34 protein-coding genes (1 of these 34 cut by a window edge) are annotated in these 42,336 nt (G+C 72.6%); 14 read left to right on the top strand and 20 right to left on the bottom strand.

The genetic code is table 11. The features are described 5' to 3' along the window. The coding region (locus BIV23_RS30755) for a sensor histidine kinase (protein WP_281250177.1) at positions 1 to 2,586 on the bottom strand (2,586 nt) is incomplete at its 3' end. A gap of 385 nt (positions 2,587 to 2,971) precedes the next feature. Here BIV23_RS30755 and BIV23_RS30750 point away from each other — a divergent pair. Continuing rightward, positions 2,972 to 3,760: a protein phosphatase 2C domain-containing protein gene (locus tag BIV23_RS30750; protein ID WP_071384244.1), complete on the top strand. Its 789-nt coding sequence runs from the start codon at positions 2,972 to 2,974 to the stop codon at positions 3,758 to 3,760. A 63-nt stretch (positions 3,761 to 3,823) separates the two neighbouring features. On the opposite strand, the gene BIV23_RS30745 is transcribed toward BIV23_RS30750, so the two are convergent. Further along, positions 3,824 to 4,315, bottom strand: a complete 492-nt coding sequence (locus tag BIV23_RS30745) for a MarR family winged helix-turn-helix transcriptional regulator (protein WP_071384243.1) — start codon at positions 4,313 to 4,315, stop codon at positions 3,824 to 3,826. A 247-nt stretch (positions 4,316 to 4,562) separates the two neighbouring features. Here BIV23_RS30745 and BIV23_RS30740 point away from each other — a divergent pair, with 247 nt between their 5' ends. After that, the gene (locus BIV23_RS30740) at positions 4,563 to 5,387 is read left to right on the top strand and encodes a lysozyme (RefSeq protein ID WP_071384242.1); all 825 of its coding nucleotides are present in this window, start codon (positions 4,563 to 4,565) and stop codon (positions 5,385 to 5,387) included. Positions 5,388 to 5,450: 63 nt separating this feature from the next. On the opposite strand, the gene lon is transcribed toward BIV23_RS30740, so the two are convergent. Then, complete coding sequence (lon, locus tag BIV23_RS30735; protein ID WP_071384241.1) at positions 5,451 to 7,877, bottom strand: endopeptidase La; 2,427 nt, start codon at positions 7,875 to 7,877, stop codon at positions 5,451 to 5,453. Between the two features lie 133 nt (positions 7,878 to 8,010). Beyond that, the gene (locus tag BIV23_RS30730) at positions 8,011 to 8,916 is read right to left on the bottom strand and encodes a rhomboid-like protein (RefSeq protein WP_071384240.1); all 906 of its coding nucleotides are present in this window, start codon (positions 8,914 to 8,916) and stop codon (positions 8,011 to 8,013) included. A 217-nt stretch (positions 8,917 to 9,133) separates the two neighbouring features. Between BIV23_RS30730 and BIV23_RS30725 the strand changes: the two genes are divergently transcribed. The 4 genes from BIV23_RS30725 (at position 9,134) to BIV23_RS30710 (ending at position 15,980) form a co-directional block, all read left to right on the top strand. Then, a complete protein-coding gene (locus tag BIV23_RS30725; protein WP_071384239.1) occupies positions 9,134 to 9,811 on the top strand; it encodes a spermine/spermidine synthase domain-containing protein in 678 nt (225 codons plus the stop codon). 125 nt (positions 9,812 to 9,936) lie between these two features. Then, positions 9,937 to 10,677 (top strand): response regulator transcription factor, encoded by a 741-nt coding sequence (locus BIV23_RS30720; protein WP_071376483.1) that lies wholly within the window; start codon positions 9,937 to 9,939, stop codon positions 10,675 to 10,677. Beyond that, positions 10,674 to 11,798 carry a sensor histidine kinase gene (locus BIV23_RS30715; RefSeq protein WP_071384238.1) on the top strand — a complete coding sequence of 375 codons (1,125 nt, stop codon included), beginning with the start codon at positions 10,674 to 10,676 and terminating at the stop codon, positions 11,796 to 11,798. The genes BIV23_RS30720 and BIV23_RS30715 overlap by 4 nt, the downstream gene beginning before the upstream one ends. A gap of 303 nt (positions 11,799 to 12,101) precedes the next feature. Continuing rightward, a complete protein-coding gene (locus tag BIV23_RS30710; RefSeq protein WP_071384260.1) occupies positions 12,102 to 15,980 on the top strand; it encodes a multifunctional oxoglutarate decarboxylase/oxoglutarate dehydrogenase thiamine pyrophosphate-binding subunit/dihydrolipoyllysine-residue succinyltransferase subunit in 3,879 nt (1,292 codons plus the stop codon). 78 nt (positions 15,981 to 16,058) lie between these two features. Here the strand turns inward: BIV23_RS30710 and fxsT are convergent, their stop codons facing one another. The 8 genes from fxsT to BIV23_RS30670 all read right to left on the bottom strand — a co-directional run bounded on the left by fxsT (position 16,059) and on the right by BIV23_RS30670 (position 29,748). Beyond that, positions 16,059 to 19,067, bottom strand: coding sequence for an FxSxx-COOH system tetratricopeptide repeat protein (fxsT, locus tag BIV23_RS30705; RefSeq protein ID WP_071384237.1), 3,009 nt, complete (start codon positions 19,065 to 19,067; stop codon positions 16,059 to 16,061). A 145-nt stretch (positions 19,068 to 19,212) separates the two neighbouring features. Beyond that, complete coding sequence (locus BIV23_RS30700; protein ID WP_071384236.1) at positions 19,213 to 20,637, bottom strand: aKG-HExxH-type peptide beta-hydroxylase; 1,425 nt, start codon at positions 20,635 to 20,637, stop codon at positions 19,213 to 19,215. Continuing rightward, a complete protein-coding gene (locus BIV23_RS30695; RefSeq protein ID WP_245790707.1) occupies positions 20,634 to 21,836 on the bottom strand; it encodes an FxsB family cyclophane-forming radical SAM/SPASM peptide maturase in 1,203 nt (400 codons plus the stop codon). Before BIV23_RS30695 ends, BIV23_RS30700 begins: the two co-directional genes overlap by 4 nt. 171 nt (positions 21,837 to 22,007) lie before the next feature. Next, positions 22,008 to 22,205: an FxSxx-COOH cyclophane-containing RiPP peptide gene (gene fxsA, locus BIV23_RS30690; protein ID WP_071384235.1), complete on the bottom strand. Its 198-nt coding sequence runs from the start codon at positions 22,203 to 22,205 to the stop codon at positions 22,008 to 22,010. A gap of 51 nt (positions 22,206 to 22,256) precedes the next feature. Continuing rightward, entirely contained in the window at positions 22,257 to 25,754 is a 3,498-nt protein-coding gene (locus BIV23_RS30685; protein WP_107471311.1) for an SAV_2336 N-terminal domain-related protein, read from the bottom strand. Positions 25,755 to 25,761: 7 nt separating this feature from the next. Then, positions 25,762 to 26,778, bottom strand: coding sequence for an AAA family ATPase (locus BIV23_RS30680; protein ID WP_071384234.1), 1,017 nt, complete (start codon positions 26,776 to 26,778; stop codon positions 25,762 to 25,764). A 109-nt stretch (positions 26,779 to 26,887) separates the two neighbouring features. After that, entirely contained in the window at positions 26,888 to 29,215 is a 2,328-nt protein-coding gene (locus BIV23_RS52355; protein WP_071384233.1) for a VMAP-C domain-containing protein, read from the bottom strand. Beyond that, positions 29,212 to 29,748, bottom strand: a complete 537-nt coding sequence (locus BIV23_RS30670; RefSeq protein WP_071384232.1) for a CU044_2847 family protein — start codon at positions 29,746 to 29,748, stop codon at positions 29,212 to 29,214. The genes BIV23_RS52355 and BIV23_RS30670 overlap by 4 nt, the downstream gene beginning before the upstream one ends. Before the next feature lie 195 nt (positions 29,749 to 29,943). Between BIV23_RS30670 and BIV23_RS30665 the strand changes: the two genes are divergently transcribed. The 3 genes from BIV23_RS30665 to BIV23_RS30655 all read left to right on the top strand — a co-directional run bounded on the left by BIV23_RS30665 (position 29,944) and on the right by BIV23_RS30655 (position 32,392). Next, on the top strand, positions 29,944 to 30,123 hold the full coding sequence (locus BIV23_RS30665; protein WP_003992906.1) for a DUF6104 family protein: 180 nt from the start codon (positions 29,944 to 29,946) through the stop codon (positions 30,121 to 30,123). Between the two features lie 216 nt (positions 30,124 to 30,339). After that, a complete protein-coding gene (locus BIV23_RS30660; RefSeq protein ID WP_071384231.1) occupies positions 30,340 to 31,335 on the top strand; it encodes a DUF4097 family beta strand repeat-containing protein in 996 nt (331 codons plus the stop codon). Position 31,336: 1 nt separating this feature from the next. Beyond that, positions 31,337 to 32,392, top strand: a complete 1,056-nt coding sequence (locus BIV23_RS30655; protein WP_071384230.1) for a PadR family transcriptional regulator — start codon at positions 31,337 to 31,339, stop codon at positions 32,390 to 32,392. A gap of 60 nt (positions 32,393 to 32,452) precedes the next feature. On the opposite strand, the gene BIV23_RS30650 is transcribed toward BIV23_RS30655, so the two are convergent. The 4 genes from BIV23_RS30650 to BIV23_RS30635 all read right to left on the bottom strand — a co-directional run bounded on the left by BIV23_RS30650 (position 32,453) and on the right by BIV23_RS30635 (position 35,649). Beyond that, complete coding sequence (locus BIV23_RS30650; RefSeq protein WP_071384229.1) at positions 32,453 to 32,989, bottom strand: Clp protease N-terminal domain-containing protein; 537 nt, start codon at positions 32,987 to 32,989, stop codon at positions 32,453 to 32,455. Continuing rightward, complete coding sequence (locus tag BIV23_RS30645; protein WP_071376494.1) at positions 32,989 to 33,198, bottom strand: helix-turn-helix domain-containing protein; 210 nt, start codon at positions 33,196 to 33,198, stop codon at positions 32,989 to 32,991. Before BIV23_RS30645 ends, BIV23_RS30650 begins: the two co-directional genes overlap by 1 nt. Positions 33,199 to 33,283: 85 nt before the next feature. Then, a complete protein-coding gene (locus tag BIV23_RS30640) occupies positions 33,284 to 34,249 on the bottom strand; it encodes a zinc-binding dehydrogenase (protein WP_071384228.1) in 966 nt (321 codons plus the stop codon). A 176-nt stretch (positions 34,250 to 34,425) separates the two neighbouring features. Next, positions 34,426 to 35,649 carry an NAD(P)-dependent malic enzyme gene (locus BIV23_RS30635; RefSeq protein ID WP_071384227.1) on the bottom strand — a complete coding sequence of 408 codons (1,224 nt, stop codon included), beginning with the start codon at positions 35,647 to 35,649 and terminating at the stop codon, positions 34,426 to 34,428. Between the two features lie 601 nt (positions 35,650 to 36,250). Here BIV23_RS30635 and BIV23_RS30630 point away from each other — a divergent pair. Genes BIV23_RS30630 through BIV23_RS30620 form a run of 3 tightly spaced genes read left to right on the top strand, consistent with a single transcriptional unit; the run spans position 36,251 to position 38,982 of the window. Next, positions 36,251 to 37,207, top strand: a complete 957-nt coding sequence (locus tag BIV23_RS30630) for an ABC transporter substrate-binding protein (protein WP_071384226.1) — start codon at positions 36,251 to 36,253, stop codon at positions 37,205 to 37,207. A gap of 36 nt (positions 37,208 to 37,243) precedes the next feature. After that, positions 37,244 to 38,176 carry an amino acid ABC transporter permease gene (locus BIV23_RS30625; protein WP_071384225.1) on the top strand — a complete coding sequence of 311 codons (933 nt, stop codon included), beginning with the start codon at positions 37,244 to 37,246 and terminating at the stop codon, positions 38,174 to 38,176. Positions 38,177 to 38,229: 53 nt separating this feature from the next. After that, positions 38,230 to 38,982, top strand: coding sequence for an amino acid ABC transporter ATP-binding protein (locus tag BIV23_RS30620; protein WP_071384257.1), 753 nt, complete (start codon positions 38,230 to 38,232; stop codon positions 38,980 to 38,982). Positions 38,983 to 39,044: 62 nt separating this feature from the next. Here BIV23_RS30620 and BIV23_RS30615 read toward each other — a convergent pair whose 3' ends face one another. Beyond that, positions 39,045 to 39,803, bottom strand: coding sequence for a class I SAM-dependent methyltransferase (locus BIV23_RS30615; RefSeq protein ID WP_071384224.1), 759 nt, complete (start codon positions 39,801 to 39,803; stop codon positions 39,045 to 39,047). A 106-nt stretch (positions 39,804 to 39,909) separates the two neighbouring features. Between BIV23_RS30615 and BIV23_RS30610 the strand changes: the two genes are divergently transcribed. Then, entirely contained in the window at positions 39,910 to 40,542 is a 633-nt protein-coding gene (locus BIV23_RS30610; RefSeq protein ID WP_071384223.1) for a CGNR zinc finger domain-containing protein, read from the top strand. Here the strand turns inward: BIV23_RS30610 and sodX are convergent. Continuing rightward, positions 40,446 to 40,880: a nickel-type superoxide dismutase maturation protease gene (gene sodX / locus BIV23_RS30605; RefSeq protein WP_071384256.1), complete on the bottom strand. Its 435-nt coding sequence runs from the start codon at positions 40,878 to 40,880 to the stop codon at positions 40,446 to 40,448. The two genes, BIV23_RS30610 and sodX, sit on opposite strands and share 97 nt — an antisense overlap. A 145-nt stretch (positions 40,881 to 41,025) precedes the next feature. Between sodX and sodN the strand changes: the two genes are divergently transcribed. Continuing rightward, entirely contained in the window at positions 41,026 to 41,421 is a 396-nt protein-coding gene (gene sodN, locus BIV23_RS30600) for a superoxide dismutase, Ni (protein WP_071376501.1), read from the top strand. Between the two features lie 75 nt (positions 41,422 to 41,496). Here the strand turns inward: sodN and BIV23_RS30595 are convergent, their stop codons facing one another. Further along, positions 41,497 to 41,739 carry a hypothetical protein gene (locus BIV23_RS30595; protein WP_071384222.1) on the bottom strand — a complete coding sequence of 81 codons (243 nt, stop codon included), beginning with the start codon at positions 41,737 to 41,739 and terminating at the stop codon, positions 41,497 to 41,499. Positions 41,740 to 41,756: 17 nt separating this feature from the next. Then, on the bottom strand, positions 41,757 to 42,336 hold the 3' portion of the coding sequence (locus BIV23_RS30590; RefSeq protein ID WP_071384221.1) for an inorganic phosphate transporter. The gene runs 575 nt beyond the window's last position; 580 of the gene's 1,155 nt are visible here — the last part of the coding sequence; its start codon lies beyond the right edge, outside the window; the stop codon is at positions 41,757 to 41,759.

The raw sequence follows: 42,336 nt of genomic DNA, 5'->3' as shown, positions 1-42,336 counted from the left end.
CGCTGCGGCGGCCGCGGGTGTCGACCGACCGGCGAACGCCGCAGACGCGCCGGCCTCGGACGACGAGGTATCCGCCGCCGGGCCGGCAGGCGCCGCGGCAGTCGCCGTCGCCGGCAGGTCGGTGAACGCCGGGGGCGTGGCGGTCGGGGTCGGGGCGCTGTCCGTCGGGGCCGGGTCGGGTGCCGGCGGGCGGATGGCGTTCGGGGCCGAGAGGGGGTCGGTCACGTCCGGGAGCAGGAGCTCCATCGTCGTCTCGGCGTACGTCTCCGCCGGGGCCTTCGGCCGGGTCTCCGTCTGCTGGGCCGGGCTCGGTTCGGCCTGCCCGTGTTCGGCGGGCCCTTCCGCCTCCGCGCGGACCGCTTCCTCCGCGAGGGCCACCAGCGGGTCGGTGCCCTTGGCGCGGCCGTGCAGCACGTTGGAGTTGGCCTCGGCGGCGGCGCCGGGGAGGGTGAAGGTGCCGGTGCCGCTCATCGACGCGGTCCGCGGCGGAAGCGCGGCCGACGGGGCCTGGGTGAGCAGGGTGGCGGGCAGGACGACGACCGCCGCGATGCCGCCCTGCTTCTGCTCGCGCAGCTGCACGCGGACGCCGTGCCGGTGGGCGAGGCGCGCGACGACGTACAGGCCGAGGCCGAGACCGGCGTCGCCCTCGTTGTCGTAGTGGGACTCGGGGTCGAAGTCGGCCAGGCGGGCGTTGAGGTGGTCGAGGCGGTCCGTCGCCATGGCGATGCCCTCGTCCTGGACGGAGAGCATCACCTCGCCGGACTCCAGGAGCCAGCCGGAGACCTCCACCGGAAGGTCGGGCGGGGAGAACGAGGTGGCGTTCTCCATCAGTTCGGCCAGGAGGTGGGAGAGGTCGTCGGCGGCGAAGCCGGCCACGTGGGCGTGGGGCGGCAGCGCGGCGATGCGGACGCGTTCGTAGCGCTCGATCTCGCTGACCGCCGCTCGGACGACGTCGACCAGCGGGACCGGGCCGTGGTGCTGCTGGACGTGCTCGGTGCCGGCGAGGACCAGGAGGTTCTCGCTGTGCCGGCGCATGACCGTGGCGAAGTGGTCCAGCTTGAAGAGCGTGGCCAGCCGGTCGGGGTCCTGCTCGCGCTCCTCCAGGCCCTCGATGACGGCCAGTTGGCGCTCGACCAGGCCCAGGGTGCGCAGGGCGAGGTTCACGAACGTGCCGCCGATGCTGGTGCGCAACCGTGTCAACTGGGCTGCGGACTCGGCCAGTTCGGCCCGCAGCCCCTCACGGGCGTCGGCCATCTTCTGGCGCTGGCCGACCAGGTGCTTGCGGTCGGTCTCCAGCGTGGCGACGCGCTCGTGCAGGGCCGCCGCATGCGCGTGCAGGGCGTTGACCGAGCGGACCACCTGGGCGAACTCGTCGTTGCGGCCGGTGAAGGCGATCGGCTCGCGCGTCGCCGGGTCCCCGGGCTCCGCCAGGCGGGCCGAGCCACGGCGCAGCACGGACAGCGGGCGGGTGAGGGTGCGGGCCATGGCCGTCGCGATGCCCACCGCCACGAGCATCAGGGCGCCGAGGACGGCGATGCGGATCTCCAGCGCCGTGACGTCGTCGTCCCGGAGCTGCGCCAGGTCCTTGGTGCGGTGGTCGTAGAGGGCGGACTCCGCGCCGCGCATCAGGTCGACCCGCGCGGACAGCGCCGCGTCCAGCTTCTTGGTGCTGGTGGCCGGCTCGCTGTCGGTGAGCGTGGGCTGGGCGGTGAGCGTGGCCAGGTACTTCTCCGCGGTGTCGACGTCCTGACCGGTGACGGTCGAGTCGTAGGAGTCGACGGCGGACCGCGGGGCGGTCTCGCGGAAGTCGGCGAGGGCCACGTCGGCGCGCAGCCGGGCCTGCTGGGCGGCGGCGGTGAGGGCGTCGCGCTGCTTCCTGTCGGCCTCGGTCGCCGTGGAGGTCGTGACCGGCAGGCCGGTGACGGGGCTGATCACCGTCCGGGTGGCGCCCGGCACGTTCAGCGCGGCCAGCAGCAGGCCGCGGGCGGCGGCGGACTGCTGGACGGCGGTGTCCAGTTCGGCGAGCGCGTGGGCGCCGGAGCCGGCCCGCGGGGTCGACTGGTCGGCCAGTTGCTCGGCGACCTCGTGCAGTGCGGCGATCGTCTGCGAGTAGGCCTGGTGGGCCTGGAGCGCCGTGGTCTGGCCGGTGAGCGCGGACTGGCGGACGGCGGCGATGCCGTCGAGTTCGCCGCGCAGGCTCGCCGGGGTGTCGGAGTCGCCGCGCAGGTCCTCGACCTGGCGGTCGACGCGGGCGCTGCGGTCCTCGGAGGGGGCCTTGGACTTGACGCGTCCGGCCGCGATGTAGGAGGTGACGTCGTCCCGCTCGTCGGCGAGGGAGTTCGCCAGGGCGAGCGCGTCCTGGGTGCGGCCGGCCAGCGTCACCAGGCTCTGCGAGTCACCGACGTCCCCGGAGGCGGTGAGGAGCGAGGGTGTCCCGGCGCCGGCGACGGCGGCGGCCACCACGGCGGCGGCGACGATCAGCCGGGTGCGCACATGGGTGGGGCGGCCGGTGCCCACGGGGGTCTGCTGGGCGGTCCCCACGGGGTCCGTCTGCCTGCCTGTGCGCCGAGGCCGCTTCTTCTGCACCGGTGCTCGCATTCCTGAACTCGACTACCAAGGGGTCCGGGTGGCGCCCCGTCATCTCGGTGCCAAGTGGTGCGTACACCCGGTTCGTACGGTTCCCGACCCTCCCAGCGCCGGTGGGCAGTGGTCGTGCATCACCCGACCCGTCACTCGAAGGAGTGAACATCGCTGAGGAGTTGGTGGGCAAGTTCCTGTGGCGTGTGCACGACTGCCGCGGGGCACGCCGGTTGGACGCGCGCGGGATGCTTTGGCAGTATTCGCCACCGACGCCTTCCCGGAAGGGTGGATTCCCTCCTAAAACAGGCGGCTGACCTGCGGGGTCGTAGCAATTCGGCGTCGCATGCCAGCCTTTGGCGGAGGCTGTGAAGGCCTCGTGCAGACTGGCCGGATGCGAACTGAACTCGTTTCGGAACCCGGTGACGCGAACCGCCCCAACGAGGACTTCGCCGGTGTCGGACTACCCGCCTCCGGACAGGGCGGTTGTGTGATCGTCCTGGACGGGGTGACACCGCCGAAGGGCGAGACGGGGTGTCTGCATTCCGTCCCCTGGTTCACGGCGTGGCTCGGCGGCGCGTTGATGGAACTGACCGTTTCGGGGCGAGATCTGACGCTCCCGGAGATTCTCTCGCGGGCGATCGCCCGCACGGCCGGGGCCCATGCGGACACCTGTGACCTTTCTCACCCGCGAACCCCGCAGGCAACCGCCGCCCTGGCGCGCTGGTCCGCCGAGACCGTCGAGTACCTGGTGCTGTCCGATGCCGCGCTGCTGCTCAAGGCGGCCGACGGTACGGTCGTGCCGGTCCTGGACGACCGGCTGGCCCGGCTCCCGCGCACCGCGCTCGCCACGGAAGCCCTGGTGGACGCGAACCTGCGCAACAAGGAGGGCGGCTTCTTCACGGCCGCCGCCGACCCCGCCGTGTCCGCCCGCGCGGTCACCGGGACGGCGCCGCGGGCCGGGGTCCGGGCCCTGGCCGCGCTGACGGACGGGGCGACCCGCTGGACGGAGACGTTCCACGAGGGCGACTGGACGGCCCTGTTCGACCTGGTGGCGAAGGAGGGCGCCCGGTCGCTGGTGAACCGGGTACGGAAGCTGGAGACGGCGGACAGCGAGGAGCGGACCTTCCTGCGGCGGAGCAAGTCGCACGACGACGCGACGGTGGTGTACGCGGAGCTGTGAGCCGTGCACCGTCACGGCTCCGCCCTCACCCCGCTACCCCCGTGAAACCGCGACCATGCACGTCTACTTCTCCATGACGCCGTTGAGCTGGTGCAGCAGCCGGGCCAGTTCGGCGACCTCGCGGCGGTCCCAGTGGGCGAGCTGGCTGACGTAGCGGGCGCGGCGGGCCTCGCGCACCGTGCCGACCCGGCCGCGGCCCTCGTCGGTGAGGGTGACGAGCCAGGCGCGGCCGTCGGCGGGATCCGGTTCGCGGGCGATCAGGCCCAGCTCCTCCAGCGCGCGCAGCTGGCGGGACATGGTGGCCTTGCCGACGCCGATGTAGCCGGCCAGCTCCGTGGCCCGCTGGCCGCCGCACTCGTCGAGCCGGATGAGCAGCCCGTACGCGGAGGACTCCAGGTCGGGATGGACCTCGCGGGCCATCTCGCCCTGGTTGGCCCGGGCACGCCGCAGGAGCACGGTCAACTCCCGCTCCAGCGCCAGGAATTCCTGGTCTGCACCACTGGGCGTCATCTGCCCGGCGGCACGATGTGCGCCGTCGTTTCCGTGCTCGTGCACGTCAGCACCCCTGCTCGGTTTCGCGATTCTGAAAGTTTCTGTCAAACGCCGTCATTGCCGCAGCTCCGTAAGTATTTCGCAGGCGTAGACCAACGGCGGCGTCCGGACCCCCTTCCCACGCCGTCATCTACGTGCGTAGCTTCTTTACCAGGCAATGAATGGCATGCCCACGCTCAGTGGGACGACCCCCCACAGGTTCCACCACGCGTTCGCCGCTCCCCCCACCTCACTCCCCCGGAGGCACGCCATGCCCGTGCTCGGACCCGGCACCAGACGCACCCCCCGCGCTCTCCTCACGGCCCTGCTCGCGGCGCTCTCCCTCACTCTTCCCCTCGCCACGGCCCAGGCCGCCACCGCCACCGCGCCCAGCCGCGGCTCCGCCCACATGGGCATGGGCGTCCTCGCCCATGACGGCCGGCACTCCGCACCCACCAGCACTGCCGTCACCCAGACCGAGGGCGTGGACGTCGCCGGCTACCAGGGCAACGTCGCCTGGTCGGCCCTGTGGAGCAGCGGGGTCAGGTGGGCGTACACCAAGGCCACAGAGGGCACGTACTACACGAACCCGTACTTCGCCCAGCAGTACAACGGCTCGTACAACGTCGGCATGATCCGCGGCGCCTACCACTTCGCGACCCCGGACACCACCAGCGGCGCCACCCAGGCCGGCTACTTCGTGGACCACGGCGGCGGCTGGTCCAAGGACGGCAAGACCCTGCCCGGCGCGCTCGACATCGAGTGGAACCCGTACGGCGCCGAGTGCTACGGCAAGTCGGCGAGCGCGATGGTCGGCTGGATCGCCGACTTCCTGAACACCTACAAGGCGCGCACCGGCCGGGACGCCGTGATCTACACGGCGAGCAGCTGGTGGAGCGACTGCACCGGGAACTACGGCGGCTTCGCGGCGAACAACCCGCTGTGGATCGCCCGCTACGCCTCGGACCCGGGCACGCTGCCGGCCGGCTGGGGGTACTACACGATGTGGCAGTACACCTCCTCCGGCCCGACGGTCGGCGACCACGACACGTTCAACGGGGCGCTGGACCGGGTGCAGGCGCTGGCCAACGGCTGACGCGGAGCGCAGGCCCGGGCCTCCCTCACGGGACCCGGGCCTGCGTCCGTCCGGCAGCGTCCGTCACGCCGCGACCGGAACCTCCGGGGCCGCGCCGCGCACGGCGGGCGCGAGCGCCAGTTCCAGGACCTGGCGGACGTCGGTCACGGTGTGCACGTCGAGCCTGTCCAGCACCTCGGCCGGGACGTCGTCCAGGTCGGGTTCGTTGCGCTTGGGGATGATCACGGTGGTCACCCCGGCGCGGTGGGCGGCGAGCAGCTTCTGCTTCACACCGCCGATGGGCAGCACCCGGCCGGTCAGCGAGACCTCGCCGGTCATGGCGACGTCCGTGCGGACCAGACGGCCGGAGAGCAGGGACGCCAGGGCCGTCGTCATGGTGATGCCCGCACTCGGGCCGTCCTTCGGGACCGCGCCCGCCGGGAAGTGGATGTGCACGCCCCGGTCCTTCAGGTCGGCCACCGGCAGCTCCAGTTCGGCCCCGTGGCTGCGCAGGAAGCTCAGCGCGATCTGTGCCGACTCCTTCATCACGTCACCCAGCTGACCGGTCAGGGTCAGCCCCGCCGCGCCCGTCTCCGGGTCGGCCAGCGACGCCTCCACGAAGAGGACGTCGCCGCCCGCTCCGGTGACCGCGAGGCCCGTCGCCACGCCCGGCACCGACGTGCGGCGCTCGGCCGGGTCCTGGGCGGACTCGGGCACGTGGTGCGGACGCCCGAGCAGACCGCGCAGGTCCTCGTCCCGGACCGTGAACGGCAGCTCGCGCTCGCCGAGTTCGTGCTGGGCCGCGACCTTGCGCAGCAGGCGGGCGATCGAGCGCTCCAGGGTGCGCACGCCCGCCTCGCGCGTGTACTCACCGGCGAGCTTGCGCAGCGCGCCCTCGTCGACGGTGACCTCGTCCGCGTTCAGTCCGGCCCGCTCCAGCTGGCGCGGGAGCAGGTGGTCCCGGGCGATGACGACCTTCTCGTCCTCCGTGTAGCCGTCGAGCCGCACGATCTCCATGCGGTCGGCGAGCGCCTCCGGGATGGCCTCCAGGACGTTGGCGGTGGCCAGGAACACCACGTCGGACAGGTCGAGTTCGACCTCCAGGTAGTGGTCCCGGAAGGTGTGGTTCTGCGCCGGGTCCAGGACTTCCAGCAGGGCCGCGGCCGGGTCGCCGCGGAAGTCGGAGCCCACCTTGTCGATCTCGTCCAGCAGGACCACCGGGTTCATGGACCCGGCCTCCTTGACGGCGCGCACGATCCGGCCGGGCAGCGCGCCGACGTACGTACGCCGGTGGCCGCGGATCTCGGCCTCGTCGCGGACGCCGCCGAGCGCGACGCGGACGAACTTCCGCCCCATCGCGTGGGCGACGGACTCGCCGAGCGAGGTCTTGCCGACGCCGGGCGGGCCGACGAGGGCCAGTACGGCACCGCCGCGCCGCCCGCCGATGACGCCGAGACCGCGCTCACCGCGCCGCTTGCGCACGGCCAGGTACTCGGTGATGCGCGCCTTCACGTCCTCCAGGCCCGCGTGCTCGGCGTCCAGGACGGCCTTGGCGCCCTGGATGTCGTAGGCGTCCTCCGTCCGCTCGTTCCACGGCAGCTCCAGGACCGTGTCCAGCCAGGTGCGGATCCAGGAGCCCTCCGGGGACTGCTCGCTGGACCGCTCCAGCTTGTCGACCTCCTTGAGCGCGGCCTCGCGGACCTTCTCGGGCAGGTCGGCGGCCTCGACGCGGGCGCGGTAGTCGTCGGACTCCTCGGCCGAGTCCGTGCCGTCGCCGTTCAGCTCGCGCAGCTCCTTGCGGACGGCCTCCAGCTGGCGGCGCAGCAGGAACTCGCGCTGCTGCTTGTCGACGCCCTCCTGGACGTCCTTGGCGATGGTCTCGGCCACGTCCTGCTCGGCGAGGTGGTCGCGGAGCTGCTGCGCGGCGAGCCTGAGCCGGGCCACCGGGTCGGCGGTCTCCAGCAGTTCGACCTTCTGTTCGATGGTGAGGAACGGCGAGTAGCCGGAGTTGTCGGCGAGCGCGGAGACGTCCTCGATCGCCTGGACGCGGTCGACGACCTGCCAGGCACCGCGCTTCTTCAGCCAGTTGGTGGCCAGCGCCTTGTACTCCTTGACGAGGTCGGCGACCTGGCCCGGCAGCGGCTCGGGCACGCTCTCCTCGATCCGGGCGCCCTCGACCCACAGGGCCGCACCGGGCCCCGTGGTGCCCGCGCCGATCCGCACCCGGCTGCGGCCGCGGATCAGAGCCCCCGGGTCGCCGTCGGCCAGCCGGCCGACCTGCTCGACCGTACCGAGCACACCGGTCTTGGCGTACGTGCCGTCGATGCGTGGCACCAGCAGCACCTGGGGCTTTCCGGGCGCCGACCGGGCGGCGGCCTGTGCGGCCTCCACCGCGGCCCGCACCTCGGCGTCGCTCAGATCCAGCGGAACCACCATGCCGGGCAGCACGACCTCGTCGTCGAGCGGCAGCACGGGCAGTACGAGCGTGAACGCCGTGGACTCAGCAGCCATGATCTCCCCTTCGGCAGTCAACTTGAGCTATGCCGACTCAACCTCTGGGCAGGGGCTGGTGTTCCCCGCACGTGTTCGCTGTGAGCGATCAGGGGGTGACGTAGAGATTCATGCAGGTGAAAGCAGTGAGAGGTCAGGCGGCGCGGGCCCAGCGGCGCACGAGGGGCCAGCTCATGACGCCTATCGTCAACGCGATCAGATGCCCCCAGTCCGTCATCGGGTCCACGAACTCGGCCAGGTCGCTCAGCAGCAGACCGGCCACCACGGTGAGCAGGGGCCAGCGGAACCAGGGGCGGAGCAGTCCGGCCAGGGAACCGATGCTGGCGGCCACGCCGAAGCTGATGCCGTAGTCGAGGCGGTGCAGGGACGTGGCCGGGAGATGGCCCGCCAGGACGGCGAGGCCCACCGGGACTTCGGTGGCGAGCGTGGCCAGCACGTGCCCGGCCAGGAAGACGCAGGCCGCGCGCCCTCCCCCTATACGCCGCTCCAGCGCGGTGAGCACCAGCACGAAGGCGGCGCTGTACGGCGAGAGGATCCCGCCCGCGATCCACAGCGCGCTCGTCAGGAGCACCACCGCGGGCGACTGCACCAGATGGGCCACGTCGGTGCTGGAGCCCTGGTAGAGGGCGTTCACCAGGCCGGGGTCGGCCACGGCCGCGAAGGCGGAGGTGACGGCGAGGAGGGCCGCGTAGCCGAAGGTGAAGGGCGTGGCGCCCGGGGTGGGCAGCAGCCGCCACAGCCGGGCGGCCGGGACCGGACGCGGCGCCTGAACGGATCGGGGTCCCCCCTCGGCGGAGGCCCCTCCCGCGCCGGGGGCCCCTCCCCCCCGAGCGAAGCCGGGAGTGGGGGAGAAGTCGAGCGCGGGGGAGGAGCCGAGCGCAGCGGAAGGGGCGGCCGGTCCGGTGCCGCGCTGGCGGGGCATGCCGTCCAGGAGGCCCTCGAACGCGCCGGCCGGGACGACGGCGGCGCCGTCGGACAGGGGCGTGCCCGCCGGGGGCGGGGACGCGGCCGCCGCAGGGCCCGTCGCGGTCCGTTCCACGATGAGGCACTCCTTCCGTCGCGCCCACCATTGAGGCTGGACGGGGCTCATGTCTATGACCGACGCCACGCAGGAGCCGATTCTCAGCAACCTCCTACATTCCGTCCGCGTCCGCACTCCGGCGTACGCCCCTCGGACGGGTACATCACCCCCGGGCCGCGCCACCGCCATCCGCAATTCCGGTGAACGACAAGGCGCGTTCAAGCAGGATGGGGGCATGACTGCCGCGTACGACACTCCCGTGGTCCTCGACCGGCGTGACGGCCCGTACGGCGAGGTGGTCCTGCGCAGACACGGCGCGCTGTTCCAGATCATCGCCAACGGGTGTTTCCTGATGGACACCTCCGACGGCCGCTCGGAGCGGCTGCTGGTCGACGCGGCGTACGACGCGCTGGACGGGCGGCCGGGGCCGGCGCTGCTGATCGGCGGGCTGGGCGTCGGGTTCTCGCTCGCACACGCGGCCGCGGACCGGCGCTGGGGACGGATCACCGTGGTGGAGCGCGAACCGGCCGTCGTCGACTGGCACCGGGACGGGCCGCTCGGGCAGCTGTCCGCCGCGGCGCTCGCCGATCCGCGCACCGACGTCGTCCAGGACGATCTCGTTTCTTACGTCACTGAGACATCGGACACGTTCGACGCACTGTGCCTGGACATCGACAACGGGCCCGGCTGGACCGTCACGGACGGCAACGACAGCCTGTACTCTCCCGCCGGACTCGCCTCCTGCGCACGGGTGTTGAAGCCCGGCGGGGTGCTCGCGGTGTGGTCGGCCGCACCCTCTCCGGATTTTGAAGGAAGCTTGCGGAATGCCGGATTCCGGCAGGTGCGTACCGAAGAGGTGCCGGTTGCCCGGGGCGTTCCGGACGCCGTGCATCTCGGGGTCCGCCCTGGATAGCGGCGGCGCGGCGGATCCCCGTAGGGTGCTGCCCTGACGCGGATCATTCAACGGATCAACCAAGCGTCGATCGCAGACATGGGATCACCCCACTGATTCCGGAAAGCAACAAGCAGGGGCGGGCGATGGAGCAGACACACACCTCCCAGAGCGGCGCGGCGACGAGCACCCCGGGCGCTCAGCGCCGGGTGCTGGTCGTCGAGGACGACCCCACGATCGTCGATGCCATCGCGGCCCGGCTGCGTGCCGAGGGATTTCTCGTGCAGACGGCGGCGGACGGTCCGGCCGCGGTCGACACGGCCGAGGCCTGGCAGCCCGACCTGCTGATCCTCGACATCATGCTGCCGGGCTTCGACGGTCTCGAGGTCTGCCGGCGGGTCCAGGCGCAGCGGCCGGTGCCGGTACTGATGCTGACCGCGCGGGACGACGAGACGGACATGCTCGTCGGTCTCGGCGTCGGCGCGGACGACTACATGACCAAGCCGTTCTCGATGCGCGAACTGGCGGCACGCGTGCACGTGCTGCTGCGCCGGGTGGAGCGGGCGGCCCTCGCCGCCACCACGCCCCGCTCCGGCATCCTGCGCCTCGGCGAGCTGGAGATCGACCACGCGCAGCGCCGGGTGCGGGTGAAGTCCGAGGACGTCCACCTGACGCCGACCGAGTTCGACCTGCTGGTGTGCCTGGCGAACACCCCGCGCGCGGTGCTCTCCCGGGAGCAGCTGCTGGCCGAGGTGTGGGACTGGGCGGACGCCTCCGGGACCCGCACGGTCGACAGCCACATCAAGGCGCTGCGCCGGAAGATCGGCGCCGAGCGGATCCGTACGGTGCACGGCGTGGGCTACGCCCTGGAGACACCGACGCCATGAGCGACGGCGGGCGCCAGGCCGCGCGGAGGAGCCCCGGGAGCCCCGGCGAGGACCCCTGGGGCGGCGTACGCCCGTTCTCGGTGAAGACCAAGCTCGGCGCGCTGGTCGTCATCTCGGTGCTGATCACCACCGGTCTGTCGATGATCGCGGTGCACACCAAGACCGAGCTGCGCTTCATCACGGTCTTCTCGATGATCGCCACGCTGCTGATCACGCAGTTCGTGGCGCACTCGCTGACCTCGCCGCTGGACGAGATGAACGCGGTGGCCCGCTCGATCTCGCAGGGCGACTACACCCGCCGGGTCCGCGAGAACCGCCGGGACGAGCTGGGCGACCTCGCCGGGACGATCAACGTCATGGCCGACGAGCTGGAGGCCCAGGACCGCCAGCGCAAGGAGCTGGTCGCGAACGTCTCCCACGAGCTGCGCACGCCCATCGCCGGGCTGCGCGCGGTGCTGGAGAACATCGTCGACGGGGTCACCGAGGCCGACCAGGAGACCATGCGGACGGCCCTGAAGCAGACCGAGCGGCTGGGCCGGCTGGTGGAGACCCTGCTGGACCTGTCCCGGCTGGACAACGGCGTCGTCCCGCTGAAGATGCGCCGCTTCGAGGTGTGGCCGTACCTGTCCGGCGTGCTGAAGGAGGCCAACATGGTGGCCTCGGCGCGGGCGGGCATCGCCTCCGGCTCCGGCAGCCACACGCGCACCGACGTCCACCTGCACCTGGACGTCTCCCCGCCGGAGCTGACCGCGCACGCGGACCCCGAGCGCATCCACCAGGTCGTCGCCAACCTGATCGACAACGCGGTCAAGCACAGCCCGCCGCACGGCCGCGTGACAGTGAAGGCGCGGCGCGGTCCGCAGCCGGAGTCGCTGGAGCTGGAGGTCCTGGACGAGGGCCCCGGAATCCCCCGGTCCGAGTGGCACCGGGTGTTCGAGCGCTTCAACCGGGGTGCGGTCACCCGGCCGCACGGCCCGGGCAGCGACGGCGGCACGGGGCTCGGGCTGGCGATCGCCCGCTGGGCGGTGGATCTGCACCGCGGCCGGATCGGTGTGGCCGAATCCGAGCGAGGCTGCCGGATCATCGTCACCCTCCCGGGACTGACTTCCGTCCCAAGTTGACGTAAAGTCCGAACCGGAAGCACAAGATCCACGACGGTCGCCGCCGCTCCGGCGCAGCCGGACACGTGTGATCAGGAGCAGGCCCGCAGCACCCTCCGCAGGAAGGCGCGCCGGGCCCGCGTCTGTGCACCCTCTCACATACGGAACCACGCTTGTTTCCCGCCATATCAAGCCCTGAAACAAGATTTCCGATGTGACTTACGCGACGATGACCTTGCTCGACCTGACCTTCCCGGCCAGGGAGGCGTAGCCTTTATTCCCGCTGTCCATCACCTTGTGAAGCGGAAGAGGGCGGTTGCCGCCGTGTCGCCACAGTCCCCCAGTAACCCGAGCGTCTCCACCGACGACCAAGCCGGGAAGAACCCCGCAGCTGCGTTCGGTCCGAACGAGTGGCTCGTCGACGAGATCTATCAGCAGTACCTCCAGGACCCGAATTCGGTAGACCGCGCCTGGTGGGACTTCTTCGCCGATTACAAGCCGGGGGCACCTGCCACCCCGGCTGCGGCGGGTACTGCGGCCGCGGGGGCCGCAGGGACCACCTCCACGGCCCCGCAGGCCCAGCCCGCGGCCCCGGCCCCCCAGGCCGCCGCCGCGCCGGCTCCCGCCGCCCCGAAGCCCGCCGCGGCCCCGGCCCCGGCTCCCGCGGCGCAGGCCGCCCCGGCCCCGGCCAAGCCGGCGCAGCCCGCACAGGCGCCCGCCCAGCCGAAGCCGGCCGCAGCCGCAGCCAAGCCCGGTGCAAGCACCGGCTCCACTGGAGCGGCCGGCGCCGCGCCAACGTCTGCCGCCGCGGCCCCCGAGGGCCCCGAGCTGGTCACGCTGCGCGGTCCGGCCGCCGCGGTCGCCAAGAACATGAACGCCTCGCTGGAGCTGCCGACGGCCACCTCGGTCCGCGCGGTCCCGGTGAAGCTGCTGTTCGACAACCGCATCGTCATCAACAACCACCTCAAGCGCGCCCGGGGCGGGAAGATCTCCTTCACGCACCTGATCGGCTACGCGATGGTGCAGGCCATCAAGGCCATGCCGGCGATGAACCACGCCTTCGGCGAGAAGGACGGCAAGCCGACCCTCATCAAGCCGGCCCACGTCAACCTCGGCCTGGCCATCGACCTGGTGAAGCCCAACGGCGACCGCCAGCTCGTCGTGGCCGCCATCAAGAAGGCCGAGACGCTGAACTTCTTCGAGTTCTGGCAGGCCTACGAGGACATCGTCCGCCGCGCCCGCGACGGCAAGCTGACGATGGACGACTTCACCGGTGTCACGGTCTCCCTGACCAACCCCGGCGGCCTCGGCACCGTCCACTCCGTCCCGCGCCTGATGCCCGGCCAGTCCGTGATCATGGGCGTCGGCTCCATGGACTACCCGGCGGAGTTCCAGGGCACCAGCCAGGACACCCTGAACAAGCTCGGCATCTCGAAGGTCATGACGCTCACGTCGACCTACGACCACCGGGTGATCCAGGGCGCCGCCTCCGGCGAGTTCCTGCGCGCCGTCGCGAACCTCCTCCTCGGCGAGAACGGCTTCTACGACGACATCTTCGAGGCCCTGCGCATCCCCTACGAGCCGGTCCGCTGGCTCAAGGACATCGACGCGAGCCACGACGACGACGTCACCAAGGCCGCCCGCGTCTTCGAGCTGATCCACTCCTACCGGGTCCGCGGCCACGTCATGGCCGACACCGACCCGCTGGAGTACAAGCAGCGCAAGCACCCCGACCTGGACATCACCGAGCACGGCCTCACCCTGTGGGACCTGGAGCGCGAGTTCGCCGTCGGCGGCTTCTCCGGCAAGTCCCTGATGAAGCTGCGCGACATCCTCGGCGTGCTGCGCGACTCGTACTGCCGCACCATCGGCATCGAGTTCATGCACATCCAGGACCCCAAGCAGCGCAAGTGGATCCAGGACCGCGTGGAGCGCCCGCACTCCAAGATGGAGCGCGAGGAGCAGCTGCGGATCCTGCGCCGCCTGAACGCCGCCGAGGCCTTCGAGACGTTCCTGCAGACCAAGTACGTCGGCCAGAAGCGCTTCTCGCTGGAGGGCGGCGAGTCCGTCATCCCGCTGCTCGACGCGGTGATCGACTCCGCGGCCGAGTCCCGGCTGGACGAGGTCGTCATCGGCATGGCCCACCGCGGCCGCCTGAACGTGCTCGCGAACATCGTCGGCAAGTCGTACGCGCAGATCTTCCGCGAGTTCGAGGGCAACCTCGACCCGAAGTCGATGCACGGCTCCGGCGACGTGAAGTACCACCTGGGCGCCCAGGGCACCTTCACCGGCCTGGACGGCGAGCAGATCAAGGTCTCGCTGGCCGCCAACCCGTCCCACCTGGAGACGGTCGACCCGGTCATCGAGGGCATCGCCCGCGCCAAGCAGGACATCATCAACAAGGGCGGCACGGACTTCACGGTCCTGCCGGTCGCCCTGCACGGTGACGCGGCCTTCGCGGGCCAGGGCGTGGTGGCCGAGACCCTGAACATGTCGCAGCTGCGCGGCTACCGCACCGGCGGCACGGTCCACATCGTCATCAACAACCAGGTCGGCTTCACCGCGGCCCCCGAGTCCTCGCGCTCCTCCATGTACGCGACGGACGTGGCCCGCATGATCGAGGCCCCGATCTTCCATGTGAACGGCGACGACCCCGAGGCCGTCGTCCGCGTTGCCCGCCTGGCCTTCGAGTTCCGCCAGGCGTTCAACAAGGACGTCGTGATCGACCTCATCTGCTACCGCCGCCGCGGTCACAACGAGTCGGACAACCCGGCCTTCACCCAGCCGCTGATGTACGACCTGATCGACAAGAAGCGCTCGGTGCGCAAGCTCTACACCGAGTCCCTGATCGGTCGCGGCGACATCACCCTGGAAGAGGCCGAGCAGGCCCTGCAGGACTACCAGGGCCAGCTGGAGAAGGTCTTCACCGAGGTCCGCGAGGCCGTCACGTCCCAGCAGGGCACCGAGCCGGCGCCGGACCCGCAGGCGGACTTCCCGGTCGCCGTGAACACCGCCATCTCCTCGGAGGTCGTCAAGCGCATCGCCGAGTCCCAGGTCAACATCCCGGACTCCTTCCACGTCCACCCGCGTCTGCTGCCGCAGCTGCAGCGCCGGGCGACGATGGTCGAGGACGGCACGATCGACTGGGGCATGGGCGAGACCCTCGCGGTCGGCTCCCTGCTCCTCGAGGGCACCCCGGTCCGGCTGTCCGGCCAGGACTCCCAGCGCGGCACCTTCGGCCAGCGGCACGCGGTTCTCATCGACCGTGAGTCGGGCGAGGAGTTCACGCCGCTGATGTACCTCGCCGAGGAGCAGGCGCGCTACAACGTCTACAACTCCCTGCTGTCCGAGTACGCGGTCATGGGCTTCGAGTACGGCTACTCGCTGGCCCGCCCGGACGCGCTCGTGATGTGGGAGGCGCAGTTCGGCGACTTCGTCAACGGCGCCCAGACGGTCGTCGACGAGTACATCTCGGCGGCGGAGCAGAAGTGGGGCCAGACCAGCGGCGTCACGCTGCTCCTCCCCCACGGCTACGAGGGCCAGGGCCCGGACCACTCCTCGGCCCGTGTCGAGCGGTTCCTGCAGCTCTGCGCGCAGAACAACATGACGGTCGCCATGCCGACCCTGCCGTCGAACTACTTCCACCTCCTGCGCTGGCAGGTGCACAACCCGCACCACAAGCCGCTGGTGGTCTTCACCCCGAAGTCGATGCTGCGCCTGAAGGCCGCCGCGTCGAAGACGGAGGAGTTCACGTCCGGTCAGTTCCGTCCCGTCATCGGCGACGCCTCGGTGGACCCGGCCGCGGTCCGCAAGGTCGTGTTCGTGGCCGGCAAGCTGTACTACGACCTGGAGGCCGAGCGTCAGAAGCGCGGCGTCACGGACGCTGCAGCTGCCGAGACGGCGATTATCCGCCTCGAGCGCCTCTACCCGCTGCCGGGTTCCGAGCTCCAGGCGGAGGTCAACAAGTACCCGAACGCCGAGAAGTACCTGTGGGCCCAGGAGGAGCCGGCGAACCAGGGTGCCTGGCCGTTCATCGCGCTCAACCTGATCGACCACCTGGACCTGGCGGTCGGCGCGGACGTCCCGCACGGCGAGCGCCTGCGCCGCATCTCGCGTCCGCACGGCTCGTCCCCCGCGGTCGGCTCGGCCAAGCGCCACCAGGCGGAGCAGGAGCAGCTGGTGCGTGAGGTCTTCGAGGCCTAGGCCTCCGGCGGTTCTGCCGAACACAGGGGCCCGGTGCCGAGTTCGTTCTCGGTACCGGGCCCTTCGCGTGACGGACGCTCAGCTCGCCTGCGGTTCGAAGTCCCAGTACGGGCGGTTGCGGGAGCGGGCCGAGATGGTGTGGGTGTGCTGGGGGCCCAGCGTGGCCGCGAGGTCGGAGAGGGCCTCCTGCTCGACCTTCTCGGCCTGCTGACGGTCCCGCAGGGCGCGCAGGTCGGCCGCGTGGGCGATCCGGGCGGACAGGGTCAGGGGGTGGGTGCGGCCCAGGGTCTCGGCCGCCCGGGCGATCGTGGCCCGGCTGAGGTCGGCGGCGGCCTCCGCGTCCCCGACGAGGTTGCGCAGGGCCGAGGCGTTGATGGCGCAGCCGAGGGTGTGCGGGTGGCTCTCGCCGAGCGCCGCGGTCAGCCCGGCCAGTGCTTCCTCGGCGACCGCGTACGCGTGCTCCCGTTCGCCGACGCTGCGCAGGATCAGGGCGTGGTTGGCGCGGGCTCCGATGACGAAGGGGTGCCCTTCGGGGAGCAGCATCTCGTAGCGGGCGATGACGGACTCGCTGGCCTCGCGGGCCTGGTCGATGTCGCCGTGCTCACGGGCGAAGCAACTCTGGCTGACGGCCGCGGCCAGGGTCAGCACATGGGTGTCGCCCAGCTTGCGCTCGTAGCCTTCGAGCACGCGCGTGAGGAGCGTGCCCGCCGCCGCCCGGTCGCCGCCGCGCAGTTGGCACATGGCCAGGTTGTGCTCGGCGCGCAGGGTGTCCTGGTTGTCCCGGCCCATGACCATCCGGTACTCGCGCACGTTCTTCGCCTGGGCGGACTCCGCCTCGGCGTAGCGGCCCAGCAGCCGCAGGTCGGTCGCGTACGACACCTCGGAGAAGAGCGTCCACGGATGGCGGCCCTTCAGCAGCAGGCGCCGGGCCTCCAGCGTGCGCTGGTCGATGCCCCGCGCCTCCTCGTAGCGGCCCATCAGCCGCACGGTGTAGCCGATGTTGTTCAGGGCGTTGAGGGTGCGCGAGTCCTGGTCCCCGAGCAGCTCGCGGTAGGCCGCGTAGAGCCACTGGGACATCTCCAGCGCCTCGTCGTAGCGGCCGAGTTCGCGCAGGTCGGCGGCGAGTCCGCCGGCCATGCGCAGATGGTCCAGGTCGCTTTCGCCCTTCTCCTCGCGCAGGTGCTCCACCGCCGCCCGCTCCAGGGCCTCCGTCTCCTGGAACCGCCCGGCCGAGCGCAGCAGGTTCGCGTAGTGGTAGGTGACCTCCCAGACCCGGGGGTGGGACTCGCCCAGCAGCCGCCGCCAGGTGCGCAGGGCGCGGGCGCCGAGATTGACGCCGGAGGTGTACTCGCCCGCGAAATACATGTAGCGCAGGCAGTTCAGCACCATGGTCTGGACCTTGCGGTCCTTGCTCTGCAGGACGTCGGCGTACTTCAGGTGCGGCACGATCTCCGCGTACGCGTCCCAGTTGCGGGTGTCCGTGGGGCGGCCGGGATCGGCCTCGGCCAGGGCGCGGCGGACCACGTCGATGAACTCGCCCCGGTCCGACTCGGGCATGTCCTTGTGCACGATCTGGTGGACCATGCGGTGCAGGTAGATCGACTCGCCCGTGGCGGCCGTCTCGTCCAGGGCCCCCTCGTGGGACTCCAGGCGGACCACCGAGTACTGGCGGAGCTGGTTGACCGCCTTGTTCCACAGCAGGGGGTCGTCGAGGAGACCGGCGAGCTGTTCGGGCAGGTCGTCGTGGGACATCTCCTTCAGCAGCCGGACGGGGATGAACCCGGGGGCGAAGAAGGTGCACAGCCGCAGCAGGTCGACGGACTCGGGGACGGTCTCGCGGAGTTTGTTCAGCAGTATCGACCACGCGGTCTGGAAGGCGAGCGGGAAGTCCGCGGACACCTTGACCACGTCCTGGTCGATGCCGCCCTCCAGCAGGCCGATGTACTCCTCGACGGACAGGTCGGAGTCGTTGAGCCAGCCCGCCGTCTGGTCGAGCAGCAGCGGCAGGTCCTCCAGGGCCTCCGCCAGCTGGTCGGCGTCCGTCTCGGTCAGCCGGGGCGCGCGGCGCCGGATGAAGGCCACGGACTCGTCGCGGGCGTAGACGGGCACTTCGAGAAGCTTGCTGTTGTGCTCGCTCCACTCGGGGTTGCGGGAGGTGATGATCACGTGGCCGGGGCCGGTCGGGACCAGGTCCCAGATCTGCTCGGGCTCGTCGGCGCCGTCGAGGATGAGCAGCCAGCGGGAGTACGGCTCGCCGCGGCGCAGGGAGTCCCGGACGGCGCGGAGCCGCTCGCCGTACTCGGGGCCGGTGGACAGGCCCAGCTGGGGGGCGAGTTCGGCGAGCAGGCGGCGGTAGCTGACCCGCTTCTCGGAGCCGACCCACCACACGACGTCGTACTCGGAGCCGAAGCGGTAGGCGTACTCGACGGCCAGCTGGGTCTTGCCCACGCCGGACATGCCGTGCAGGGTGAGGACGCCGGCGCCGGGCTCGCTGTTCTGGAGCAGGTGGTAGGCGTCGTTCAGGAGCGGCTCGCGGCCGGTGAAGCGCGTGTTGCGGCGCGGCACGCCGCCCCAGACGTCGGGCATCGAGGCGGGAAAGCGCGGGGCCGGGCGGGTGACGTCCCCGCTGATGCGGGTGTCGAGCGGCACGTCCAGCCGGTCCAGCAGCCGCCGTTCGGCCTCTTCCGCGCCCATGTTGGTCAGGTCGACCGGGGCGAGGACGGCGGTGGCGGAGGGCACGGTGGTGTTGGTGACGGACACCGCGGCGAACCGGTCCGGGTCGGGCGCGACGACCTCGCGCAGGGCCTCGTTCCACTCCTCGTGGGTGCGCGGGCCGAGCTGGAAGTACCACTCGCTGACCAGGATCAGGGTGCGGCCGCCGGCCAGCGTGAGGTCGCGCAGCAGGCCGGTGAGGGACTGGTCCGGCGGGGCGTCCCAGCGCAGGTACACCACGCGCAGACCGCGCCGCTCCAGCCTGTCCCCGATCCACGCCGCCCAGGGCCGGTTGAACCCGGCGAAGCTGATCGCGACGGTCTGCCTCGCGGCCCCCTTCCCGGTCGACCGGACCGGCGTACGAGCTTCAGACATGCAGCGGCCTCCAGCGCGTAGTACCTGAAATCGTAGGACCTCGGCGCGGCTCTGGGGAGTCCGGCGACTGCGGCAGAGCCGTGCCTGGGCCCGACGATCTTCCCGCAGTGCGGGGCGGGATGTCTGTATTTTGCCGATCGGCCTTTCATCGATTCGTGAACGGGGGCGCCGGAGGCTGCCGCTGCCGCCACAGGGTGCGTACGGCCTTGACGTACGCCTGGGCGCGTGCCGTGTACCCCCGGGGTGCCGGACGCGCGGCGAGCCGTTCGTGGACGGCGGCCATGGCGTCGACGAAGGACCGGCCGGCCGGTGTCAGGTCGGGCGAGCCGACGAGCGCGGGCAGGGCGGCGCCGACCTGGGCGTGGTAGCGGGCGTGCTCGGCCCATGCGGCCGCTCCCCGGGCGGGGTCCGCGAGCGCCCGGCGCTGGAAGAAGTCCGCCATGGCCAGGTGGGAGTAGGCGCCCTGGAGGAGGCCGTCGTACGGCCGCGGGTCGGGGCGCCAGGGGGCGAAGTAGCGGGCCTCGGGGCCGGCCCGGTGGAGCTCCACCAGCTCGCTGAGCGCGGCGAGTTTGGTGTGCTGCACCTCGTGCACGAGGGTCGCGGCGAGGGCCACCGGGGTCGCGGGCGTGCTGCTCAGGAGCGCGCCGAACGCCTCGCGCCGGGTCGCGCTGCAGCCGCCGCGGCCGGCGGCGCCGGGGGGCGGTTCCAGCGGGACCAGGCAGCGCAGCAGGGCGAGCGACTCGGTGAGCCGGTGCTCGCCCGCGCCGCGCAGTACGGCGGCGGTGCCGGACCAGGCCTGCAGCCAGCGTTTGCGTTCGGCGTCGTCGGGGGGCATGGGTCCGCTCAGCGCGTACTGGTCGGGTTCGCGGGGCGGGACGCGGTAGGGGTCGAGGTCGTCCAGCGGCATGGGGGCGGCGCCGGGCACGAGGCCGGGCAGGGCGTGGGCCGGGATCCAGGCGGGGGTCGCGGACCAGGCGCCGATGAGGTGCTCCGGGCACACCGTGACCTCGGGCGCGTCCGGCCGGCGCAGGGTCAACCGGCCCTCGGCGTGCCGGACTTCGACCCGTACGTCGTCCCGCTCGGGCAGGCGCAGGGCGCCGAGGGAGGGCAGGGTCAGCACGCCGTCGCGGGCGGTGAGGTCGGTGGTGAACGGCAGCCCGGCGCGGGCCGCGGCGGCCACGGCGACCGCGCTGAAGTGGGCCAGGTCCCGCAGGAGTCCGGTGCGGTCCTGTGCCGTGGGGCGGCCGTCGCGGGGGTTGAGTCCGGCCAGGACGCGCCGGGCCCAGGGTCCCAGCAGCGGATGGGTGAGGCGGGCCCGCGCCGCGGAGTGCGCGCCGCCGCCGGCCGCCCGGTCCGCCGCCGTCAGCAGCGCCCAGTCCTCGCGCAGCCGGCGTTTCGCCGGGCCGGGGCAGACGGCGGGGTCGGCGGCCTCGGCGGCGTCGAGCACGGCGCGGAGCATGAGCAGCCGTCGGGTGTCCTGGTCGCGGACGAGCAGCGCGAGGGTGTCCGGGCCGCCCTCGGTGCGGCTCAGCTCGGCAAGTGCCCGGTCCGGGACCGCCGGAGATGTCACGGGGTGCCCCCTTCGAATGACGCCGGAACCACCGGGCGGGTACGCCCGGTGCTCCGGGCTCCCCCGGCCAGCCGGCCGGCCACGTGCTGGATGAAGTGCTGGAGGTCCGCGCAGTACACGGACGGGTTCCGGAAGCCGTGTCCGGCCCGGTAGCGGTGGGCGTAGTGGCCGCCGCCGCACACCGTGAGCAGCGGACAGGCCCGGCAGCGGTCGGCCAGGGCGGCCGGGCCGGCCTGCCGGGCGGCGACGCCGGGGTGGGCGAGCGCCCGGTCGAAGTCGTGCCGGAAGACGTCCAGTCCGGTCGCGGCGGCGCCCTCGTACGCCGACTTCAGCGAGTCGACCTGCTCGATCGAGCCGTCCGTCTCGACCACGACGGCGTCGAAGGGCTGGAGCCCGAGCGACTCGGTGGCGGCCGGCAGGCCGAGCAGCAGCGCCAGGCACTCCTCGAAGAGCCGCACCCGCGTCTCGCGCCGGCCGGCCGACCACCAGCGGTCGAAGACCCGGCACAGCCAGGCGCCGTACCGCGTCTCGCCCCAATGCGGCGGCGGCGCCGACCAGTTGCCGTGCGGCAGCAGCAGATCCAGCGCGGGCGGGCCGAGCGCGAGCAGCGACTCGTACGTGTCGACCGGGTCGCTCGTGGGGTCGACGACGGTGAGGACACCGGCGTACGACCGCGGGAAGTGCTCGGCGACCAGCCGGGCACCGCGTGCCGCGGCGGGCCAGGAGGGCCGGCCGGCGTGGTCGACGCGCCGGGCGTTGTGCGCGGGCCGGCCGCCGTCGAGGCTGATGCCGACGCGGATGCCGTGCCGGGCGAGGACGGTCATGCGCGCGTGGGTCAGCAGGGTGGCGTTGGTCTGCACGGTGGCCTGCACCGCGCAGCCGGCCGGGACGCGGGCGCGGACGTCGTCGGTGAAGCGGGCGAGCGTGTCCGCGCCGGCCAGCAGGGGCTCTCCGCCGTGCAGGACGAGGGAGACGGCGCTCAGGGCGTGGACGCGCGCGTGCTCGGCGACGCGGTCGGCGGTGCGGGCCAGGACCTCGGCGGGGGCGGCGGCCGGGCGGGTGCGCCAGGTGTGGTCGGGGCCCTCGTACAGGTAGCAGTACCGGCAGGCGAGGTTGCAGCGGCCGTGCACCTTGACGATGAACTGCCGGAAGGGGCGCGGGGGTCGGGCCACGGGCGCGCCGGCGGTGTTCTCGGACACTCCAGCACCCCCATGCCGTACGCCCCGCCGGCTGCGATACGAGCGCGGGCCACGGCTCTCTCCGCCCGTATGGACGCGCATTCCCGGCCAGCGACCGGGCGCAAACCCCGACGGCCGAAGTTGGCTTCTTCTGCCCCTGGTTGACCGGGACGTGGAGGCGGCCGCCGGGGCTCAGAGGCAGTTGGTGAAGCCCCAGAGCATCTCGCTCGGCCGCTCCGCCCGCTCCCGCAGGCCCGTCAGCACCTCCTTCAGGACGGGATGCTCGACGGTGCGCAGCTCCTCCAGGTCCAGCCCCAGCAGGTCCGGCACCGGCAGGTCCGGCAGCGGTCCGGCGTTCTCCGGCGGGGGTTTCTCGTCCCGTGTGCCCATCCCCGTTCCCCTCTCCCTCTCCGGCGCACCGGCGTCTTGGCGCCGGTGCGCTCATTCCAGCTCGGCCAGCCGCTCCGCCGTGTCCGCCGCCGTCGGCCCGCCCGTGCCGAGGCTCGGGTCGGGCAGCCTCGACCACTCGGCGCGCGCCGCCCGGTAGGCCTCGCGGGCCGCGCGGGGGCGGGCGGCCGCCTCGTAGGACATACCCCGCCAGTGGTGCGCCTGCGCACCCACCTCCACCGCGTCCAGCCGTCGGCGCTCGGTTTCGGCCTCCTCCTCGGCGTCCCGCGCGGATTCGGCCGCCGAGCGGAAGGCGTCCACCGCGTCGTCCAGGCGGGTGGGCCGGCCGAGGCTGCGGTAGGCCTCGTACTGCGTCCGGCCCAGCTCCAGCCGGCAGCGGGCGGCCAGCAGTGCGTCGGCCGCGTCCGCCGCGGCCAGGCCGAAGAGGTGCTCCGCCTCCCGCAGGTCGACCCGGTCGCCGCGCAGCCGGTAGCGCAGGATCAGCGCGCGGCCCAGCATCAGCAGCCGGTACGCCGTGTGCCGGCTGCCCGTGGGCGTCTCCGTACGGCAGTCCCGCAGCACGCGGATCGCCTGGGACAACGGCTCCCACGCGCGTGCCGCGCTCTCCGCGACCGCGCGGCGCAGCAGCGCCTCGCCCCACTCGGCGAGGACGTCGGAGTGGCCGGACGCGTCCCTCGGCATGCCCGCGGCCGCCAGGGCGAACGCGTCGGCGGCGTCCCGCAGTTCGCGCAGGTCCCCCGACTCGGTGTACCGGGCGATCCGGACGCGTCCGGCGCGCACCTGCAGGAGGGCGCGCAGGCCGCGGCTGCTGGTGCCCGCCAGCGCCTCCTCGACGTGGTCCTGGGCCTCGGCCAGGTCCCCGCCCGACATCAGCAGGGCGTCGACCAGGTCGAGGCGGGCCCGGACGCGCTCCTGGGCCCGGTCGGCGCCGCCCGGGCTCTCCTGCGCCGCCTCGGCCGTCAGCGCGTCGCGCAGGGATCCGCAGGCCTGCTCGGCATAGCCGCGGGCCTGCTCCGGGTCGGTCGTGGCGGCCGCCAGGCGCAACAGCAACCGGCCGTGCGCGAGCGGCAGTTCGGGCGGGCGGTCCCGGCGGTCGGGCCAGATGTCGGCGAACGCCTCCAGCATGCCGACCGCGCCCTGGAGCAGCGCGCTGTCGTCGCCGCCGAGGTGCCACTGCGTCTCCAGCGCGCCCACCCGCTCCAGGGTGAGCCGCAGCGCCTCCTTCGGGTCCAGTCCGGGCGCGGCGCAGGCCACCGCGTACTCCCGGTCGGCGCGGCGCAGCAGGCCCAGGGCGCCGTGCTGGTCGCCGCGGCGCCTGCGGTCGGTGGCGGCGGCGCGCAGCACCCGGGCCAGCGCCGCTCTCTCGCGCAGCGCGTGCGGGTGCGCCACGGCCTGCTCGGCGGCCGTCTCGGCCTCCCGCAGCAGCTCGGCCCCGCCCTGCACCTCCCACAGCCGCAGCGTGGCGTAGGCGTACTCCGCCCACAGCTCGGGGTCGGCCCCGGCCGGACGCTCGTGCCCGGTGGCACCGCGCAGCAGCTGTACGGCGTCGATGGCGTCCTGCACCATGCCCTCGGCGTCGAACCGGGCGAGCAGGGTGCGGGCCCGGACCACCGCCGGATGCGTCGGCCGTTCCCCGGGCGTCTCGCCGCGGAACGGTTCGGGCAGCGGCATGAAACGCTCCAGCACCCGGGCCGCGACCTCGGCGAAGGGCTGCGGGACCAGCGTCGCGTCCCCGTTGTCGCCGTCCTCCGCGGAGGAGTAGCCGGTGCCGGGCGCGTAGGCCGGCAGCGGGTCCGCGGCGGGCGCCGGAAGCCGCTCGGGCGCGTCGTCGGGCGGGGCGTCGGGCACGGTGTCGGCCGCCCCGGCGAGCTGGGCGAGGGCCAGGGCCGGGAAGTTGGCGCCGCCCTTGCCGAAGTGCTGCTCGATGTACTCGGAACAATGCTTGAGGACTAAAACGGCCTCGTCCCGGCCGAGCGTCGACAGCAGCGCCTCGCGCACGTCGGGGTCCATCTCGTACCACTGGGCGGCGTCCGGCCCGTACTCCTCCTCGGCGCGCCGGACGAGGCCGCCGAGCAGCACCTCCGCGAGTTCGGAGGGGCCGGAGCCGGGCAGCATGGTGCGCTGCACCAGCTGCATCACCGGCAGGCACAGCGGGGCGGCCGCCAGATAGACGGCGAGCCGGCCGGCGGTCGGGGAGGCCGCGGCCCGGAACCTGCTGACCCGCTCCACCGAGGTCGGCGTGCGCGCAGGGCGCGCCTTCGGCGCGGGCGGCTGGTCCGGACGCACCCAGCCCACCGCGCCGGGCACCCCTCCGGTGCCGGGCCCGGACAGCAGCCGGGCCCATGCGCCGAGGGCCACCGGCTCGGGCGGCAGCACCGGTACGGGCAGCACGCCCGGCGGCGGGACCACGGGGGCGCCGCCGTGGGTGCGCACGTGCAGGCTCGTGCCGCCCAGGGTGTCGCCGCGGGTCAGTTCGCCGTACGTCACGGGCAGCAGGGTGCGGTTCCACAGGCGCTGCGGGAGCGGCTGGAGCACGGCGACGGGGGCGAGGCGGGCGAGGTGGTGCAGCAGCCGGTGCGCCCGGCCGGTGCGCCAGAGCGGGCCCGCGCAGTCGCTGACCAGCAGGGTGATCCGGCGGCCGGTGGGGTCGCTCAGCCGCTCCACGGTGTGCAGCGGGGCCGCGTGGGCGTCCGCGCTGCGGCTGACCGCCGGCGTGCCGTCCGGGCCGGTGTGCAGATGGCTGACCTGGATGTCCCCGAAGGCGCCCAGCTGGGCGAACGCCTGGTGGAGTTCGGCGAACATCCGGTCCCACACCCGCATCGAGGGCGCCGCGTCCAGCACCAGCTGGAGCCGGGCGTCCCGCCGGGTCACCGCGCGGTACACGGGCAGGATCAGACCGCCCGCGCGGGCGCTCAGCTCGGCGGTGGCCGTCTCGTCCAGCCGGGTGCGCAGCGCCGGTGCGGCACTGCGGTAGGCCTGCAACGGCCGCAGGGCGCGCTGGAGTTCGAGGAGGGAGGGCAGCGCGGGGGCGGCGGGCACGCCGATCGGCAGTGCCCTGATCCGCCCGCTCGCGCGGGTGCTCGGGGCGCCGTCCTGTGGCAACGGGTACAGCGTCACACGCCGGTCGGGAAGAGGGACGTCCGCCTCCGGCTCCCCCCACGGGGCGGGCGGCACGGCAGCCGGGGCGACCTGTCCCCCACCGGCGGGCCCGGGCCCTGCCTCGCCCGTCCCCGCTCCCGTCGAGCCCTGCCCGCCGCCGACGGCGTCCCCCTCGCCGTCGCCCTCGTCCTCCGCCCCGGTCCAGCGCGCCAGCCACAACGCGTCGCTGAGCTCCTCGGCATCGGGATCCATCCCGATCTCCCGCAACCGGCAGACGAGTTCGGCCAGCAGACCACCACCGCCGCTGCCGTCACGGGAGGCATCGGGCCCGGGCGGTTCGGGCGGGCCCGAGCCGGAGCCGGGGGCGGATGCGTCAGGCCGGCCGGAGGGGTCGGGCGGGAACGGGCCGTGGCGTGCCGCTGCGTCGGGCATCAACGCCTCACCTCGAACGGTCGAGTCGCTGGATGAGCAGATCGGCGAGGCGCTCGCGGCTCGGCGGGGCGGCGGCCGCGGTGAGATGGATCGCGTTCAACAGCTGGTCCGCGGCGAGCAGTTCGCTGCGGGAACGCTCCAGGAAGCGGGCGATCAGGTCGTCGCCCGCCCGCGCGGCCTCGACCCCGAGGTGGGCGCGGACGAAGGTGGCGAGTCGGTTGTGGTCGGGCCGGTCCAGCTCCAGATGGATGCACCGGCGCATCAGCGGCGCCGGGAAGTCGCGCTCCCCGTTGCTGGTGAGGACCACGAACGGGAAGGCGCGGCAGCGCACCCGGCCGTCACGCACCCGGACCTTGACGCCGTCGGCGGTGAGCACCTCGGCCTCGCCGCCGGGCAGCCGGTCGGCGATGCGCTGGAGCTCGGGTATCTCGAACTCGCCCTCCTCCAGCACGTTCAGCAGGTCGTTGGGCAGGTCGATGTCGCTCTTGTCCAGCTCGTCGATGAGCAGCACGCGCGGGGTGTCGGAGGGCAGCAGGGCGGTGCCGAGCGGTCCGAGCCGGATGTAGCTGCCGATGGCCTCCACGGCTCCGGGACTGCCCGCCGCCGCGCCGTCGCCCCCCTGCGCCGCGATCTGGACGTCCTGGAGGCGGGCGATGGCGTCGTAGTGGTACAGCCCGTCCTGGAGCGCGGTCCGGCTGACGATGGACCAGCGCAGCACCTCGCCCAGCCCCAGCTCGTACGCCACCGAGTGGGCCAGGGTGCTCTTGCCCGCACCGGGGCTGCCGGTGACGAGCAGCGGGCGGCGCAGATACAGTGCCGCGTTGATCATCTCCAGCTCCTCCGCGCCGGGCCGGTGCAGTTCGGCCAGGTGCCGGTGTGCGCCCAGCCTGCGGTCCTGGGAGCTGTCGCCGTCCGCGTCCCGGCCGGAGAAGTCCCGCCAAGGCGGGGGCGGCGGGAGCCGGCTCATCCCGTCGTGCGGTTCCCCGGCGCCTCGGTAGATGAGCCACTCACTGGATTCGGTCATGTCCAATCCTCGTCGTCACTCGTCCGCCACCGCAGCCGTCGAACGTGCCTCACGTTATCGACCCTCAGGACGCCTGGTAAGAGGAACTGGAGGGAACGCGCGCGCTGCGTCACGGCGCCTCCAGCAGATCTCCGGTTCCGGGCAGGGGGCTGTGCGGGTCGTCGTACAACAGTGCTATTCCATGGGCCCAGTAGGCCTCCGTGAGCCCCGCGTGGACCTGTCGGCGCAGCCCGTGCACCACCCCGGGCAGCAGGGCCACCCCGACGCCGTCGTCGACGACCGTCTTGGCACCCCGGTGGAACTCGCCGCACACGGACTCGGGTCGCCACCGCCTGCGGCGCCACACCGCCACCCCGAAGCCGGCGTTCAGGATCCGGCCGAGCGAGGCGGGGTCGCTCGCGTAGCGCTGGTCGCCCAGGCGGCACAGCACCGGGACGTCGTGCGGCGCGAGGCCGCGCAGCGCCGGGGTGTCCGGTACGGGCCTGCGCACTCCGTCGTCGCAGTCGAGCACCTCGGCCCGCGCCTGACGGGTGTGCAGCCGGCGCCAGCGGTCGCGGCGTTCGCCGTCCCCGTCGTCGTACGGCTCCCAGGCCGCCGCCGGCCAGGCGCCGGGGCCCCGCGACTCCTCGTCGGGCAACTGGTCACGGTCCGAGCAGCGTATGAGCACGGGCCGCTCGACGCCCACCGGGACGCCGTCCGGCCGCAGCCGCCAGTCGTCCACCGGCGTGTCCAGGAGCCGGTGGGGCAGGGCCACGTACAGGGGGGCGGGCCGTCCGGGCTCGTCGCACTGCCGGAAGGCCTCGGTGAGCGCGGCGGCCGCCCGGCCGTCGAGGTCGGCCAGCGCGGTGCGCTGGGTCTCGTGCAGCAGCGTCGTCGCGCCGTCCGCGTCCGCGACGGAGACCGACCAGTCGCAGCGGTCGGGCTCCCAGCCCCGGCACAGCACCACCAGCAGCACGGACGGCCCGGCCGGCGCGAGGGGCGGATGCGGGGCGGGGCGCTCCGGCACCCGGCCGGGATCGTCGTCGGGCCGCCCGTGACCGGCCCGTTCCCGACCGGCCCGCTCCCGGCCGAGCAATTCCTCGCGCTGCTGGGCGAGTTCGGTGCGGTAGCCGCTGTCGAGTCCCGTCGACGCGTGCCACACCCACTCCCACAGGGCCCGCTCGGCGGCGAGCACGCTGCGCGTGCGGTCGCGGTCGGCCAGCAGGATCCGCATCGCGTAGCCGATGACGAGCCTGCGCGCCTCGTCCTGCCGCGCGTGCTCGTACAGCACGCCCAGGCCGTCCCGCCAGCCGCGCGGCGCGGGCACCAGGGAGGGCAGCCGGAAGCCGGGCAGCGAACCGAGGATGCCGAGCAGAGCGCGGGTGCTGACCGGGGGCGGCAGGTCGGCCAGCCGCCCGAGCAGCTCCCCTCGCTCGTGCGGACTGAGCGCACGCCCGGGGCGCGCGCCGAGCTCGCCCTGGATGTCGGCCCAGGTGGGTGCCGCCGAGTCGGAGGGCTGCTGACGGTCGCGGTGATAGCGGTCGTGGGCGTGGAAGACGGCCTGGTAGAGGTCGATGTGCTCGATGGGGTCAGTGGGGCCGGTGGTGTCTTTGTGGCGGACGGGGCTCGAGGGGTCGGCGCCCGGGTGGGTGCCGCCGGGAGGGGCGTCACCGAGAGGGCCGCGGCCGGAGGGGGCCGGGCTCGGGTCGGCCGGGCCCGGGAGGGCGCCGCCCGCGTGGTCGCCGTTCCCCTCGGCGCCCTCGCGCCGGACGTCGCTCCGGTGGAGGGTGCGCAGCTGCTCGACGCCGATGGACGTGCCCCCCGCCCCGTGGTCCGCGCGGGACTTCAGGACGCCGACGACCTCACCGCGCACGGGGTCGATCACCGGCCCGCCGGAGACACCGGGCGGCAGGTCGTTCTGCCCGAGGCGCACCTGCTCCTCCGGTGACCAGGCGCTGATCGTCCCCTGGACCGAGAGGTACCCGTCGAGGATCTCCAGCCGGCCGCGGGCGCCCGTCCAGCCCGCGTAGTACACCCTGGTCCCGCCGAAGTGCGGGTTGGGCCGCTCGGAGACGTACACGCACGCGTGGCCGACGGGCTCGCGGAGCCGGACCAGCGCGAGATCCGGGGCGGGCCAGCTGCCGGGGACAAGACGGCCGGCGTGCTCCGGCAGGGTCGCCGCCACCTGTCCGGGCACGGCGCACGGGTCGTCGTAGGGGCTGGTCCGGTACACCACGACGACCTCGCCCCCCTCCTCGGCGTGAACCACGTGCGCGCAGGTCAGAACCCAGTTCGGCGCGACGAAGAATCCGCTGCCGAGGAAGCTGCCGGGCTCGTCGTGGGCATACCCGGCACCCGCGTGATGAATGCGCACCGTCGCCGCGAGAACGAGTTCACGCAGCGCAAGCCGGGCAGCGTCGAAGCCGTCCGGTGCGCCCCCGTCGTACCCCTGCGTCATGCCGTGCCCCCGACGCCGCCGTCCCCGACACCCCCGTGCCCCCGAGCGCCGGTGGACGCGCCGGTACCGGACGCCGGGCCGGGGGTCCGCGGGGGCGGGGGCACGCCGTCGGGGCCGTGGGCCGGCCGGGGGGCGGAGGCGTCCCCGGACGACGGGTCCGGCGGGCCGTCCCCGTGCCAGGTCAGGGTGACCGTGATGGCCGCCTTGGCCTCGCCGTCCGCGAGCAGGCCCACCACCTTTCCGGCCTTCGCGGTCAGCTCGATGCCGAACTCGACACTCACCTCGTCCGGCCGCACCGCCCGCAACGGGCCGGACAGTGACCGCGCGACACCGGTGATCAGCGACTGGAGGCTCTCGACGCTCGCCTCCACCCGCTCGGCGAACCCGGTGTCCGTGTACGACAGTCCCCCCGGCGGGTGTCCCCCCGGCGGCGCGGCAAGCTCCTCGGCCCCGGAGATCCGGGCCCACACCGGTGTGCCGTCCGGCAGCTGGATCCGCGCTACCCGCGTCAACGCCGTCGACTCCGCGTCCATCACGCTCCCCCGTCCCCTCGCCCCGTCGCGCCCCGCGCGGACCGCTCGCCCGCCGGGGCAGGCGGCTGCCTATCATTTTCCTGTTCTCGCCAGGCTCCCCAGGCGGAAAAGCGGCATCTTCCACCTCTCACAGGTTGAGGGTTCTTCCCGCCCGGGAGCGGCCCTATCCCTGCACTGAACGACGGAGCGGCATCCATGTACTTCACCGACCGAGGCATCGAAGAACTGGAGAAGCGGCGCGGCGAGGAAGAGGTCACCTTCGAGTGGCTCGCCGAGCAGCTGCGCACGTTCGTCGACCTGAACCCCGACTTCGAGGTACCGGTGGAACGTCTCGCGACCTGGCTGGCCCGCCTGGACGACGAGGACGACGAATAGTCCCGCGGCCCCGGTTCCCGGCGGTACGACAGCTGCCCCCGGCGGGGCGGTACGGCGACACGGCCGTACCGCCCCGCCGGGGGCAGCATCGCGTGAGGCCCACGAAAGGGTGTCTTGACTTTCCGCGACCGCGATATATCGTGAATGGAGAAGACGCGATATGGCGTGTCGCGAGTGCGTCGCCGCGCTTCGCCCCGCCGTGGCCGAGGAGGTCCCATGCCCGAATGGTCCGTGACAGAGCCCCGGAAGCTGACCTTCGACTCACGCGTGAGCGATCTCCGGGTCCGCCTCGTCAGCGGAACGGTGAACGTGGTGGGCACGGAAGAAGGTTCCGCCCGCCTGGAAGTCTCGGAGATCAAGGGCCCGCCCCTCGTGGTCACCGAGGAGGACGGCCGGCTGACGGTGGCCTACGAGGACCTGCCCTGGAAGGGCTTCCTCAAGTGGCTCGACCGCAAGGGCTGGCGGCGCAGCGCCGTCGTCTCCCTCGCGGTCCCGGCGGACACGCGCGTGGAGGTGGGCGTCGTCGACGCCGACGCGATCGTCTCCGGCATCCGCGGCCCCGCCGCGGTCAAGGGCGTGACGGGTGACACGACCCTGGTCGCCGTCTCCGGCCCGGTCCACGCGGACACCGTGTCGGGCAGCCTGGAGGCCCAGGCGGTCACGGGCGACCTGCGGTTCAACTCGGTCTCGGGCGACCTGACGGTGGTCGAGGGCTCCGGCCGCTCCGTCCGCGCCGACTCGGTCAGCGGATCCATGATCGTCGACCTGGACCCGGACGGCCCGACGGAGGTCAGCCTCACCAGCGTCTCCGGCGAGATCGCCATCCGCCTGCCGCACCCGGCGGACGCCGAGGTGGAGGCGAACACGGCGAGCGGCACGATCTCCAACGCCTTCGACGGACTGCGGGTGCACGGCCAGTGGGGCGCCCACAAGATCACCGGCCGGCTCGGCGCGGGCACCGGCCGCCTCCGGGCCACCACGGTCTCCGGCTCCATCGCCCTGCTGCGCCGGCCACCGCGCGAGGACGAGGAGCGCACCCCGTGGGAGTCGGAACCCCCACGGACACCGGGCACCGCCCCCGCCGCGGGCTCCGCGGCCGCCGCAGGGGAGAATTCCGTCTCCGGCCAGGACGCGGAGGCGGCCGACGCCACCGGCGGCTCCGAGACCTCCGACGCCCCTGCCGACGGTACGACCGACAAGAAGGTGCTCTGACATGCCTCCCGTCTTCGCCCACGGGCGCCTCCGCCTCTACCTGCTCAAGCTGCTGGACGAGGCCCCGCGCCACGGCTACGAGGTGATCAGGCTCCTGGAGGAGCGCTTCCAGGGGCTGTACGCCCCCTCGGCCGGAACGGTCTACCCCCGCCTGGCCAAGCTGGAGGCCGAGGGCCTGGTCCGGCACGCCACGGAGGGCGGCCGCAAGGTCTACTCGATCACGGACGCCGGCCGTGCCGAACTGGCCGACCGAAGCGGCGAGTTGGCGGACCTGGAGCTGGAGATCCGCGAGTCCGTCGCGGAGCTGGCGGCCGAGATCAGGGCCGATGTGCGCGGTGCGGCCGGCGACCTGCGCCGCGAGATGCGCGCGGCCGCCACCGAGGCCCGCCAGGGCGCGCGGACGGGCGCGGCGGGCCCGTCCGGGGAGTACCCGGGCGGCGACAAGGAGTCCTGGCGCGCCGCCAAGGAGGAGATGCGCCGGGCCAAGCAGGAGTGGAAGGAGCAGGCCCGCCGCGCCAAGGACGAGAGCCGCCGGGCCCGCGAGGAGGCCCAGCGGGCCCGCCACCAGGCCCAGGAGGCGCAGGCGCGGGCACGGGCCCAGGCGCAGGAGGAGATGCAGCGCATCGCCCGCCACGTCCAGGACCGCGTCCAGGACCACTTCACGCGCGGCGACTGGCCGACCGGCGTGCGCGAGGGCCTGACCGAACTGGCCAAGGAATTCGGCGACTTCGGCAAGGAGTGGAGCAAGGGCCTGGGCAAGGAACGGGGCTTCACCCGCACCCCGGAGGGCGCGGCGCGGCCCACCACCACCCCGGCACCCGACTACATCGCGCCGGCCGAGGAGTTCCCGGTCGAGTACGAACCCTCCTGGTCCCACGAGGACTTCACCGGAGACCCGGCCCGCGACCTGGACCGCCTGCTGGACCGCTTCCGCGACGACATCCGCGACACGGCCCGCGACCACGGAGTCACCACCGACCAGCTCCGCGAAACCCGCCGGCACCTGTCCGCGACGGCGGCGCGTATCGCCGCCCTGCTGCACCAGCCGAAGCCCTGACGGAGCCTCCGGCCGGAGGGGCGCCCCGAGGAGGCCCACCCCTCCGGGCGGGCAAGGCCGTCACAGCACGCCCTGCACCGTCTCGTACGTCACCCCGTGGTCCGCCAGGACCTCGCCCGCGACCCCGGGACGAATCGTCAGGGACAGCAGGATGTGTTCGTCGCTGATATGGCCATCTCGGCGGCCGACGGCACTGCGCAGGGCGCCCTCCAGGACGTCCTTCGCGCCCCGGTCGAAGGAGCGCCGGCCCGGCCGGCGGCCCCGGTCCGTACGGCTGCCGGACATCGCGCCGACGCCGTGTGCCTCCTCGACCCGGGAGACGATCTCGGACACGTCGATCCCGAGACCCGCGAGCGCATCCGTGTCGGCCCGCGACAGCCCGGCGCGCCGCCGGGCCTCGTCCAGCGCCTCCCGCACGGAGGCCTTGCGCTGCGCGAGCCCGAGCGCGGCCAGCGCGGTCGACGCACGGCCGGTGTCCCGGTCGAGAAGGGCGAGCAGCAGATGCTCGGCGCCCACGGTCCGCTCCCCCGCACGCTCGCAGTGGCCGACCGCGCCCACGACGACCTCGCGGGCGTCCTTGGTGAAGCGTTCGAACATCACTGCCTCCCGTGCTTCTTGTGGACGGCCTGCCTGCTGACACCCAGCTCCGCGGCGATCTCCTGCCACGACCAGCCCTGATTGCGCGCACTGCGCACCTGCACCGCCTCCAGCTGCTCCAGCAGCCTGCGCAGTGCGGCGACGGCCCGCAGCCCCACCCGCGGGTCGCGGTCACCGGCACGCTCGGCGAGATCGGTTGCATCGGTCATGATGTCAACTTACGTTGACATAGCCGTCATGTCAACCAGAGTTGACATGACGGAATGGGCATGACGGTCGACCGACCGGCCGGACTCAGGAACCGGTCAGCACGATCTTCCCGAACTGCTCGCCCGACGCCAGCCGCTCGAAGCCCTCACGGGCCCGGTCCAGCGGCAGCTCCTCGTCGATGACGGGCCGTACGCCGGTCGTGGCGCAGAAGGAGAGCAGGTCCTCCAGCTCCTCCTTGGTGCCCATGGTCGAGCCGACGACCTTCAGCTCCAGGAAGAAGATCCGGGTCAGCTCGGCGTGCGAGGGCCGGTCGCCACTCGTCGCCCCGGAGATGACGATCGTCCCGCCGGGCCGCAGGGACTTCACCGAGTGCGACCAGGTGGCCGCGCCCACGGTCTCGATCACGGCGTCCACCCGCTGCGGCAGCCGCGCCCCGGACTCCACGGCCTCCACGGCCCCCAGCTCCAGGGCCCGCTTCCGCTTCGCCTCGTCCCGGCTGGTGGCGAAGACGCGCAGCCCCGCCGCCTTGCCGAGCACGATGGCGGCCGTGGCGACCCCGCCGCCCGCGCCCTGCACGAGGACCGAGTCACCGGGCCGTACCCCGGCGTTGGTGAACAGCATCCGGTAGGCCGTGAGCCACGCGGTGGGCAGACAGGCCGCCTCGGCGAAGGACAGCTCCTTGGGCTTGGGCAGCACGTTCCAGGTCGGTACGGCGACCTGCTCGGCGAAGGTGCCCTGATAGCGCTCCGTGAGGATGGAGCGCGGCTCGTCCGGGCCGACGCCGTGGCCGGTCTGGCCGATGACGGAGTGCAGGACGACCTCGTTGCCGTCCGCGTCGACCCCGGCGGCGTCGCAGCCGAGGATCATCGGCAGCCGGCCCTCGGGGAGGCCGACGCCGCGCAGGGACCAGAGGTCGTGGTGGTTGAGGGAGGCGGCGCGCACATCGATCGTGCTCCAGCCGGGCCTGGCCTCGGGAGCCGGACGCTCCCCCAACTCAAGGCCGGTGAGCGGCTGGTCGCGGTCGATTCGGGCGGCGTAGACAGCGAACATGGGCCCGACGATAGGTGCGTGGATCAGCCGAGGGAACCAGGCACCCCTGTGACACATGCCCTCTTGCACACCGGCACCCGTGCGGCGCAGGCCGCGCGCCGGCGCCGTACGGAGCCCCCTGACGCGACTGGCCCCGCCTCGGCAGGCGGGGCCAGTCGCGTCGGCAGGCGTGCGTCCTAGAGGCGCGCGACCCCTTCGGCGCGGGCGGCCGCGGCCACCGCCGCGGTCACCGCCGGGGCGACCCGCTCGTCGAACGGCGACGGGATCACGTAGTCGGCGGCGAGGTCGTCACCCACCACGGCGGCCAGCGCCTCCGCGGCGGCGATCTTCATGCCCTCGGTGATCCGGGTGGCCCGCACCTGGAGCGCCCCCGCGAAGATGCCCGGGAACGCCAGCACGTTGTTGATCTGGTTCGGGAAGTCCGAGCGCCCGGTGGCGACGACCGCCGCGTACTGGTGCGCGACGTCCGGGTGCACCTCGGGGTTCGGGTTGGCCATCGCGAACACGAAGGCGCCCTCGGCCATGGAGGCCACGGCCGCCTCGGGCACCGTACCGCCGGAGACGCCGATGAAGACGTCGGCGCCCGCGAGGGCGTCCTCCAGCGTGCCGGTGATGCCCGCCTTGTTGGTGAAGCCGGCCACCTCGCGCTTGACCGGGGTGAGGTCCTCCCGGTCGGCCGAGATGACGCCCTTGCGGTCCGTGAGGGCCACGTCCCCGACGCCGGCCCCGATCAGCATCTTGGCGATGGCCACACCGGCCGCGCCGGCGCCCGAGATGACGGCCCGCAGGTCGCCGATCTCCCGGCCGCTCAGCTTCGCCGCGTTGCGCAGCGCCGCGAGCGTCACGACGGCCGTGCCGTGCTGGTCGTCGTGGAAGACCGGGATGTCGAGGCGCTCCTGGAGCCGCTTCTCGATCTCGAAGCACCGGGGCGCCGAGATGTCCTCCAGGTTCACGCCGCCGAAGGACGGAGCCAGCCGGACGACGGTCTCGACGATCTCGTCCACGCCCGTGCAGTCGAGCGCGATCGGGACCGCGTCGACACCGCCGAACTGCTTGAAAAGGATCGCCTTGCCCTCCATCACGGGGAGGGAGGCCTGGGGACCGATGTCCCCGAGCCCGAGCACGGCCGTGCCGTCGGTCACGACGGCGACCACGTTGGACTTCCACGTGTAGTCGTTGACCAGCTCCGGCTGCTCCGCGATCGCGGTGCACACGCGCGCGACGCCGGGCGTGTACGCGAGGGAAAGGTCGTCCTTGTCGCGGACCGGCACGGTGGCCTGCACGGCCATCTTGCCGCCGCGGTGCAGCGCGAACGCGGGATCGAAGGACTCGAGGGGCTCGGCCCCGGTGTCCTGATCCGTATCGCTGTCGCTGCGAGGATTGACGATCTCCGCTGCCACTTTGTCTTACCCCTTAGGTATGCATGGTTTGAGGGTCGACCACTCCTGGTGAGGGGTGGGCGGGCACCGCGTACGGCCCGATTGCTGATACGTACGAGCACATACGCGACGGGCGCGCCGCACACGCGCCCTGAGCCCCGGATGAGGGGTGTAAAGAACCTTCTTACCGGACGGACGGTGCCCACGACGAGTCCATTAGGTCCAAGGTCACATCTGACGACCAGAGAGCCACACGCGGATGACACGAGGCTGACGTCCGCCCCAAGAGCGCAGCACCGGGCCCACCACCGGGCCCGCAGCCAGGCACACCGCCACCGCTACGCGGGTAGACGCATGGACCACATCGTGAGATGCGCCGAAGATTTTCCGGCGTAAGTGCTGGACTTCCGCAGATGGTCCGGCGGCCAACGACGCTGCTGTGCCGACCTGATGCGGTTCGGGGGGTCACCCGTTATGCGATTTTGACATAGTCGCCACCTCGAATGGCGCAGTCCGAATGGCAAGATGCCGTAAACCCGCGAGGTCGTGACACCCGAAGGTGTGTGTTCCAGTCGACCCACCGGTGCTTCTTCATCTCTTCCCATCCGCCGGAGGACCCACGATGACCGCACGTTCCACCCGTCGTACCACCGCCGCGCACTCCCGTCTGGCAGCGGTGGGTGCGATCGCGGTCGCAGGCGCCCTGCTGCTCACCGGCTGCGGTGACCAGACCAAGGACAAGAGCAAGGACTCCGGCGCCTCCTCCGCCGGCGCCCCGCTCGGCAGCAAGCTTCCGGCCGACATCCGGAACAAGGGCGAGATAAAGGTCGGATCGGACATCGCGTACGCCCCCGTGGAGTTCAAGGACTCCTCCGGCAACGTCACCGGCCTCGACCCCGACCTCGCGGCCGCCCTGGGCAAGCAGCTCGGCGTGAAGCTGACCTTCGAGAACGGCACCTTCGACGGCCTGCTCACCGGTCTGCGCTCGGGCCGCTACGACATCGCGATGTCCGCGATGACGGACAACAAGAACCGCCAGCAGGGCGTCGACCCCGACACGGGCAAGAAGGTCGGCGAGGGCGTCGACTTCGTGGACTACCTGACCGCCGGCGTCTCGATCTACACGCGCAAGGGCGAAACCCAGGGCATCACCGGCTGGGCGGACCTGTGCGGCAAGAAGATCGCCGTCGAGCGCGGCACCGTCTCGGAGGACCTGGCCAAGCAGGAGGCCAAGAAGTGTCCGGGCGGCAAGAAGCTCTCCATCGAGCCCTTCGACGACGACCAGCAGTCCCAGACCCGGCTGCGCTCGGGCGGTGTGGACGCCGCCTCCTCCGACTTCCCGGTGGCCGCGTACGCGGTGAAGACCTCCGGCGGCGGCAAGGACTTCCAGACCGTCGGCCAGCAGGTCGAGGCGGCCCCGTACGGCATCGCCGTCTCCAAGGAGGCCACGCAGCTGCGCGACGCCCTCCAGGCCGCGATGAACGCGATCATCAAGAACGGCGAGTACGCGAAGATCCTCCAGAAGTGGGGCGCCCAGGACGGCGCCGTCAAGCAGTCCGTGATCAACGGCGGCAAGTGACCCGCGCAGACAAGCGGCCACCGAGAGGCAACACCCGTGACTGACAACGAGAAGACGGCCGGGGCGGCACCCGCGGCCCGACCGGAGGCCATCAAGGCCATCCCGGTCCGGCACTACGGACGCTACGTCACCGCCGTCGTGGCCATCGCGATCCTCGTCGCGATCATCTACGCCTTCGGCCAGGGCAAGATCAACTGGCATGCGGTGCCGGAGTACTTCTTCGACCACCGGATCATGACCGGTGTCGGCAAGACCCTCCTGCTGACCGTCCTGTCGATGCTGATCGGCATCGTCGGCGGCATCGTCCTCGCGATCATGCGGCTGTCGAGGAACCCGGTGACCTCGTCGATCGCCTGGTTCTACATCTGGTTCTTCCGCGGCACCCCGGTCCTGGTCCAGCTGTTCCTCTGGTTCAACCTGGGCCTGGTCTTCGAGTACATCAACCTGATGCCGTTCTACAAGGACTACTGGTCGAACTTCATGACGCCGCTGCTGACGGCGCTGCTCGGCCTGGGTCTGAACGAGGCGGCGTACATGGCCGAGATCTGCCGGGCGGGCCTGCTCGCGGTGGACGAGGGCCAGACCGAGGCGGCCCACGCGCTCGGCATGAGCCACGCCAGGACCCTGCGCCGGGTGATCATCCCGCAGGCGATGCGGGTGATCGTGCCGCCGACGGGCAACGAGGTCATCAACATGCTGAAGACGACCTCGCTCGTGGCGGCCGTCCAGTATCCCGAACTGTTCCGCTACGCCCAGGACATCGGCCAGAACTCCGGCGCCCCGGTGGAGATGTACTTCCTCGCCGCGGCCTGGTACCTGATCATGACGTCCATCCTGAGCGTCGGCCAGTACTACATCGAGCGGTACTACGCCCGCGGCTCCAGCCGCAGCCTGCCGCCGACCCCGTGGCAGAAGGTGAAGGCGAACATGTTCTCGCTGGGCCGGCCGAAGGGAGCGGTGAGCGCATGAGCGACGAGCTGAACAAGACCGAGAGCGCCGCCCCCGTGAAGAGCGGCGTCCCGATGGTCAGGGCGCAGGGCGTGCACAAGTCCTTCGGCCATGTCGAAGTGCTCAAGGGCATCGACCTGGAGGTGAAGCCGGGCGAGGTGTTCTGCCTCATCGGCCCCTCCGGCTCCGGCAAGAGCACGTTCCTCAGGTGCATCAACCATCTCGAGAAGATCAACGCCGGCCGGCTGTACGTCGACGGCGAGCTGGTCGGCTACCGCCAGCAGGGCGACAAGGTGTACGAGCTGCGCGACCGCGAGGTCGCCATGAAGCGCCGGGACATCGGCATGGTCTTCCAGCGCTTCAACCTGTTCCCGCACATGACGGCCGTGGAGAACGTCATGGAGGCGCCGGTCCAGGTCAAGGGGGCCGGCAAGGCGCAGGCCAAGGAGCGGGCCATGCAGCTGCTGGAGCGCGTGGGCCTGGCCGACCGGGCCGGGCACTACCCCTCGCAGCTCTCCGGCGGCCAGCAGCAGCGGGTGGCGATCGCCCGGGCGCTCGCCATGGACCCGAAGCTGATGCTGTTCGACGAGCCCACCTCGGCCCTGGACCCGGAGCTGGTCGGTGACGTCCTGGACGTCATGCGCGACCTCGCCGAGTCCGGCATGACGATGGTCGTCGTCACCCACGAGATGGGCTTCGCCCGCGAGGTGGGCGACAGCCTGGTCTTCATGGACGAGGGCGTGGTGGTCGAATCCGGCCATCCGCGGGACGTCCTGACCAACCCTCAGCACGAGCGGACGCAGTCGTTCCTGTCCAAGGTGCTGTGAGCAGGTGACGCGGCGAGGGGCGGTACGGATCTCCCGTACCGCCCCTCGCCGCCCTGCACGGTCTACTTCACGGCGAGCAGCAACGTGTCCGACGGCGAGCACCACACCGGCCGCGCCTCGCCGAAGCCCCGCGCCAGCAGTGTGCGCGCGTGCCAGGCGGCCGAGGGCGTGTCGCCGTCGGCGTGCTCGCCGTAGATCTCGAAGCGACGGGCGGTGGGCTCCGCGAGCACCGGGTCGGCCGCCGCCGTCCGCCACCACTCGGCCCAGTCGGCGACGCCGTCCCGCTTGGCCTGATCCATCCGGGCATGCCGCTGGGCGCGCTCGGCCGCGTTGATCCGGGGCGTGCCCTCGTCGATCATGTGGTCCGCGTTCATGAAGACACCGCCGTCGCGGACCAGCCCCGCGACCTGACCGTAGAGGGCCGCGAGGGGTTCGCTGTGCAGCCAGTGCAGGGCCGTGGCGGTGAGGACGGCGTCGTAGGAGCCGTAGGGCAGCCTCGCCGGCCACGCCGGGTCCTTGAGGTCGGCGGTGACGAAGGAGACCCGCGCGTCGCCCGCGAAGGTGCCGCGCGCGATCGCGAGCAGGGCCGGGTCGAGGTCGACGCCGGTGCTGGTCGCCTCCGGGAAGCGGGCCAGCAGCCGGGCGGTGATGCTGCCGGTGCCGCACGCGAGGTCGAGGACCCGCGGGGCCGTCCCGACCAGCGCCTCCACCATGTCGAGCATGATCCGGAACCGCTCCTCGCGGTCCGGCATGTACCACTCCTGCTGCCGGTCCCAGCTCTGCTGCCAGGCGGCCCAGTCGGTTCCCGTGCTCGTCGTCATCGGATCCGTCCCCCTTGCCCACAAGGCGTGCGTAATACCCTGGATGCACGACCGGCTGTTACCCGACCGCAGACACGACCATAGAGCGCCCCGGTAAGGACTACAAGTGGAACTGGCCTATTACTCGGATTACGCCGTCCGTCTCGTCAACAGCGAGGAGCCGGCGCGAGGGAAGGACTCCCTGACCTCGGTCGAGGCCGTCCGCGAGCTGTTCGGCGCCGGCAACTCCTCCACGGCCCGGCGCGCCACCGACGCCGACGTCACCCGCTTCCGCTCGGTGCGGGCGCGGCTGCGCGCCGTCTTCGAGGCGGCGGACCAGGACAACGAGACGCTGGCCGTGGACCTGCTGAACTCACTGCTCCTGGAGTTCCCGGTCAGCCCCCAGATCTCCGGACACGACTTCCGGGACGAGGACGGCCGCCCGCTGTGGCACATGCACCTGGCCGACCACCCGTCCAACCCCACCGCGGGCTACGCGGCCATCGCGGCGATGGGCCTGGCCTTCCACCTCACCGAGTACGGCGTCGACCGCCTGGGCCTGTGCGAGGCGGCCCCGTGCCGCAACGCCTACCTCGACACCTCCACCAACCGCTCCCGGCGCTACTGCTCGGACCGCTGCGCGACCCGCGCCAACGTGGCCGCCTACCGGGCCCGCAAGCGCCTGGAGGCCGACCGGTCGGGCAGCAGCGGCCGCGCGGCCGAGAAGACCCAGCGCGCCAGCGCCAGCGGCGAGCGCTGACCGGCGGGCCGCGGCCGGTACCTGAAGTACGCCTTGCCCAGGACCAGTTCGTCCGGCACGACCCCGTAGTCGGTGCTGTCCCCGCCCGCGTAGGGGTTGTCCCCGAGCACCCACCAGCCGCCCTCGCGCCGTTCCACGGCCCGCTTGACGACGAGCAGGTCCTGCTGGAACGGATGCCGCAGCACGACGACGTCCCCCGGCCGCACCACCGCCCCGTACCGCAGCAGCAGCCGGTCCCCGTGCCGGAGCGTGGGCACCATGGACGGTCCCGTCACCTCGGCCAGCCCGAACGGCGCCCCGGCCCTCCCCCGTTCGGTCTCCTGTGACAGCTCCGGCATCCCCGGCACCTCCCCGGTCCGTTCCTCCACCAGTCTCAGTCTCACCCTGGACTTTTGTCCTAAGCCCTAGGGGGCACCCGAGAAATCGCCTTCCTCAGGGAGTAATGTCGCACCTGAGAAGACGATCACGAGGAAGGAATGCTCCATGCTTTCCCGCCTGTTTGCCCCCAAGGTCAAGGTCAGCGCCCACTGCGACCTGCCCTGCGGCGTTTACGACCCGGCCCAGGCCCGCATCGAGGCGGAGTCGGTGAAGGCCGTGCAGGAGAAGATGGCCGCCAACGACGACGCCCACTTCCAGGCGCGTGCCACCATCATCAAGGAGCAGCGCGCGGAGCTCGCGAAGCACCACGTCTCCGTGCTGTGGAGCGACTACTTCAAGGCCCCGCACTTCGAGAAGTACCCGGAGCTGCACCAGCTGGTCAACGACACCCTGAAGGCCCTGTCGGCCGCCAAGGCGTCGACCGACCCGGCGACCGGTCAGAAGGCTCTGGACTACATCGCCCAGATCGACAAGATCTTCTGGGAGACGAAGAAGGCCTGAATCTCTTTGGTTGAGATGGCTGACAAGGCGCCCGGTCGGTTCGTCGACCGGGCGCCTGCTTGTCCGTGCACCGGCTCAGTGGAACTGCGGCACGATCAAGTAGATCCCGTACGCCACCACCGCCGCGCAGGCGAGGAAGCACAGGCCTGCCTGGGCGCGGCCGGCCGCGCCGCCTGCGCCGGCGCCGCCCGCGCCGTCGCGCGCGGCGTCGGCGCGGGACAGGCCGAGGACGCCGAGGGTGAAGACGACGACCACGGCGACCGTGACGCCGAGGCTGACCGCGGCCACGCGGCCGAGGGCGGACCAGTCGACATGCATGGGGGACTCCCGGGGGTTCAGGCGGCCGTGCCGACCTTGGTCGGGGCCGAGGTGCGAAGGGCGACCTCGTGGTGGTCGTTGACGTTGTCGGCGCGCACCGGGTTGCGGCGGGACGCGGCGACGATGACCCCGGCGAGGGCCAGGGCGACCAGCGCGATCACGGCCGTACCGACGTCGCCGCCGTGCTTGACGACGCTCGCCGCGAGGCCGCCGACCAGCGCCGCCGCGGGCAGCGTGATCAGCCAGGCCAGCACCATGCGGCCGGCCACGCCCCAGCGGACCTCCGCGAGCCGGCGGCCCAGGCCCGCGCCGAGGATGCTGCCGGAGGCGACCTGCGTGGTGGACAGCGCGAAGCCGAGGTGGGCGGAGGTGAGGATCACCGCCGTGGACGCGGTCTCGGCGGCGAAGCCCTGCGGGGACTGGATCTCCGCGAGGCCCTTGCCCATGGTGCGGATGATCCGCCAGCCGCCCAGGTAGGTGCCGAGGCCGATGGCCACGCCCGCCGAGCCGATCACCCACACCGGCGGGCCCGCGTCATGGCCGAGCGCGCCCGCCGAGATCAGGGTCAGCGTGATGACGCCCATGGTCTTCTGCGCG

Origin of the sequence: Streptomyces monashensis, assembly GCF_001866665.1 — a bacterium.
GTDB classification, from domain to species: domain Bacteria; phylum Actinomycetota; class Actinomycetes; order Streptomycetales; family Streptomycetaceae; genus Streptomyces; species Streptomyces monashensis.
Note: the sequence above shows the minus strand (reverse complement) of the source record. Positions and strands in the feature narration are given on the sequence as shown.

What these genes read in the sequence shown, in the direction of transcription:
- BIV23_RS30750 (WP_071384244.1), top strand. Translation starts at nt 2,972, where the DNA reads ATGCGAACTGAACTCGTTTCGGAACCCGGTGACGCGAACCGCCCCAAC.
- BIV23_RS30740 (WP_071384242.1), top strand. Translation starts at nt 4,563, where the DNA reads ATGCCCGTGCTCGGACCCGGCACCAGACGCACCCCCCGCGCTCTCCTC.
- lon (WP_071384241.1), bottom strand. Translation starts at nt 7,877, where the DNA reads ATGGCTGCTGAGTCCACGGCGTTCACGCTCGTACTGCCCGTGCTGCCG.
- BIV23_RS30725 (WP_071384239.1), top strand. Translation starts at nt 9,134, where the DNA reads ATGACTGCCGCGTACGACACTCCCGTGGTCCTCGACCGGCGTGACGGC.
- BIV23_RS30720 (WP_071376483.1), top strand. Translation starts at nt 9,937, where the DNA reads ATGGAGCAGACACACACCTCCCAGAGCGGCGCGGCGACGAGCACCCCG.
- BIV23_RS30715 (WP_071384238.1), top strand. Translation starts at nt 10,674, where the DNA reads ATGAGCGACGGCGGGCGCCAGGCCGCGCGGAGGAGCCCCGGGAGCCCC.
- fxsT (WP_071384237.1), bottom strand. Translation starts at nt 19,067, where the DNA reads ATGTCTGAAGCTCGTACGCCGGTCCGGTCGACCGGGAAGGGGGCCGCG.
- fxsA (WP_071384235.1), bottom strand. Translation starts at nt 22,205, where the DNA reads ATGGGCACACGGGACGAGAAACCCCCGCCGGAGAACGCCGGACCGCTG.
- BIV23_RS30685 (WP_107471311.1), bottom strand. Translation starts at nt 25,754, where the DNA reads ATGCCCGACGCAGCGGCACGCCACGGCCCGTTCCCGCCCGACCCCTCC.
- BIV23_RS30680 (WP_071384234.1), bottom strand. Translation starts at nt 26,778, where the DNA reads ATGACCGAATCCAGTGAGTGGCTCATCTACCGAGGCGCCGGGGAACCG.
- BIV23_RS52355 (WP_071384233.1), bottom strand. Translation starts at nt 29,215, where the DNA reads ATGACGCAGGGGTACGACGGGGGCGCACCGGACGGCTTCGACGCTGCC.
- BIV23_RS30670 (WP_071384232.1), bottom strand. Translation starts at nt 29,748, where the DNA reads ATGGACGCGGAGTCGACGGCGTTGACGCGGGTAGCGCGGATCCAGCTG.
- BIV23_RS30665 (WP_003992906.1), top strand. Translation starts at nt 29,944, where the DNA reads ATGTACTTCACCGACCGAGGCATCGAAGAACTGGAGAAGCGGCGCGGC.
- BIV23_RS30660 (WP_071384231.1), top strand. Translation starts at nt 30,340, where the DNA reads ATGCCCGAATGGTCCGTGACAGAGCCCCGGAAGCTGACCTTCGACTCA.
- BIV23_RS30655 (WP_071384230.1), top strand. Translation starts at nt 31,337, where the DNA reads ATGCCTCCCGTCTTCGCCCACGGGCGCCTCCGCCTCTACCTGCTCAAG.
- BIV23_RS30650 (WP_071384229.1), bottom strand. Translation starts at nt 32,989, where the DNA reads ATGTTCGAACGCTTCACCAAGGACGCCCGCGAGGTCGTCGTGGGCGCG.
- BIV23_RS30645 (WP_071376494.1), bottom strand. Translation starts at nt 33,198, where the DNA reads ATGACCGATGCAACCGATCTCGCCGAGCGTGCCGGTGACCGCGACCCG.
- BIV23_RS30640 (WP_071384228.1), bottom strand. Translation starts at nt 34,249, where the DNA reads ATGTTCGCTGTCTACGCCGCCCGAATCGACCGCGACCAGCCGCTCACC.
- BIV23_RS30630 (WP_071384226.1), top strand. Translation starts at nt 36,251, where the DNA reads ATGACCGCACGTTCCACCCGTCGTACCACCGCCGCGCACTCCCGTCTG.
- BIV23_RS30620 (WP_071384257.1), top strand. Translation starts at nt 38,230, where the DNA reads ATGGTCAGGGCGCAGGGCGTGCACAAGTCCTTCGGCCATGTCGAAGTG.
- BIV23_RS30615 (WP_071384224.1), bottom strand. Translation starts at nt 39,803, where the DNA reads ATGACGACGAGCACGGGAACCGACTGGGCCGCCTGGCAGCAGAGCTGG.
- sodX (WP_071384256.1), bottom strand. Translation starts at nt 40,880, where the DNA reads ATGCCGGAGCTGTCACAGGAGACCGAACGGGGGAGGGCCGGGGCGCCG.
- sodN (WP_071376501.1), top strand. Translation starts at nt 41,026, where the DNA reads ATGCTTTCCCGCCTGTTTGCCCCCAAGGTCAAGGTCAGCGCCCACTGC.
- BIV23_RS30595 (WP_071384222.1), bottom strand. Translation starts at nt 41,739, where the DNA reads ATGCATGTCGACTGGTCCGCCCTCGGCCGCGTGGCCGCGGTCAGCCTC.